Here is a 55,533-nt window from a genome sequence, read left to right as displayed (position 1 = left end):
AGATGTCAGGTAACTTCAGATCGAGGATAATGCAGTCGAAGGCATGTTGGCTCAACAGTTCCAAGGCCTCTTTACCGGTATAAGCCGGATAGACTTCAGCTTCACGTTGCTGAAGCTGTCGGGCAAGTATTTCGCTTTGCACTTCCTGATCTTCTATAAGAAGCACTTTGCGTGGCTGGTTGGTGGCAAATGTTGTTAGTTTGCTGAATATAACATCAAGCTCTTCTTTTTCCACAGGTTTTTTCAGAAAACCAACGGCACCTTTTTGTTGTGCCAGATTTTCTTTCTCGTCTCCGGCCGACATGATATGTACCGGGATGTGTTTCGTGGCTGGGTCGGACTTAAGCTTTTTAAGAACCGTCCAGCCATCCATTACGGGAAGCATAATATCAAGAATGATGGCATCAGGAAGAAGCTTTTGTGCGCGATTCAAGCCTTCATCGCCACTATGTGCAAGTATAGCTTCAAACCCCCTTTCTTCGGCGTAGCTTTTCAGGATGTCAGCAAAGACCTGATCGTCCTCAATAATCAGTATCCGCCGTACCTGCGGTGTCTGCTGTGTAGCATGCTCAAGATGGATTTTGGTATTTAGCAACATTTCACCGGCAGCCTGGTCAGAAGGGTCGTCTGACTGAACTTGATGCGGTGCAGTTTCAGGCAAATACAGTGTGAAAATGCTTCCTTTGCCCGGTTCACTCATGACCCGCAGCTCGCCTCCCAGCACGAATGCAAGCTCTTTGCTGATGGAAAGCCCCAGCCCCGTACCGCCATATTTGCGGCTCGTAGATCCGTCGGCCTGCTTAAAGGCCTCAAAGATAAGTTGCTGCTTGTCGTGAGATATGCCAATGCCAGTGTCTTTAACTGAAAATGCGATCACATTTTCTCCAGCATTGCTGAGGTTCGACGAGAAAAACTCTGTCTGTTCGGGCCGCCCGATGTTTAACGAGATTTCGCCTTCCTCCGGGGTAAACTTGAAGGCATTTGAGAGTAGGTTTTTGATGATTTGCTGCAGGCGGAGATCGTCGGTAAGTATAGTTGTGGGCAGGTCGGGTGATATACTTGTATTGAATTTGATCTTTTTGCTGTTGGCCACTTCTGTAAACAATGATTCAATATCGCTTTTGACATTTTGTAATGGAACTTGCTCTATGGAAAGCTCGATTTTACCTGATTCGATTTTTGACAGGTCGAGGATGTCGTTAATCAGTGTAAGAAGCTCACTGCCTGCGTTATGGATCACCCCGGCATATTTGATTTGTTCGTTGTTGAGATTTTCTGAGCGATTTTCTTTAAGGATTTTCGCTAGGATGAGAATGCTGTTCAGAGGCGTTCTGAGTTCATGGCTCATGTTGGCCAGAAATTCTGATTTATACTGGCTGGAAAGTTCGAGTTCCCGGGCCTTTAAACTCATTGCCTCTCTGGCCTGGTTTACGACCAGGTTCTGCTCTTCCAATTGACGAGCTTTTTCTTCGAGTTCAGCATTGGTTTGCCGCAGTTCTTCCTGTTGAACCCGCAGTTCTTCTTCTGATGCTTGAAGTTGCTCAGATTTGTGTGTAAGTTCTTCGTTGGCTGTTCTTAATTCCTCCTGCTGGCACTCGAGTTCCTCCGCCTGACTCTGGGTCTGGTCGAACAATGCCTTCATTCTGATTCGGGCCATGGCACTATTGAGGGCAATACCGATGTTCTCTGTGATATTATTCAGAAAGGCTAGTACGGCTTCATCGGGCGAAGCGATCATTCCAAGTTCGATAATGGCGATCGTTTTGTTCTGGAAAAGAACGGGCACTATGACAATATTTCTCGGATCGGTTTGACCTAGCCCGGAACTTATGTTCAGGTAACCCGAAGGCAGGTTGGATAGAATTTTTAGCTGCTGGTCACGTGCACATTGTCCGATATATCCTTCCCCCATGTGGTATACCTTTTCGGTGTCGGCGATGTTGCAGGCATAGCCACCTGAAAATGTAAAATCCTCACCTGATCCAGACGATACAAAGATACATCCTACCTGAGCTTCTATATGCTTGCACACGGCTGTGGTGATCCTGTCACCAAGCTCGTTTAACTCCTGTTCTCCGCGCATTGCTACGTTGACCGCGCCGGCACCCCGGAGCAGCCAGTTTTTCTGCTCATTGTCGGCCGAGATCTTCTCAAGTCTGAGGTTAGACTCACGGATATGTTCCTCCGTAAGTTTTTGCTGATCGAACGTGCGCTTGATATACGAGAAAAGGAAGAGGATGAGTCCGAAAATAATGAGAGCGCTTACGAGCACGATGAGCCCGCTTCTTTTACTGCTGCTTTCAGTTGCTGCCGTTCGCTTAGCCAATAACTTGTATTCCTCCGAGATCATTCTTTGGCTGATGTTGAATATCCGGTTTTTATAGAGCTGGCCTGTTCCCGACATCACGCGTGCCGAACTCGCCGCCGAGCCTTGCTCCTCATGAAGTTTCAGCACAAGTTTCATCTCATTGACCTTATCCAGTGCACGCATATAAAGGGAGTCGGCCAGACGGACCTGTTCTGGATTTTCCTGAATAAGCTGGCGCAACTTTTTAACCGTCGGCAGGATTTTGTCTGCGCTGTTATTATAGGGGATAAGGTATTTTTTTTCTTTGGCTATGACGTATCCTCTCATCCCCGTTTCGGCATTTAAGACTTGTGTCTCGACTTCCTTTACCAGATTGATCACATCGTACGTATGTGTTTGCCATTTTATATCCTTTTTCATCACATCAATACTGACATAGGACGTAATTGCCGAAAGCAGAACGAATAATAATGAGATAGCAAAACCTGTAAAGACCTGCTGCTTAAAGGATAAGTTTACCATATGCCCGACATTTATTATGATTCATAACCTTTGGCAATAATAATCAATATATCTGGTTCGGAAATACCTCAGGCTGTTTTACAGGATGAGTGTTTGTAGCGACTGGCTATATGTTTGTCCGACGGGAAGGGGCTGCGTTCCTAACCATACCTGGTATTTGTCAAATTTAGTGATTCGGTCTCTTGCTACGGCATAGGTTCTGTGAATGCGGACAAAACTCTTAAGGGGCATGGAATTGAGCATATCGTTAAAGGGTAGGCGGGTACTAAGGGTCAGGATTACGGCGTTTGATGGTTTTTGCTCTTCCTGTTCCATTTGCGGCTGGACATGCAGGCACAGCAAAAGGTAGCAAACGCTGGTCACCATATGGCTAAAGAAAAGCGTTAGCCAAAAGTTGTTAAAGTAAACGTGGTCTCTGATGGAGTAGTGGTCGCTTATGGCCTGGGCGCTCGAAAACAATAGTGCGAGCACAACGCATGCATTGAATGCGATTAATTCTATTTTGGTGATCTCTTTTAATCTGGTCATGATTACTCATAATGTATGGTGCAATACTACTAAGCTTTGCAACGTGAATGATAAAAATGTGACGAATGACCTTATAAATGTGACGAACATGGGCTATTTTTGCCCCATGATCATTTATGGAATACCAAATTGCAACTCGGTGAAGAAGGCGATCACGAGCCTTGATAAGCATGGGCTGGCATACACTTTTCATGACTTTAAAAAGAAAGGCGTGACTGCGGAAAAATTAAACCGGTGGTGCGATGTCTTTGGCTGGGAGAAGGTGCTCAACAAGAAGGGGACGACCTGGAGAAAACTGTCGGCCGAGGAACAAGCAGGGGTCGGCGACCAGGAGAGTGCTATTGCTTTGATGCTTGGGCATTCGAGTTTGATTAAGCGTCCGGTACTCGAGGTAGCGGGAGAACCCGCACTTATCGGCTTTGATGAGGGCGCGTACGTTGCACTTAAAAAAAACTAGAAAACCCGCGAAAAAGAATATCTTTATTTTTCGTTTAACCGACCATATGTTTATGTTGAATAAGACAACCTTCGTATTAGTTGCACTATGTGTAATGGGCCTGAATGCTGCTGCGCAATCCGGACTAAAAAGTAACTATGATCCTCATGCGGCATTTAGTCCGCTCTTTTATACGCAGAATGGGAACGAGTATCGTTCTGCGAGTGGGTATCCCGGTCCGAAGTACTGGCAGAACCGGGCCGACTATGCGATCTCTGCTGAGTTGGATGATGTGAAACATATGGTGACCGGATCGGTCACGATCACCTACCAGAATAATAGCCCTGATCCGTTGCCTTACCTATGGCTGCAACTGGATCAGAATTTGTTTTCCGAGGAGTCGAGAGGAAATGCCCTGATTCCTGCCGGAAGTCGTTACGGTGCGAGAGGAGAGAAACTGGATGGAGGATATACGATTAAGAGGTTGACGGTTTTACAGAAACAAAAGGCGGTTAAATTCACTTCTGTTATAGAAGACACCAGGATGCAGATCCGTTTGGATCAACCGCTTTCGGCATCCGGTGATGTGATTACCATTAAAATGGATTTTTCTTTTATTGTCCCGGTAAACGGATCGGACAGGATGGGGCATTTGTCGACAAAGAACGGGGAGATATATTCGATTGCCCAGTGGTTTCCAAGGATGAGTGTTTATGATGATGTACTGGGATGGAACACTTTGCCGTACTGGGGTGCAGGGGAGTTCTACTGTGAATACGGAGATGTGGACTTCAGTGTTACAGCGCCAGCCAGTCATATTGTGATGGGATCGGGGGAGTTGCTGAATCCTCAGGATGTATTTACCCCGGTTCAGCTGGAGCGATGGAATGCGGCAAAAGACAGTGATAAGAAAGTGACGGTGCGTACTGCAGGGGAGGTAAATGAGAAATCTTCGAGGCCGGCGAAGGAGAAGCTTACATGGAAGTTCCGCATGAAGAATACACGTGATGTGGCCTGGGGTTCTTCGAAGGCGTTTATTCTTGAGGCTGCAAGGATAAATCTTCCAAGTGGGAAGAAGTCGCTCGCCGTTGCAGCGCATCCGGTGGAAAGTAATGGTAATGATGGCTACGGACGCGCCGTGGAGTATGTGAAAGCTTCCGTGGAACATTACTCGCAAAAATGGTTCGAATATCCTTACCCGATGGCTATAAATGTGGCAAGTAACGTTGGTGGGATGGAATATCCGGGTATCGTTTTTTGTGGATGGCAGGCAAAAAATGAGGATGCCTGGGGTGTGATTGATCATGAATTTGGTCACACCTGGTTTCCCATGATTGTGGGGAGCAATGAGCGTAAATACGGCTGGATGGATGAGGGCTTTAATACCTTCATCAACGGCTTGTCTTCTGCGGCATTCAATAATGGAGAGTATAAACCTGAAAAACTTGATATGCATAAGGTTGCTGAATATCTCGCGCAGCCTGAGCTGGAATATATTATGCTTACGCCAGATGCGATGGTGGAACGCAATATTGGTAACAACCTGTACAGTAAACCAGGCTGGGGACTTGAAATACTTAGAAATGAGGTTTTGGGGGCAGACCGTTTTGACTACGCCTTCAGGAAATATATTGAGCAATGGGCATATAAGCATCCTACTCCGGTGGATTTCTTTCGCGCTATAGAAAACGGTGCAGGTGAGGATCTTTCCTGGTTTTGGAGAGGTTGGTTTATGTCGAACTGGAAAATGGATCAGGCTGTTGTAGATGTGAAGCCAGCCAAGGGCGGTGAGGCAGGTGGGTATGACATTATGGTCGCTAATCTTGAGCAGCTGCCGATGCCTGTCATATTGCAGGTAAAAATGAAAAGTGGGAAAACTGATATTGTCAGGTTGCCGGTTGATGTTTGGATGCGAAATAAAATATGGACGGTGAAATATCCTGCTGCTGAGGAAGTGGTGTCGGTGGTTCTGGACCCGGAAAAGGTTTTGCCTGATATGAATACTGCAAATAACAGCTGGAAGAAGAATTAATCTGATGACTTCGTCTGAACAAAAGAATAATCCGCTTCACGGAAAAACGCTTGAGTTTATTCTGAAGCAGCTGGTGTGGCATTATGGCTGGGCGGAGCTGGGTTCGATGGTCAGGATCGATTGTTTTTTAAATAATCCGACCATGAATTCCAGTCTGAAATTCCTTCGGAAAACCGACTGGGCCCGCAAGAAGGTGGAGAAGCTTTATGTGAACACTTTTCACTAATGTGGTATTTTATTTGGTTAACCTATTGATTTATAAAATGTATTGTCGTACTTTTGCAGTCCCTTATTGAGGGGTAAAGTTTTAAAAACATAAAAGAAAAAGCAAAAGGAAACAATGCCAACCATTCAACAATTAGTTAGAAAAGGTAGAGTAGCACTGGAGTTCAAGAGTAAGTCTCCGGCGTTGGACAGCTGTCCACAGCGAAGAGGTGTATGTACGCGTGTATATACCACTACCCCTAAAAAACCAAACTCAGCAATGCGTAAAGTAGCGCGTGTACGTTTAACCAATGGTAAAGAGGTTAACGCATACATCCCTGGAGAAGGTCACAACCTGCAGGAGCACTCTATCGTATTGATCCGTGGTGGTCGTGTTAAGGATTTACCAGGTGTACGTTATCACATCATCCGTGGCGCCCTTGATACTTCAGGCGTTGCAGGACGTAATCAGCGTCGTTCGAAATATGGTACTAAGCGTCCTAAACCAGGACAGGCAGCTGCAGCACCAGCAAAGGGTAAAAAGAAATAATCAGGAGGAATAAGAAATGAGAAAGTCAAAACCAAAAAAGAGAATCATCCTTCCTGATCCGAAATTTAATGATGTTCAGGTTACAAGGTTTGTAAATAACATGATGTACGATGGTAAAAAATCCATCGCTTATGATATTTTTTATGATGCAGTTGAACTTGCCGAGAAAAAAGCTGGTGAAAATGGCTTGGAGGTATGGAAGCGTGCATTGTCAAATGTAATGCCTTCAGTTGAAGTTAAATCCCGTCGTGTGGGTGGTGCTAACTTCCAGGTTCCAACAGAAGTAAGACCCGACCGTAAGGTGGCCTTAGGTATGAAATGGTTGATATCTTTTGCACGTAAGCGCGGAGAAAAGACCATGAAGGAAAAACTGGCAGCTGAAATCGTTTCGGCAGCTAAAGGTGAAGGTGCTGCAGTTAAGAAGAAAGAGGATACCCATAAGATGGCAGAGGCCAACAAGGCATTCTCGCATTTCCGTTTTTAATATATAGGATCCAGAGATAAAATGGCAAGAGATTTAAAATTTACAAGAAATATAGGGATCGCCGCTCACATTGATGCCGGTAAAACGACGACAACTGAGCGTATCCTTTATTATGCCGGTGTAAACCACAAGATTGGTGAGGTACACGAAGGTGCCTCTACAATGGACTGGATGGTGCAGGAAGCTGAACGCGGGATAACCATCACGTCAGCTGCAACGACTGTGTTCTGGCCTTACAGAGGAAATAAGTATCAGGTAAACGTAATTGATACCCCCGGGCACGTGGACTTTACCGTAGAGGTAAACCGTTCGCTGCGTGTACTGGACGGATTGGTGTTTTTGTTTTCAGCAGTGGATGGTGTTGAGCCTCAGTCTGAAACGAACTGGCGTTTGGCTAACAACTATGCGGTTCCTCGTATCGGTTTTGTGAATAAAATGGACCGTTCAGGTGCAGACTTCCTTAAAGTAGTTAAGCAGGTTAGAGAGATGCTGGGTAGCCATGCTGTTCCATTGCAATTGCCTATCGGTGCTGAAGATGCTTTTAAAGGAGTAGTTGATCTGATCAATAACCGCGGTATTGTTTGGAATGAGCATGATAAAGGTATGACCTTTACGGAAGTGCCTATTCCTGAAGATATGTTGGATGAGGTTTCGGAATGGCGCGAGAAGCTTCTTGAGGCTGTAGCTGAATATGATGAGTCGTTGATGGAGAAGTTCTTTGACGATCCAAATTCGATTACAGAGCGGGAGATTTTGGATGCTTTGAGACAAGCTACTTTGGACGCGAAGATCGTTCCGATGGTTTGCGGATCTTCGTTCAAAAACAAAGGCGTGCAGACTATGCTTGACCTGGTGATGGAATTATTGCCGTCGCCTCTGGATGTTGAGGGTATTACTGGTACTAACCCGAACACAGGCGAAGAAATTGTACGTCAGCCTAAGATTGAAGAACCATTTTCTGCGCTTGCGTTTAAGATCGCAACAGATCCGTTTGTTGGACGTTTGTGCTTTATCCGGGTTTATTCAGGTAATCTGGAAGCCGGCTCATATGTTTATAACGCTCGTTCTGAGAATAAGGAACGTATTTCGAGGATCTTCCAGATGCATGCCAACAAGCAGAATCCTATTCCGAACGTTGGTGCAGGTGATATCGCAGCGGTTGTTGGTTTCAAGGACATCAAAACCGGAGACACGCTTTGCGATGAGAAGAATCCAATCATTCTTGAGTCGATGGTATTCCCTGAGCCGGTAATTGGTTTAGCTATTGAGCCTAAAACACAGGCAGACGTAGATAAGTTGGGTATCGCTTTGGGTAAACTGGCTGAAGAGGATCCTACATTTAGGGTGGAAACAGATCAGGAAACCGGTCAAACGGTTATTTCCGGTATGGGTGAGCTTCACCTTGACATCCTGATCGACCGTTTAAAGCGTGAGTTTAAGGTAGAGGTAAATCAAGGTGCTCCTCAGGTAGCTTATAAAGAAGCTATTACTGGCTCAACTCAACATCGTGAGACCTATAAGAAGCAAACTGGTGGACGTGGTAAATTTGCGGATATCCAGGTTATTATTTCTCCGATTGATGAAGATTTTGAAAAAGGTGGACTGCAGTTTGTGAACGAAATTGTGGGTGGTGCGATCCCTCGCGAATTCATTCCTTCGGTAGAAAAGGGTTTTGCTGCAGCTATGGTAAATGGCGTTCTTGCAGGATATCCGCTTCCTGATATGAAAGTTCGATTGATCGATGGATCTTTCCACGCAGTCGATTCAGATGCGCTTTCTTTTGAGATTGCTGCTCGTTCAGCTTTCCGCGAGGCGTTACCGAAATGTAAGCCGGTATTGATGGAACCTATCATGAAAATTGAAGTATTGACGCCTGAAGAAAACATGGGTGACGTTATGGGAGACCTTAACCGTCGTCGTGGCCAGCTTCAAGGTATGGATACGCGTAACGGTTCTCAGGTAATTAAGGCATTGGTTCCACTTTCAGAAATGTTTGGTTACGTAACACAGTTGCGTACTATAACTTCAGGACGTGCAACTTCTACAATGGAGTTTGATCATTATGAGCCAGCACCGAAGAACGTACAGGATGAGGTTATTGCAAAGTCTAAAGGTAAGATCAAGTCAATCGATTAATAATACGCTGTCGGTTATTAATAGCTCTAACCGACAGCACAATTAAATAATAATAATGAGCCAAAGAATTAGAATTAAATTAAAATCTTACGATTACAATCTGGTAGATAAGTCTGCTGAGAAAATCGTGAAGACTGTGAAGCCTACAGGCGCAGTTGTAAGCGGACCGATTCCGTTGCCTACAGAGAAAAAAGTGTTTACTGTGCTGCGTTCACCACACGTGAATAAAAAAGCCCGTGAGCAGTTTCAACTTTGTGCCTATAAGCGTTTGCTGGATATCTACAGCTCTAACTCAAAAACCGTAGATGCGTTGATGAAACTAGAGTTGCCTAGCGGCGTTGAGGTTGAAATCAAGGTGTAACGCTAAGATTTTAGTTAAAAAAGAGCCTTGCTGAACATCAGCAAGGCTCTTTTTATTTTCGGTACTTCATCGTTGATTTTTGAACTCTTCCAGTTTGTTTCTTTCGTCCTGGAGTTCTCGTGCAAGCTTTTTCTCTTTCTCATTTGCTTTGGTTTTGTATCGTTGGTGTTCTTCGCTCAGCTCATTGTACAAACCGGCCCGGTACCTGGCTTCGCGAACGGCGGCCAATGATCTGACAACCGTTAGTGTAAGTGCTAGGGCTAGAATGAGGATGATGCTCCATACGATAGCATTATAGGTTCCTTTTTTAAAGGAAAGGCCGAGGATCTGCAGTTCATCCAGTTTGGCATTTGCATTGGCCAAAGCGTTCTCGTTGCCTCTAAGTTGTCTGTCCATGGTGTCGAGGCGCGCCTGCAGGCTGTTTACTTTCTTCTTCGTGGCGACAAGATCATTTTTGCCGAAGGATATGCTGTCTCTCACACTGGCCCAAAATGCTGCAAGCCTGTTGGGGTTAACTATTTTGTAGCCATCTAATGTTCTTGATCTGGATAGCATCAATTTATACTGATCCTGAAGTGATGTACCGGTCTTTAAGGAATCTTGAGGGAGTTGTGCCGTTGTTGTCAGGCTGATCGCCAGCATCATGATCATGGTTGTAATTTTTTTCATAAGACAATCTGGTTATTCATACAACATTCATTTTAATTTTTACTGTGTAAGCATTGGAGATAGTATATTTGCCACAATGTCGGTATTACTATTCACAATTATTGTGTTAACCGGAGCATTTTTGGCGGGTCTGGTTGGTTCTCTTACTGGTCTGGGCGGCGGTGTGGTTATAATTCCATTGCTGACTTTGGCGCTGAACGTAGATATTAAATATGCTATCGGTGCATCCATCATCTCTGTGATCGCAACCTCTTCGGGCTCGGCCGCAGCTTATGTAAAGGAAGGTATCACGAACATACGCATCGGGATGTTCCTGGAAGTGGCTACCACGGTCAGCGCCATTCTCGGGGCTGTAATAACAATATTTATTGATCCGGGCTATATTGCGATTGTATTTGGTTTAATTCTTTTATTTTCCTCTGTCATGATGGTTAAGAAAAAAATTGATCGTTCAGACAATGTAGCCTCTGGTAAGGCGGCGGCTTTCTTTAGGTTGAACGGTTCTTATCCGACAGAAAGTGGACAGAAGGCATATGCCGTTCATAACGTGGCGGGCGGTTTTGTAATGATGTTTTTGGCAGGCATTATTTCAGGTTTACTTGGCATAGGTTCTGGCGCGTTAAAAGTGATCGCTATGGATAACATCATGAGGATACCTTTCAAGGTATCAACTACTACAAGTAATTTTATGATGGGGGTTACTGCGGCGGCGAGCGCCATTGTCTATCTGCACAGGGGACAAATAGATCCAGGAATTGCGATGCCGGTTACAGTAGGTGTTCTTTTGGGCGCCACAGTGGGATCGAGGGTTTTAGTGCGCACAAAAACGGATAAGCTTAAGGTCGTGTTTGCTGTCGTAGTTACTGTCCTGGCACTGCAGATGATCTACAAGGGAATAACGGGATTGATATGATGAATAAAGATAAAGGAGACTTGAAGAGTGAGAAAGATATTCAGCTGATTCTGGGTACGCTGCTTCGGGTAGGAGTAATGTCGTCTATGATCATTGTACTTATTGGAGCGTGTATTTATCTGTTTGACCATTCAGCAGAACGAATAGATTACGGTAGCTTCAATCCCGACAAATCGGGCTTGTCTTCAGTGTCTGCTATATTGTATGGTTTGCTTCGACTGGACGGTAGTTCAGTCATCCAGTTTGGTGTTTTGCTGCTCATCTTTACCCCGGTTATGCGTGTGGTATTTTCTGTGTTCAGTTTTTTAATTGAGCGCGACTACCTGTATGTTGCTATCGGCTTTTTTGTGTTGTGTGTCATTTTGTTTAGTCTTAGCAATAACTTAGTGGGTTAGTGGGTTTTTGACAGCCTCTCCGGCTGTTATTTTTTTTCTGCGTTTATTTAAAAAATAAATGCGCTAACTATTTGAAAATTAAGATTTCTTTTCTATTTTTGCCGTCCCTTAACCGGGATGTATATCCACCTTGAACGAAGCCCTACTGCTTCGATGGGTGTTAAATTTAAAATAGAAAATGTCAGGTATTATTGGAAAAAAAGTAGGAATGACCAGCATTTTCGACGCCGACGGAAGAAATATTCCGTGTACGGTGATCGAGGCTGGACCTTGTGTAGTGACACAAGTAAAAACCGCAGAGAAAGACGGTTATGTTTCTGTTCAACTAGGCTTTGATGAAGCTAAAGAGAAGAACACCACGCAACCCTTAAAAGGGCACTTTGCAAAAGCAAATACTACACCAAAGCGCAAATTGGTGGAGTTTGCAGAGTTCGAAGAATCATTGAATTTGGGTGATACCGTAACGGTAAACATCTTTAATGAAGGTGATTTTGTAGATGTTGTGGGTACTTCTAAAGGTAAAGGTTTTCAGGGTGTTGTTAAGCGTCACGGCTTTGGCGGTGTAGGTGGACAAACTCATGGTCAGCACAACAGGATGCGTGCGCCAGGTTCACTGGGTGCGTCTTCATATCCGTCGCGTGTATTTAAAGGTATGCGTATGGCCGGAAGAACTGGTGGAGACAGAGTTAAAGTTCAGAACTTGCAGGTTCTGAAAGTGTATGCTGACCAGAATTTAGTTGTAGTAAGCGGGTCAGTACCTGGAGCGAAGGGTTCTTACGTAATCTTAGATAAGTAAGCAGATGGAAGTAAAAGTATTAAACATCTCAGGAAAAGAGACAGGTGCCAAGGTGCAACTTCCTGAGTCGGTCTTCGGAATTACGCCGGTAGATCATGCAATCTATTTGGATGTGAAACAATATCTGGCCAATCAGCGTCAGGGTACACACAAATCGAAGCAACGTAACGAAATAGCAGGTTCAACCCGTAAGTTATACAAGCAAAAAGGAACTGGTGGTGCTCGCGCCGGCAGTATTAAATCTCCATTGTTCAACGGAGGTGGTCGTGTATTCGGTCCTCAGCCGCGCGATTATAGTTTCAAACTGAATAAGAAGTTGAAAGCGCTTGCTCGTAAATCGGCTTTGTCATACAAGGCTCAGGATGCGAACATCGTTGTTTTGGAGTCATTTAATTTTGATTCAGTTAAAACGAAGAACTATGTAAATCTGGTAAGCGCTTTAAATTTAAGCACAGAAAAGACACTGCTTGTTTTGCCGTCCCAGAATAACAATATCTATTTATCAAGCAGAAACATACAGAAAGCTAAGGTAGTTACCGCTGATCAGTTGAATACTTATGATGTATTAAACTGTGGTAAACTTTTGCTTACTACTGACTCTCTTAAAACTTTGGAGGAAGCATTCGCTAAGTAATATGGAACTTTTAAGAAAACCGATATTAACAGAAAAGGCTTCCGCTTTAACAGAGAAGTCTAACCGCTTTACTTTTAAAGTGGATCACAAGGCAAATAAACTGCAGATCAAGCAGGTTATTGAAAAAATGTATGGCGTAAGCGTGCTTGCGGTAAATACAATGGTTGTAGATGGGAAAGTTAAATCCAGAAATACAAAAGCTGGTTTGGTGACAGGTCGCAGCCCGAAATATAAGAAGGCTATTGTAACGCTGAAAGATGGCGAGACAATAGATTATTACGCTAACGTTTAATAAGAATTGAATAAATATAAACTATGGGCTTAAGAAAATTTAAACCAGTTACTCCGGGTACCCGCTTTAGAGTTGGTGCCAGTTTTACGGAGATTACCGCAACCAAGCCCGAAAAATCATTGGTTGTATCTTCTAAGAAATCGGGAGGACGGAACAATACAGGTAAGATGACGATGCGCTATATGGGCGGTGGTCACAAGAGATCTTATCGTTTAATTGATTTTAAACGTGATAAGTTTGATATTCCTGCTACTGTTGCTACTATTGAATACGATCCTAACCGTACAGCACGTATCGCATTATTAAATTATGCTGATGGTGAGAAGCGTTATATTATTGCACCTGAAGGGCTTCAGGTTGGACAAAAGGTTGTTTCAGGCGATACTGCTGCGCCGGAACTAGGCAATACATTGAGACTTGCCAATATCCCTCTGGGTTCAATTATCCACAACGTGGAAATTCATCCGGGGCGTGGTGCGCAATTGGCACGGAGCGCCGGTGCTTATGCACAGCTGGCTGCACGTGATGGCAAATATGCTACTTTAAAAATGCCGTCTGGTGAAACAAGGTTGATATTGGTAACCTGCCTGGCAACAATTGGAACAGTATCCAATTCGGATCACGCTAATGAAGTATTGGGTAAAGCAGGTCGTAAGCGGTGGTTGGGTCGCAGACCTAGAACACGTCCGGTAGCGATGAACCCAGTGGATCACCCGATGGGTGGTGGTGAAGGACGCTCATCTGGAGGTCAGCCGCGGTCAAGAAATGGCATGTATGCTAAAGGGTTCAAAACCAGGACACTGAAAAAATATTCAAATCGTTTCATCATAGAGAAAAGGAAGAAATAATGGCTCGTTCAATTAAAAAAGGACCTTATATTGACCATAACGTAGAGAAAAAAGTTGTCTCTATGAATGATTCAGGAAAGAAGTCCGTCATTAAAACATGGTCACGCAGATCAATGATCTCTCCAGATTTTGTAGGTCATACATTTGCAGTACATAACGGTAATAAGTTTATACCGGTATACGTAACAGAAAACATGGTTGGTCACAAGCTGGGAGAGTTTGCTCCAACCAGAACATTTAGAGGTCACTCTGAAAAGAAAAAATAATTAAGAGATGGAAGCAGTAGCGAAATTAAACAATTGTCCAACCTCACCACGTAAAATGCGTTTGGTTGTAGATCTTATCAGAGGAGAGGGCGTTGAGAAAGCTTTACATATATTAAAGTTTACCAATAAGGAAGCAGCATTGAAGGTTGAAAAATTACTATTGTCTGCAATCAAGAACTGGGAATCCAAGAATGAAGGTTCTCGCCCTGAAGAAAGCCAATTATACGTGAAAACTATAATGGTTGGCGGCGGTCGTCAGTTGAAAAGGTTAAGGCCGGCCCCTCAAGGACGTGGTTATAGAATACGTAAGCGTTCTAATCACGTAACTTTGATCGTAGATAGTAAAAACGTTGAAACTCAAACTAATTAACAGAAATGGGACAAAAAGCACATCCAATAGGTAACAGGTTAGGAATCATCAAAGGTTGGGATTCTAACTGGTTCGGAGGCAACAACTATGCTGATAAATTAGTTGAGGACGAAAAAATAAGAAAATATCTTTCGGCGCGTATCGCAAAAGGCGGGGTAGCTAAAGTAGTTATCGAACGTACGCTTAAGCGCATCACTGTTACAATTCACACGGCGCGTCCAGGTATCGTTATCGGTAAAGCTGGTCAGGAAGTAGATAAAATCAAAGAAGAGTTGAAGAAGCTTACCAAGAAGGAAATTCAAATCAACATCTTTGAAATTAAGCGTCCGGAGCTGGATGCCCAATTGGTTGCAGAAGGCGTAGCAAAGCAGTTGGAGGCCAGGATTTCTTTCCGTAGAGCGATGAAGTCTACTATTGCTTCCACAATGCGTATGGGCGCCGAAGGCATCAAAATTATGACCTCTGGTCGTTTAGGTGGTGCGGAGATGGCGCGTAGCGAACAGTATAAAGAGGGAAGAATTCCTCTGCATACCTTCCGAGCGGATATTGACTATGCTTTGGCCGAGGCTTTAACTACCTACGGTAAGATCGGGGTTAAAGTTTGGATCTGCAAAGGCGAAGTCTATGGAAAACGCGATCTTTCTCCAAACATCGGTGCAGCAAATAATGCTCCTGGTAAGGGCAGACCTGAAGGTGGGTTCGCTGGTGGAAGAGACAGGGATCATCGTGGCGGAGACAGAAGAAACGACAAAGGTCGCGGTGGAAGAGGTCCTGGTCAGTCTGGCCCTGGCGCTGGAAGAGATAACAGAGGCGGAGGTCAAAACAGAGGTCCGCGCAAGTAGTAGTAAACAGATCGTTTAACGATAATATAAGATAAAATGTTACAGCCAAAGAGAACGAAGTTCAGAAAGATGCAAAAGGGCAGAATGAAAGGTTTAGCAACTCGTGGTGCTGAATTGTCATTCGGATCTTTCGGGATTAAATCTTTAGAAGCGACTTGGATAACAAGCCGTCAGATAGAAGCAGCCCGTATTGCGGTAACTCGTTTCATGAAACGTGAAGGCCAGGTTTGGATTAGGATTTTCCCGGATAAGCCGGTTACTAAGAAGCCAGCTGAAGTACGTATGGGTAAAGGTAAAGGTGCTCCTGAATATTGGGTAGCAGTTGTTAGGCCGGGACGCATCATTTTTGAAGCTGAGGGCGTGCCGTTGGAAGTTGCTAAAGAGGCAATGAGACTTGCGGCTCAAAAACTACCTATCCAAACAAAATTTGTAGTACGTAGAGATTACGTAGAAGCATAGAATGATTTTGAGTTGAATGTTGTAAGTAACTTGTTATTATAACCGCTAGGCTCAAACATAAAAACTAATAAGATGAAAAACTCAGAAATCACAGGGCTTTCAAAGGAAGAACTAGTAGCAAGGATTGCAGAAGAAAAGGAAAACTTGGTTAAGTTGAAATTTGCTCACACAATTTCGGCTATTGAGAATCCTTCCAGAATTAAGTTGGTAAGGAAAAACATAGCCCGATTAAACACTGAAGTGACCAGGCGGAAGGCCGAGTCTGCTACTGAAACTAAATAACTTTAGAGTCGAAATGGAAAGACAATTAAGAAAAACAAGAACCGGGTTGGTAGTGAGCAATAAGATGGATAAGTCTGTTGTTGTAGCTGTTGAACGTAAAGTTAAGCACCCGATCTATGGTAAGTTTGTTAAGAAAACTACCAAATTTATGGCTCATGACGAGAAGAATGATTGCGGAATCGGAGATACTGTATTGATCATGGAAACCCGTCCGCTGAGTAAAAACAAGAACTGGAGATTGGTACAAATTTTAGAGAGGGCTAAATAAGATGGTACAACAGGAATCAAGATTAAATGTAGCCGATAATAGCGGTGCAAAGGAAGTGTTGGTAATCCGTGTACTGGGTGGTACCGGAAAACGCTATGCTTCGATTGGTGATAAAATTGTTGTTACCGTAAAAAGCGCGTTGCCTTCAGGAAACATTAAGAAGGGGACAGTTTCTAAAGCAGTTGTTGTTAGAACAAAGAAAGAAATCAGACGTAAGGACGGTTCGTATATCCGCTTTGATGACAATGCCGCAGTATTGCTAAACGCACAGGACGAGCCGCGTGGAACACGTATTTTTGGTCCGGTTGCGAGAGAATTGCGTGAAAAGCAGTTTATGAAGATTGTATCATTAGCACCGGAGGTATTATAACATGAAAAATAAAGTAACTAAACCCAAAGTTAGGATCCGTAAGGGCGACTTAGTAAAGGTTATAGCAGGCGACTCTAAGGGTCAGCAAGGTAAAGTCCTTTCAGTAGATGCAATTAAGAGCAGAGTGCTTGTTGAAGGCGTGAACCTTGTGTCAAAACATACGAAACCTAATGCTGCTACACCTAACGGTGGCATAATTAAAAAGGAAGCTACTCTTCATATTTCCAATGTAGCGCTGATAGATCCTAAAACAGGTGATATTACCCGTGTAGGTAGAAAGCTTAATGCTGATGGAAAGTTAGTTAGGGTTAGTAAAAAATCAGGAGAGGAGATCAAATAATGGCTTACGTACCAAGATTAAAAAGTAAATATAAAGAGGAAATTGTTGTTGCACTGAAAGACAAGTTTAACTATAAAAGTGTAATGCAGGTTCCAAAGTTGGAGAAAATCTCGATCAACCAGGGGGTTGGCCGTTTTTCTGTAACAGACAAGAAGATTGTTGATAGCTCTATTTTGGAGATGACAACCATTTCTGGTCAGCAGGCCGTTGCTGCTAAGTCGAAAAAGGACGTTTCTAACTTCAAGCTTCGTAAAGGTATGCCTGTAGGTGTGCGTGTTACTTTGCGTGATAATAACATGTATGAGTTTTTAGATCGTTTAATTTCCGTAGCTTTGCCACGTATCCGTGATTTCAAAGGAATCAACGATAAAGGTTTCGATGGTAAGGGCAATTATACATTAGGTATTACTGAGCAGATCATTTTCCCTGAGATCAATATAGACAAGATTAATAAGATTCTAGGCATGGATATTACCTTTGTAACGACAGCAACTTCAGACGTTGAAGCACTTGAGTTATTAAAACAGTTTGGATTACCTTTTAAAAATCAAAATACAAATCAATAATGGCAAGAGAAGGAGTAAAAGCCCGCGAAATTAAGCGTCAGAGACTGGTAGCTAAATATGCGGAAAAACGTGCTGAACTTAAAGCTGCCGGCGATTATGAAGGCTTAGATAAGCTGCCGAAGAATTCTTCTCCGGTGCGTTTACATAATCGTTGTAAGTTGACAGGCCGTCCTCGCGGATATATGCGTACTTTCGGTATATCGAGGGTAACGTTTCGTGAGATGGCTCTGGCAGGAAAAATACCAGGGGTCAGAAAGGCTAGCTGGTAAGACCATAGCACAAAGCGTACAAAGTAATTAACAGATAGCAGGTCGTCCTGAATGGTCGGGAAGGAAACCACTATCACAATTTAATAAAACATGAATACAGATCCAATAGCGGATTATCTTACAAGAGTAAGAAATGCCATTAAGGCAAATCACAGAATCGTAGAGATTCCTGCATCGAACATCAAAAAGGAAATTACAAAAGTGCTTTTTGATAAGGGTTATATCGCTAACTATAAGTTCGAAGATACGACAGCTCAAGGAATTATTAAGATTGCGTTGAAGTATAATGCGATTACCAAAGTGTCTGCGATCCGTACCTTGGTACGTGTTAGTAAGCCGGGATTAAGGCAGTATGCTGGCGTTGAGAACATGCCTCGGGTATTGAACGGCCTGGGCATCGCTATCTTATCCACTTCAAAAGGGGTTATGACCGATAAAGAGGCAGCTAAATTAAATGTTGGTGGTGAGGTTTTGTGTCACGTTTACTAATTAGGAGGAATACGAAATGTCAAGAATAGGAAAAGCCCCAATAAATATCCCCGCAGGTGTCACCGTTACGGTAGCTAATGATAACGTAGTAACCGTAAAGGGACCTAAAGGAGAATTATCGCAAGCAGTAGATAGAGATATCACTGTAAAGCAAGAAGATGGTGTACTCACAGTACAGCGTCCTTCAGAGCAAAAAAGACACAAAGCTTTGCACGGGTTATATCGCTCCTTGTTGAATAACATGGTAGTTGGCGTTACAGACGGCTTCAAGTTAGAACAGGAATTGGTAGGCGTGGGTTATCGTGCAACAAATCAGGGAAATACTTTGGACCTTGTTTTAGGTTTCTCTCACCATTATGTGTTTCAGTTGCCGCAGGAAGTGAAGGTTACTACGACTTCTGAGAAAGGTCAGACACCTAAGATCATTCTGGAAAGTATAGATAAGCAACTTATCGGACAAGTAGCTGCAAAGATACGGTCATTGCGTGCGCCAGAGCCATATAAAGGTAAAGGTATCAAGTTCGTAGGTGAGGTGTTAAGAAGAAAAGCAGGTAAATCAGCTTCTAAAAAATAGTAATCATGGCAGGAAAGAAAATATCTCGTAGAGATCGTATAAAAAAAGGAATCAGGAAAAAATTAGTTGGTTCTGAAAGTCGTCCACGCTTATCAGTATATAGAAGCAATAAAGGTATCTATGCTCAGGTTATTAACGATGTAACTGGTAGCACAATCGTGTCAGCTTCGTCTTTATCTAAAGATTTTTCCGGATCTGGAAGTAAATCTGAACAGTCTGTGGCTGTAGGTAAGTTGGTTGCTGAGAAAGCTATCGCAGCTGGAGTTAAAGAGGTTGTTTTCGACAGAAATGGTTATCTATACCATGGTCGCGTAAAGTCCCTTGCTGAAGGTGCCCGAGAAGCTGGTTTAATATTTTAATTTTAAATAGTATAAGAATGTCAACTATTAATATAAAAAGAGTTAAGACTAGCGAAATCGAATTGAAAGATCGTTTGGTTAGCATACAGAGGGTAGCTAAGGTTACAAAAGGCGGACGTACATTCAGTTTTTCTGCGATTGTGGTTGTCGGTGACGAGAACGGCATTGTTGGCTATGGTCTAGGCAAGGCAAAGGAGGTAACTGAGGCGATTGCGAAGGGTGTAGACGACGCTAAAAAGAACTTGGTAAAAGTGCCCCTTTTAAATGGAACAGTTCCTCATGAGCAAATTGGTAAGTTCTCAGGTGGTTTTGTGCTGATTAAGCCTGCTGCTGTGGGTACCGGGGTTATTGCCGGTGGTGCGATGCGCGCAGTTTTGGAAAGTGCAGGCGTTCACAACGTATTAGCAAAGTCTAAGGGTTCATCAAATCCACACAACGTGGTTAAGGCTACCGTTGATGCGTTAACAAAGATGCGTGATGCATATACGGTTGCTCAGCACCGTGGTGTTGATTTAAATAAAGTTTTTAACGGATAATACTATGGCTAAGATAAAGATAACCCAGATAAAAAGCGTTATAGACAGAAGCGAAAGACAAAAGCGTACAATGCAAGCGCTTGGTTTAACTAAATTGAATCAAAGCGTAGAAGTTGAAGCCAATGCTGCTATCATTGGAATGGTAAAGAAGGTTAACCATTTGGTCGCTGTAGAAAGTATATAATTTTTATAATAGGGTTGCAAATATGAGTTATATAACTAGATTTGCAACCTTTATGTTTAACCGCTACCCTGATTAGTGAAAGCGAAGGGTAGCCTAATGAGTTTCAAAATGAACTTAAGTAATTTAAAACCTGCATCAGGATCTATTAAAAACAGTAAAAGGATTGGTCGCGGTACCGGTTCGGGTAGAGGTGGCACTTCTACTCGCGGACATAAGGGTGCGGGCTCCCGCTCCGGCCACTCAACCAAGATTGGTTTTGAAGGAGGACAAATGCCTTTACAGCGTCGCGTTCCTAAAGTTGGTTTCAAGCCAATAAATCGTGTTGAGTATGTGGGTGTCAATTTGGATGTTCTTCAGCAGCTTGCTGAAAAATTTAATTTGACGGTTCTTGATTTTAATACCTTACAACAGCATGGTTTGGCTTCCAAGAACGATCTAGTTAAGATCTTAGGTCGTGGTGAAGTTAAAGCTAAATTGGATGTGAAAGCACATGCTTTTTCAGCAAGTGCTCAGAAGGCAATTGAGGCTGCCGGAGGCTCAATCGAAAAATTGTAATTAATGAAAAAGCTGTTTACTACTTTAAGTAATATCTGGAAAATCGACGAATTGAGGGAACGTATTGTGTTTACGTTTATCATTTTGTTGATCTACAGATTCGTGTCGCATGTGGTTTTGCCGGGTGTCGATGCTAATTTATTAGGAGATAATCAAAAGTCCGGTCTTTTAGGGCTGTTAGATATGTTCGCCGGGGGATCTTTCTCGCGGGTATCTATTTTGGCATTAGGTGTTATGCCATATATTTCCGCTTCAATCGTAGTTCAGCTGTTAGGTATTGCTGTTCCTTCTTTTCAAAAGATGCAGAAAGAGGGAGAGAGTGGCCGGAAGAAGCTTAATCAGATTACACGCTATCTTACTGTTGCTATCACTGCTGTGCAGGCAGTAGGATATGTGAAGACCCAGGTGCCTCAGGAAGCCATTGTTATTGACCACACCTGGTTTTTAATACTGGCTACATTTGTGCTGGCTGCTGGAACATTGTTTGTCATGTGGCTTGGTGAGAAAATCACAGATAAAGGCATTGGTAATGGTATATCACTCATTATCATGGTAGGGATTATCGCGCGTTTGCCTGTTGCCTTAGTACAAGAAGTGAATTCCAGGTTTATTGGGGAGGGTGGTCCTATAGCATTGGTGATTGAGATTGTGGCCCTGTTCGCGGTTGTGATGTTTACAATAATGATCGTACAGGGTGTGAGAAAGGTTCCAGTTCAATATGCTAAAAGAATCGTTGGAAACAGGCAATTTGGTGGTATCCGTCAATATATCCCGCTGAAAGTTAATGCCGCGGGTGTAATGCCAATTATTTTTGCGCAGGCGTTGATGTTTATTCCCGCAACGCTAACCCAGTTTTTCCCATCATTACAGGAGACTTGGCTTATTCAATTTAGTGACTACACTTCTTTGGCCTACAGTCTTACTTTTGCGTTCTTGATTATTGCATTTACTTTCTTTTATACAGCCATCACAGTTAACCCTACGCAGATGTCTGATGACATGAAGAAGAATGGTGGCTTTATTCCAGGAATTAAACCTGGTGTCTCCACGTCTTCTTTCATTGATGATGTGATATCAAAAATTACTTTTCCAGGAGCTATATTTCTAGCGATTATTGCTATACTTCCTTCAATCGCAGTGAAGTTTGGTATAAAAGCGGAATTTGCTCAATTCTACGGCGGCACCTCGCTGCTCATTTTAGTAGGCGTTGTATTGGATACCTTACAACAGATTGAAAGTTACCTTTTGATGCGTCACTATGATGGGTTGATGAAGACGGGCCGTGTTACAGGCAGAACCGCCGCGCCAGTTGCAGGTGGTACCGGGGCCATTGTTTAAGATGGCTAGAGTATATTATAAAACTTCTGAGGAAATTGAACTGATCAGGGCTAGTTCCCTGTTAGTATCTAGGACCTTGGCGGAGGTAGCCAAGCTTATTTCACCAGGAGTTACTACGTTGGAATTGAATCGGATCGCTGAAGCATTTATAAGGGATCATGGCGCAATTCCAGCGTTTTTAAACTATAACGGCTTTCCTTACTCGTTGTGCATTTCCCCTAATGATCAGGTAGTTCATGGTTTTCCAAGTGATTATATCATCCAGGAGGGCGATATTATATCTGTAGATTGCGGGGTTGTAAAGGATGGATATTATGGTGATTCTGCTTACACCTTCTCTATAGGCGAGATCAGTGATGAAAAGCGAAAGCTTCTTGAGGTAACCAGACAGTGCCTTGATAACGGTATTCAAAAGGCAGTTGTTGGTTCGCGAGTTGGCGATATCGGTTTCGCGATCCAGGAACTGGCCGAAGCTAATGGCTATGGTGTAGTAAGAGAGCTGGTAGGCCACGGTGTAGGCATCAAGTTGCATGAGAAGCCGGAGGTTCCAAATTATGGCAAGAGAGGCTCTGGTATTAAGTTGGAAGAAGGGATGGTGATCGCAATAGAGCCTATGATAAATGCAGGTACCCCAGCTGTTAAGTTCTGGTCGGATGGTTGGACGGTAACGACTAAGGACAATAGGCCGTCGGCCCACTTTGAACATACCGTTGCTGTTAAGCGCGGTAGCGCGGACGTCTTATCGACGTTCAGTTTGATCGAGGAAGTTTTAAAAGAAAAAAAGTGATTATTTAAAAATTTTTATTAATTTTGCATCCCTATTTAACGGTAGCTAATTAAGTAAAAATCAATATTATATGGCTAAACAGGCCTCGATTGAACAAGACGGAGTAATAAAGGAAGCGTTATCGAATGCTATGTTCCGGGTAGAGCTGGAAAACGGGCATGAGATTATTGCACATATTTCGGGTAAGATGCGGATGCATTATATAAAAATTTTACCCGGGGATAAAGTTAAGTTGGAGATGTCGCCTTACGATTTATCAAAAGGCAGGATTACTTATAGATATAAATAAAAATGAAAGTTAGGTCATCAATTAAAAAGCGTAGCGCAGATTGTAAGGTTATTCGTCGTAAAGGTAAGCTTTACGTGATCAACAAGAAAAACCCTAAATACAAGCAGCGTCAGGGTTAAGAACTTATTTAAAGTATGATTGGGTTAAATGTACAGGTTACTCAATCTGTCGTTTAGTCAAATAATCAAACACTAGTATAAATATGGCAAGGATATCAGGTATTGATTTACCAAGAAACAAAAGAGGTGAAATTGGGTTAACTTATATTTTCGGTATAGGAAGATCAACTGCTCAGCGTATATTGTCTGAGGCAGGAATTGATTTCAATAAAAAGGTGCAGGATTGGTCAGATGATGAGCTTTCTGCTATTCGTACAATTATCAACGACGGCGTAAAAGTAGAGGGGGCTCTGCGTTCGGAAGTGCAGTTGAATATTAAGCGTCTGATGGATATAGGCTGTTACCGCGGTTTACGTCACAGAAAGGGCTTGCCTGTTCGGGGTCAGCGTACTAAAAATAATTCTCGTACCCGTAAAGGAAAGAGGAAAACAGTTGCAAACAAGAAAAAGGCTACTAAATAAGAGTAGTACCTAATAAGATTATGGCTAAAAGTAAAAAAGTTACCAAAAAGCGGATTGTTGTGATTGAGCCTGTAGGACAGGCGCATATCAATGCTACTTTTAACAACATCATCGTTACCTTAACCAACGTAAACGGTCAGACGATTTCGTGGTCATCTGCAGGTAAGATGGGATTCAAGGGTTCTAAGAAGAATACACCGTATGCAGCCGGTCAGGCCGCTTCAGATTGCGGTAAAGTAGCTTTTGATTTAGGACTTCGTAAAGTAGATGTTTTCGTAAAGGGTCCTGGTTCCGGACGCGAGTCTGCTATCAGAACATTGCAGGTTGCCGGTTTGGAAGTGACCTCAATTAAGGATATCACACCGCTTCCACATAATGGTTGCAGGCCTCCAAAAAAGAGAAGAGTTTAATTTATATTTTTTTAAAGCTAAGAGTCTGCGGTTATAGACTGCATGATACTTTAAAACAACAACTATGGCAAGATATACCGGACCTAAGTCCAAAATAGCCCGTAAGTTCAGAGAGCCGATTTTTGGCCCTGATAAAGTTCTGGATAGAAAGAATTATCCTCCAGGTCAGCATGGCGTCTCTAAGCGTAGAGGTAAGCAATCAGAATATGCTGTCCAGTTAATGGAGAAGCAAAAGGTTAAGTACACCTACGGAGTGTTAGAACGTCAATTCCGTAACCTATTTACTAAAGCTTCATCTAAGTCTGGTATCACAGGAGATAATTTATTACAGCTTCTTGAAGCGCGTTTAGATAATACTGTATACAGACTGGGAATTGCTCCAACTCGTGCCGGTGCACGTCAGCTGGTGAGTCACAAGCATATCACTGTCAACGGCGAAGTTGTGAACATCCCGTCTTATCAGTTGAGAGCAGGAGATGTCGTTGCAGTTCGCGAAAAATCTAAGAGCCTGGAGTCGATTACTAATTCAGTTGCAGGCCGGGTGATTAACAAGTTCAATTGGTTGGACTGGGATGCGGCTGATTTGTCAGGTAAATTTTTAGCATATCCAAATCGTGACGAGATTCCTGAAAATATTAAAGAAAACCTAATAGTAGAGTTATACTCTAAGTAATAAAGAATTGATTGCCTTAGGGCAATTAATTCTTGTTTGCACAAATTAATAACGATCTAAAAACATTATAAATGGCAATCTTAGCTTTTCAAAAACCCGATAAGGTGATCATGCAGAAATCGACTGATTTCGACGGTACATTTGAATTTCGTCCATTAGAACCTGGTTTCGGTGTAACAATTGGTAATGCCTTGAGGAGAATCTTACTTTCTTCTTTGGAGGGTTATGCCATTACGAGCATTCGTTTTTCTGGCGTTTCTCATGAGTTTTCTACTATCAAAGGTGTTGTTGAGGATCTTACTGAAATTATCCTGAACCTTAAGCAGGTTCGTTTTAAGAAGGTGGGTGATTCAGGTGATACAGAAAAGATATTTATTGTGATAAGCGCACAAGACCAGTTTCTTGCCGGCGATATCACGAGGTTCTCAAATAATTTCGAAGTGCTAAATCCTGATTTTGTAATATGCAATATGGAGAAGTCTGTCACTTTGGAAGTTGAGATGACGATTAACAAGGGCCGCGGTTATGTGCCGGCAGAAGAAAATAAGGTCAGTGATGCGGTTGTTGGGGTGATTGCTATTGATTCTATCTTCACACCGATGAAGAACGTGAAGTATACGATCGAGAATTATCGTGTAGAACAAAAAACGGATTACGAAAAGTTAGTTTTAGATATCTCCACCGATGGTTCTATCCATCCTGAAGAGGCACTCAAGGAGGCAGCTAAGATTTTAATTCAGCACTTTATGCTGTTCTCTGACGAGAATCTTGTTTTGGAGTCTCAGGCTAAGGAGGAAACCAAGGAAGTGGATGAAGAGATCCTACATATGCGTAAGATACTCAAGACTGAGCTGGTAGACTTAGATTTGTCTGTGAGAGCCCTTAACTGTTTGAAGGCCGCCGACATTAGAACTTTAGCGGATTTAGTCTCATATGATGTGGCTGACATGCTTAAGTTCAGGAACTTTGGCAAAAAATCTCTCACTGAAATTCAGGAACTCGTTAAGTCTAAGAGTTTGTCTTTCGGTATGAACCTGGCCAAATTCAAATTAGACGAGGAATAGGCTTTAAGTTAATTAACTATATTATAAATAGCGTATAATTCCCTCGTATTAGATTCAAAGAGACGGTATACGCTGAAACATTAAAAAATGAGACACGGTAAAAAAGTAAACCACTTAGGAAGAACAGATTCACATAGAAAGGCAATGTTGGCCAACATGGCTTCCTCGCTTATTAAACATAAAAGAATCACAACTACTTTGGCTAAAGCAAAGGCGTTGCGTACATATGTTGAACCTATTATTACAAAGTCTAAAAATGATACTACGCATTCTCGTCGTGTAGTTTTTGGATATTTGCAAGACAAGGAAACGGTGACTGAGTTATTCCGGGATGTTGCTGCTAAGGTTGCGAATCGCCCTGGGGGTTATACAAGGATCATTAAGCTAAATAATCGATTGGGTGACAATGCGGAAATGGCATTAATCGAACTTGTTGATTATAATGAAGTTTACGGTAAAGATACTGCGGTAGTTGAGAAGAAGACAACTAGACGTGGTAGAAGTAAAGCCAAGAAGTCTGAATCAGTTGCGAACGCCGTGGTTGCTGAAGCTTCGACAGAAGCTGCCGCAGCTGAAGCTGACGAGACTAAGGACTCTGAAAATACAAATGAGAACAAAGGAGAATAGGAGATAGATATTCTATTCTAAAAATGCCCCATTCTTTTGAGTGGGGCATTTTTTTTATGTTTAGTTTTGCAGGAAATGTGTTGCAGATGATTGATCCCGAAATATTTGAAGAGTTCCGTATAAGAATTCACCAGGTTGTTGCTAGTGAGGCCTTCGTGAAGGCTTCCTTGGGTAATTACCATGGGATAGAGCCTGAGTTAAAAAAAATTTATATCCGGCCAGTTTTAATTAAGGGTCATAAGATGTTGGCGTTTACATATCGCTATAAAACCAGGGATATATTCAAGAATTTTTTTGTTGACGAGGGCATAGCGCTGTTGGAGCAGTTTGTAGTTAGTGGATTTCGGATATGCACTGTTTTAAGCACTTCTGGCGAGTTTGTATTGGAGGTGAATAAGAAGGGAAAGGTTTCTTTGCGTGAGTCGCAGAGTGACCTCACCCGGGAGGTTAGTCTTAGCCATGACCGTTTTAAAAAACGGTTGATTGAATCTGGCCCGAATCAGCTATATCTAACACAGTTAGGGCTTACAGATAAGTCAGGCAAGGTTCTCAAATCAGGGCAGGATAAGTATAGGCAGATTAACAGATATATAGAGATACTTGATAGTTTGGTGTGTTCTGTGCCTTCTGGATCTATAAAGCATGTTTGTGACATGGGTTCGGGCAAGGGATATCTTACTTTTGCTTTATATGACTATCTTATTAATGTGCGCAAGCTGGATGTTAGTGTCACGGGAGTTGAATACAGAGCCGATCTTGTAGCCTTATGTAATAATATAGCTGAGAAGGCTTCCTTTGATAAATTGAGGTTTGTGGAGGGCACGATTGCTGAGTTCTCTTCTGACTCAGTTGACCTTTTAATAGCGTTGCATGCCTGCGACACGGCGACCGATGATGCGATAATAAAAGGTATAAGGTGTGGGGCTCAACTGGTTGTTGTAGCACCCTGTTGCCATAAGCAGGTCCGCAGACAGATGGAGAAGGTTAAGGTCCGAAATCATCTGTCACCCCTGACCAGGCATGGGGTCTTTATGGACCGGCAGTCAGAGATGTTAACAGATGCTATCCGGGTTCTTATTTTGGAATATTTTGGATATAGAGTTAAAGTTATAGAGTTTATCTCTGACGTTCATACACCTAAGAATGTGTTGATTGCAGGCGTGAAAGGGAATGTATCCGTAGCTCGTAAGGCTGCTATTTTAGAAGATTTGACAGCACTTAAGAGATACTTCGGCATTACTGAACACTATTTGGAAAGGGCATTTCTGCAGCAATAGCTGTCATCCTGTCATATATCAACGTGTTTGCAAATAGCTGCGCTAGGTTCATGCCGTTCCCGTGCCCTTTTTGTCTGACAAAAGTCTATTGGCACATTGCTTGTTATTATCTGGCAAACAAAGATTTCTAACATTAAAGATATAATTAGGATGTCAAAGATTATTGGTATAGACTTAGGAACAACAAATTCTTGTGTTTCTGTGATGGAGGGGAATGAACCTGTTGTGATCGCCAACAGTGAAGGTAAAAGAACTACGCCTTCAATTGTGGCTTTTGCAGAAAATGGCGAGCGTAAAGTAGGGGAGCCGGCAAAACGGCAGGCTATAACGAACCCAACTAAGACGATTTCCTCTATAAAGCGTTTTATGGGGAGCAGTTTTGCTGAGGTTACAAAGGAAGCTACACGAGTTCCTTATAAACTTGTTAAAGGAGATAACAATACTCCCAGAGTTGAGATTGACGACCGGAAATATACTCCTCAGGAGATATCCGCAATGATTCTGCAGAAGATGAAAAAAACGGCCGAGGATTTCCTAGGTCAGGAGGTCTCTGAAGCTGTAATCACTGTGCCAGCATATTTTAATGATGCCCAAAGGCAAGCCACTAAGGAAGCGGGAGAAATCGCTGGGTTGAATGTGAAGCGTATTATTAATGAACCAACTGCGGCTGCATTGGCTTATGGTCTTGATAAGGCGCATAAGGACATGAAGATTGTTGTGTTTGACTGTGGTGGTGGTACACATGATGTGTCAGTTTTGGAATTAGGCGATGGCGTTTTTGAAGTAAAATCTACCGACGGAGATACGCATTTGGGTGGAGACGACTTTGATCATGTGATCATTGAATGGCTGGCAGAAGAATTTAAGACTGAAAACGGAATGGATCTTCATCAGGACCCGATGGCGCTTCAGCGCTTGAAGGAAGCTGCTGAAAAGGCTAAAATTGAACTTTCCAGCACAACTACAACTGAGATCAACTTACCTTATATTACTGCCGATGCGACAGGGCCGAAACATTTGGTGCGGTCGTTAAGCCGCGCAAAATTTGAGCAATTGGCTTCAGATCTTGTAAATCGTACGATCGAACCATGTAAATCGGCTTTAAAAAATGCTGGCTTGAAAACCAGTGATATAGATGAGATTATATTAGTTGGTGGTTCGACACGTATTCCTGCTATTCAAGACGCTGTAAAGGCGTTCTTCGGGAAAGAGCCGTCTAAGGGTGTGAACCCTGATGAGGTTGTGGCAATCGGTGCAGCAATTCAGGGAGGGGTTCTTACGGGAGAAGTAAAAGACGTTTTGCTTCTTGATGTTACGCCGCTATCATTAGGTATCGAAACTATGGGTGGTGTGATGACTAAGCTCATTGAAGCCAACACTACTATTCCGTCTAAGAAAGCGGAAACGTTCTCAACAGCTGCAGATAATCAGCCATCGGTGGAAATACATATTCTCCAAGGCGAGCGTCCAATGGCAGCTCAAAACCGGACCATTGGTAGGTTTATCTTGGATGGTATTCCACCTGCGCCTAGGGGAGTTCCACAGATTGAGGTTGCTTTCGATATAGATGCAAACGGTATTTTACATGTTAGCGCAAAAGATAAGGCAACTGGAAAGGAACAAAAGATACGTATCGAGGCGTCCTCCGGATTGACTGATGAGGAAATCAAACGTATGAAGGAGGAGGCAGAAAGAAATGCAGAATCTGATAAAGCTGCCAAAGAAGAAGCAGAGAAAATTAACAGTGCGGATGCATTGATTTTCTCCACAGAGAAGCAGCTTAAAGAGTTCGGCGATAAACTGTCTGCGGATAAAAAGTCGACCATCGAAGCTGGTCTACAAAAGCTGAAGGATGCTCATGCTGCCAGAAACTTCGCAGATATCGATTCTGCCCAACAAGAACTTCAGGCAGCTTGGAATGCCGCTTCGGAAGAAATGTATAAGGCAGGTCAGGAACCTGGTGCTCCGGCCGGAGATTCGGCGTCTGGTCAGCCACAGGATGGCGCAGGCAACGGAGGTGATAATGTTACTGATGTTGATTTCGAAGAAGTTAAAGACGATAAAAAGTAATCAAAAAAAGCCCCAGGATATTCCCGGGGCTTTTTTTTTGTAAACGCTCTTTTTAGTTCCAGAGACTTTCCGGGTATGTGCCCTCGCTTATTAAAGCATTGATGCTGTCCTGCACAAATGGCTTATCTTCTTTATAAGTTACGCCAAACCACTGGCTGTCTGTGGGAATTACCTTAAAACTTGCCTGGCCTGACTTGACTAACGTTTCTCCAATCAATGGAATAAAAAATTCCGCTTTAGGTTTGTCCTTATTCTCAAGCGCAAAGGTTCTGAACATATTCTCCGTGTACGGGAAAACGGCGGGCGTAAATCCCCAGAAATTCATAGAGACAGGGGTTTCATAACTCAGAGGATGCTCTACCTCATTCTCCAGATAAACGATCGTGTTCTCTTTTTTATATACTTGGGTCCGTTCAGTAATATCTTCAAGGAACCCTGCTTCATTGGTTTTGCATACGCCGCGCGACACCGATCCGAATTCAGAAAGCGTTTTACCAATCTGATATCCGACAATGGCATACCTCTGATCATCCGTTTCAGCTGTAAGAAAATGGGCCATTTTTTCGAATGCGTCAAAGCCGTAGAAATCATCAGCATTGATAACGCAAAACGGTTCTTTTACAACCTTTCTTCCAGAAAGAATGGCATGAGCAGTTCCCCAGGGTTTCTCACGAGGTATTTCTTCTTCAATTCCGAATTGCTTCAAGTCGAAATTCTGGAACACATAGTCCACCTCTATCCTGTCCTTCAATTTGGGATCAAAGATTGATTTAAAGTTTTCGTGGAATTCCTCCTTTATAATAAAAACAACCTTACCAAAACCGGCTCTGATTGCGTCAAAAATTGAGTAGTCTATAATTGTTTCTCCATTGGGGCCGAAGCCATCTATCTGCTTCATGCTTCCGTACCGGCTTGCCATTCCGGCTGCCAGTATTAGTAAAGTTGGTTTCATTTGTTAAATTTATTTTAATGTGCTCAGGCTTGTACTATTTACCGTAGGTGAAGTCATGATTGTTCTGGATGTTTAATAGTGAATGATAAATCAAACTGATCACGTTATCTACGTCTTCTTTATGGATCATTTCTACCGTCGTGTGCATATATCTCAGCGGTAATGATATAAGTGCCGACGGAACACCTCCGTTAGAATACGCAAATGCGTCCGTATCGGTGCCTGTAGATCTTGACGAGGCCTGGCGTTGGAAAGGTATGCTGTTTTCCTGAGCTGTTTTGATCAGGAGCTTATTTAGATTCGTTTGTACAGCCGGTGCATATGAAACAACCGGACCTTTTCCGCAAGCTAAGTCGCCCTGGGTAATTTTATTAATCATAGGGGTAGAGGTGTCGTGCGTTACGTCTGTAACGATAGCGACATTAGGCTTGATACGTTGAGCAATCATTTCTGCGCCGCGCAAACCAATTTCTTCCTGTACCGAGTTGACGATATAAAGTCCGAAAGGCAATTCCTTTTTATTCTCCTTGAGCAAACGAGCTACCTCGGCGATCATAAAACCGCCCGCTCTGTTATCAAGAGCCCTTCCTACGTAATATCTGTCATTGAGCACCATAAACTCGTCCTCATAGGTTATCACACAGCCTACATGAATTCCTAATTGTTCGACTTCCTCTCTTGAGGTACATCCGCAATCGAGAAAAATGTTTTTTAATGCTGGAGCTTCCTCTTTTTCACCATTGCGGGTATGTATTGCAGGCCAACCGAATACGGCTTTTACCAATCCCTTTTCTGTATGGATGTTTACGCGCTTTGATGGCGCTATCTGATGATCAGAACCACCATTTCTTATTACATATATCAATCCTTCAGCGGTAATATAGTTCACAAACCATGATATCTCGTCTGCGTGGGCCTCAATTACAACCTTGAAGTCGGCTTTAGGGTTTATCACACCGACGGCAGTTCCGTAGCTGTCTATAAAACTTTCGTCGACGTATGGCGCGAGGTAATCTAACCATAGTTTCTGACCTGGGTATTCAAATCCGGTTGGAGATGGGTTATTGATATAATTTTCAAAAAATTTTAACGATTCATCAGTCACTACTGATAAGTGTTTCGGTTTTTCTTCATCTTTCATTTTGTTCATTTTATAGGTGTCTTCAAGAATGTAACTATAATGGAATATTTCCGTGTTTTTTTCGCGGAAGGTTTACTGTTTTGTTTTCAAGCATTTTAAAACCTTTGATCAGTTTCAAGCGGGTTTCAGAAGGTTCAATTACTTCGTCTACAAACCCACGTTCCGCGGCTCTGTAAGGGTTAGCAAAGATATCGGAATATAGCCGTTCTTTTTCTAACCATTTTTCCTCCGGAGATTCAGCTGTAGAAATTTCTCTCTTGAATATAATTTCGGCTGCGCCTTTTGCTCCCATCACAGCAATTTCGGCACTCGGCCAAGCATAATTCAGATCAGCACCAATATGCTTCGAGTTCATTACATCATAAGCACCACCGTAAGCCTTTCTGGTAATTACGGTTATTCTAGGAACAGTAGCTTCGCTAAAAGCGTAAAGCAGTTTAGCCCCGTTTGTGATGATACCGTTCCATTCCTGATCAGTCCCTGGCAGGAAGCCAGGAACATCTTCTAACACGAGAAGCGGAATGTTAAAACAGTCGCAGAACCTTACGAACCGCGCAGCTTTGACCGATGCACTATTGTCTAAAACCCCGGCTAAGTATGCGGGCTGGTTTGCCACGATGCCCATACTTCGTCCTGCGAGTCTGGCGAAACCCACGACGATATTCTCCGCATAGTTTTTGTGTACCTCCAAAAAGCTGTCAGGGTCAGCCAGCTCATCAATAATTTCCCTGACATCATACGGTTGGTTAACACTTTCAGGCATAAGACCATTAAGGGCCTCGCGGCGCTCGTCGTTCGCGATGTATTCTAAGACGGGGGGTAAATCTTCACAATTTTGAGGGATGTAACTTAAAACCCGCTTAAGATACCCTATAGCTTCCATTTCGTTGCCACAAGCGAAGTGGGTAACGCCGGATTTGGTAGCATGAGTAGAAGCTCCGCCCAGCTCTTCAGACGTCACTTCTTCGTGAGTAACGGTTTTCACTACATTTGGCCCAGTCACAAACATATAGGATGTCTGCTCAACCATAAATATGAAGTCCGTAATTGCAGGCGAATAGACTGCTCCTCCAGCGCAGGGCCCCATGATGGCCGATAACTGTGGCACGACCCCGGATGCCTGTACATTTCTGTAAAAGATGTCGGCATATCCGCCTAGGGAAACCACGCCCTCTTGAATCCGTGCGCCACCGCTGTCATTCAAGCCGATAAGAGGTGCACCATTCTTCATGGCCATGTCCATAAGTTTGCAGATCTTTTCTGCATGGGTTTCAGACAGCGACCCGCCAAATACCGTAAAATCCTGCGAAAACACATATACCAATCTTCCCGATATAGTTCCATATCCCGTAACTACACCATCGCCGAGATACTTTTCGCGGTCCATCCCAAAATCAGCGCTACGATGTGTCACGAACATACCGATCTCCTCGAAAGTATTTTCATCCAGCAAAAAATGAATGCGTTCACGTGCTGTCAGCTTGCCCTTTCGGTGTTGGTTCTCGATTCTTGCAGTGCCACCCCCCTGAAGCGCCAAAGCCCGTTTCTGCCCTAATTCCTCAATCTTATTTTGCATTTCAAATAATTCGTGGTTAGAAAATTTATGTTAAACCTTAAATGCATTACTTTTGCAGGCCAAGTTAACTTAATATCAAGAATTGATGAAATTTAGAGCGTTAGTATTATTATTTAGTTTATTATCCTTTGCAGGCCAGCTAAAAGCGCAAGGCGAAGGTGACGAAAAACCGATGAAGTTTAACGGCATGGAATTTAAATCCGCGGACTCGCTTTTCTACATCAATTTCAGGTTCCGTATGCAGAACAGGGTAGGCTACTATAGCAATGCCCCTAAAGAGTTGGGCGTTAGCGAGTGGGACGCCAGAGTGAGACGGCTGAGGCTAAGAGGCGATGGATATATTCTGGGAAAGCAACTTGGCTATAGCTTTCAGTTATCGTTCTCGCGGGGCGATCAGGATATCGACAACACCGGAATTTCAAATATTGTGAGAGACGCGGTGATATTCTACAACTTCAGCGACAGATTTTATATTGCTTTTGGTCAGAACAAGCTTCCCGGTAACAGGCAGCGTGTGAACTCTTCAGGGCAGCTACAGTTTGCAGAACGTTCAATTGTTAACTCCGCACTTACCATCGACCGCGACTTCGGAATTAAGGCCTATTACAATAATTTTATAGGCAACGCAGTATATCACATCAAAGGGGCAATAAGCACCGGCGAGGGAAGGTCCGTCAATACGACCGACAAGGGCTTAGCTTATACAGGCAGAGTCGAATTTTTACCCTTCGGCAATTTTAAAAACGGGGGAGATTATTCGGAGGGGGATTTAGAAAGAGAGGAAAAGCCAAAGCTGAGCATCGCGGGTGGTTATTCTTTTAATAAGGCGACAACGAATACTGGCGGACAACTTGGCGAAGACCTTTTCTCGCCGGTTGACATGGGAACTCTTATGCTCGATGCCATATTCAAATACCAGGGCTGGGCTTTCTCGGTTGAGCATATGAACCGTCAGGTTGATAACCCTTTAACGTTCAACGATGATGACGAACTAAGTTATGCATTCGAAGGAAGCGGTACGAACTATCAGGGCTCGTACGTTTTCAGAAACAATGTTGAGACTGCCTTCAGATATTCAAATCTAAAGCCTTCTCAGGATATCGCTATCTACAAAAATCGCCGCGAAGTTCTTGAACTTGGACTCAGCAAATATCTGAGAGGGCACAAAGTGAAAGCCCAGTTGAATATCAATTACAATGTTGATGATAACAACTTCAGTTTCTCAAATCAGGATAATAATTGGGGCGCAATATTTCAGATTGAACTGGGGATTTAACTAAAACCGGTCGCGCCGTTACAAATATTTTACAGCGAAATGTTGAATTAGTAATTTACAGAAACTATTTTTGGAAAATCGCAAGAAAAATATGATGTTCCTTAGAAAGTATTATTTTCTGATAGTTATATTATTTCTTTCTATCTTTTCAACCAAGATGGCTATCTCTGGTGCGCCCGTTTTCTTCACTCATATAGATAAAGATATCATGATCTCCGTGATCATGCAGATCGAACAGGAGCACAGCACAGACGGCGAAGGAAAAACTGGGTTGAAATTTATTGAATATAAGTTAATTGATTTTTATCATAGTCATGTATACACCTCACTGATCGGTGAGGTAAGTGCTTCAAAAAGCTTTATAGAACACTTCAAACGGTATGTAAGCCCGTACTACCCTTCGGTTCCTACGCCTCCTCCAAACCGGTGCTAACACCCGAGTCATCTCGTCGATCGACGAGAAGTGTACTCTTTTGTCAACCGTTAGAGGAAAAAATCCAGCAATTTTTCAATTGCAGTTAAAAGTAATTAGATACCGATGAAACAAGAAAATTCAATCTTTTCAAGATTTGAAGTGAAGAAATATATTTTAACAAAAAATTTAAAGAAGGACCTGCCCTCCAGTATCGTGGTATTCCTCGTAGCGCTGCCTTTGTGTCTGGGCATAGCCCTCGCATCAGGAGCGCCCCTGTTCGCCGGACTGTTAACCGGCGTAATTGGCGGAATTGTGGTAGCGAGCGTAAGCGGCTCCCAGCTAAGTGTGAGCGGGCCAGCGGCAGGGTTAACCGCAATCGTTCTTGGGGCTATTACTCAATTAGGCGCATACCAAACGTTTTTGCTTGCAGTTGTGCTTGCCGGGGGAATTCAGCTTATCCTTGGTTTTCTTAAAGGTGGAACGATAGGGAATTACTTTCCGTCGAGCGTTATTGAGGGCATGCTCGCCGCGATAGGTTTAACGTTAATCCTTAAACAATTACCCCACGCACTCGGGGTAGATTCCGATTTTTTTGGTGATGAGAGTTTTGTGCAGAGCGATAATGAAAATACGTTTTCAGCAATCACAAGTGCATTCAGTAATTTCGGATTGGCCGCCATTATAATCAGCAGTATTTCTATCGCCATATTACTTCTTTGGCCTAAGTTCAAGAAGCTGGCGCTTGTGCCTGCTCCCTTGGTTGTCGTTATTGTAGGTGTTTTGCTGGTTATAGCTTTTCGAGGAACACCCTATGCGCTTGATGCTAAACACATGGTTGAGATTCCGGTAGTAAACAGTTTCTCGGAATTTTTAGGCTTGTTCACCATGCCCGATTTCTCGCAGATAACCAACTCACAGGTTTGGGTGGTCGCATTTACTATAGCTATCGTAGCTAGTTTGGAAACCTTGCTTAGTATCGAAGCGATCGACAAGATCGACCCGATCAAACGCGTTTCACCTACTAATCGCGAATTGATGGCTCAGGGAACTGGTAACATCGTGAGTGGAATGTTAGGAGGTTTACCCATGACCTCAGTAATTGTGCGCAGTTCAGCCAATGTAAATTCGGGCGGGCGTACTAAAATGTCGGCCATTTTTCATGGTTGCTGGCTACTGTTATCGCTTCTCTTCATTCCAGGTATCATAAATATGATTCCGCTGGCGTGTTTGGCCGCTATATTATTGGTTACAGGTTATAAACTTGCACGCATTGAACTATTTAAGCATATGTATCACAAAGGTTGGGACCAGTTCGTTCCGTTTGTAGTTACCATTATTGCCGTTTTGCTCACCGACCTGCTCAAAGGAGTGGCCGTCGGAATGCTTTTCTCCGTGTTCTATTTGCTTCGGACCAATATGAGGAATCCGTATTTTTATAAAATACATGCAGAAGGCAATAAGAAAAATCTGCGCATAAAGTTAGCGGAAGAGGTTTCATTTTTAAATAAAGCCGCTATTCAGGTTGTGCTGAATAAAATACCAAAAGAGACCAATGTAGTTATAGATGGAACCAATTCGCGTTATATAGATCCTGATGTGCTGGAGACGATTTTCAATTTTAAGCATAATGCCTACACTAAAGGCATTATCGTAACTTTGGAGAACGTAAAAAAGCAATACATTGTGCCAAAACTAAATGATAAATTCATAGAAGAAATTAAAAATTAAGATATATTATGTGTGCTAAATTAGAGAAACAAGATACCAAAGCAATAACTTACGAAAGCCTTCTGGAAGGTAATAGAGAATGGGTTGCTGAAACCCTAAAGGAAGATCCGGAATTTTTTAACAGATTATCGGCAGGTCAGGCGCCGCCGGTACTTTGGATAGGGTGTTCAGACAGTCGGGTTCCGGCCAATCAGATCACGAATACAATGCCTGGCGATATTTTTGTTCACCGCAACATTGCAAACGTAGTTACACACACAGACATGAACTTGCTCAGTGTACTCGATTACTCTGTAAATGTTCTAAAGGTGAAGCACATCATTGTGTGTGGACATTATGGTTGTGGAGGCGTTAACGCGGCCCTCGGCGATAAGCAAGTTGGTCTCATTGATAACTGGCTACGCAATATCAAGGATGTTTATCGTATACACCAATCGGAGTTAGCCGGAATTGTGGATCCTGCAAAAAAGTCAGATCGTATGGTAGAGCTCAACGCTATAGAAAGTGCAGCAAATGTAATGAGCACTTCAATTGTGCAAAACGCCTGGGCATCCGGCCAGGAGTTATCTGTTCACGCTTGGGTTTACAGCTTGAGTACCGGGCTTATTACTGATTTGAAAGTTAGCACGTCGAGTGCTGAAGGGGTTTCTCCAGTATTTAAGATGCAGGCCGGCGCATAGCCTAAACTGGCCTAGTCAACCAATAAAAAAGCCTGATCATGTGATCAGGCTTTTTTATTTCATTCTGCCAGGAACGGATAGCGGTAATCCTTAGGCGGATCAAAGGTTTCCTTAATAGTCCTGGGTGATACCCAGCGCAACAAGTTGATCATTGAACCGGCTTTATCGTTAGTTCCCGAGCCTCTTGCTCCACCAAAAGGCTGCTGCCCTACCACTGCACCAGTGCATTTATCGTTAATGTAGAAGTTTCCTGCTGCATTTCTCAAGCGATGGGTAGCTTTTTCAATCGCATAGCGGTCCTGCGCCAACACCGCGCCGGTCAGTGCATATATGGAGGTGGTATCTATAATTTCTAGAACTTCCTCGAAAGCCCCATCTTCATACACGTATACCGTAAGCACCGGACCGAAAAGCTCTTCGCACATTGTCGTATATTTTGGATCCGATACTACCAGCACGGTAGGCTCAATGAAATACCCTTTTGATTTATCATAATTACCTCCTGCAATCATCTCGACCTGTGGATCATTCTTGGCCTCATCGATATATTTAGCCAGTTTATTAAATGAATTTTCGTCGATAACAGCATTGATGAAGTTACTGAAGTCCTCAGTTCCGCCCATTTTAAACGTCGAAAGGTCACGAAGCATGAGTTCTTTAACCTTAGGCCAGATGCTTTTCGCTACATAAACCCTTGACGCCGCTGAGCACTTTTGCCCCTGGTACTCAAATGCACCGCGGACTACTGCCGTAGCCGAAGCCTCCGCATCAGCAGAGCCATGAACCAGGATAAAATCTTTACCTCCTGTTTCGCCCACAATGCGCGGATAAGTCTTATACTTATGGATGTTTGTTCCGATTGTTTTCCAGATATCCTGAAAAACTCCTGTAGAACCGGTAAAGTGAATGCCAGCAAAATCAGGGTGATTAAATATCACTTCACCAGCGTCAGGTCCTGAAACGTATACCAGGTTGATAACCCCATCAGGCAGGCCTGCCTCTTTGAAAATCTGCATCAGCACGTTTGCCGCATAAATCTGCGTGTTTGCTGGTTTCCATACCACCACGTTGCCCATCATGGCAACCGATGTTGGTAAGTTACCGGCTATGGCCGTGAAGTTGAAGGGTGTCAACGCAAAAACAAAGCCCTCAAGAGGGCGCTGCTCAACGCGATTCCAAGAACCTTTAGGCGAGACGGGAGGTTGTTGCTTATATATTTCTGACATATAGCTCACATTGAAGCGCAAAAAGTCGATCAGTTCGCAAGCAGAGTCAATTTCTGCTTGGTAAGCATTTTTAGACTGACCCAGCATTGTGGCTGCGTTCAATTTATAACGATACGGACCAGCGATCAAATCCGCCGCTTTAAGGAAAATTGCAGCCCTGTGTTCCCATGCCAGGTTTTCCCAGTTTGCCTTTGCCGACAGCGCAGCATTTATTGCCTGATCCACATGGCTCTTGGTGCCCTTGCTATAATGGCCAAGCACATGCTGATGGTCGTGCGGAGCGGTAACTTTTCCTTTAGCATCAGTGCGAACTTCTTCGCCACCTATATACATGGGGATATCGATCTGGGTTGAACGGGCCTCGGCTAATGCGGCCTTTAGCAATTCACGTTCTTTACTTCCCGGAGCATAGCCTAAAATAGGCTCATTTACGGGAATTGGTACGTTGAAAAATCCTTTAAGCATCTTATGAATAATTATTTGTACAAAGATAAGTAATTATTTTATTGTTATTTTTGAAGCTGCACATGACGAACAGCTTAAGACTATTGCTACTGCCATTTTCGTTGATATACGGACTAGTGGTTATCGTCAGAAACTGGCTTTTCGATGTACAGTTATTCAAGTCAGCCCGTTTTCCAATTCCGGTAATTTGTGTGGGGAATCTTGTTGTTGGAGGTTCCGGAAAGACACCGGTCACGGAGTATCTGGTTCAACTGTTGTCATCCTATAGAATTGCGATATTAAGTCGCGGCTACGGCCGTGAAACTAAGGGCTTTTTAATCGCAGACGACAGTGCCAGTGCAAAAACCATAGGGGATGAGCCAATGCAATTTTATCAAAAATTTCCGCAGCTCACCGTTGCCGTTTGTGAAGACAGGGCAGAGGGCATAAAACGCCTGCAAAGAGAGCACGATTTAATCATTTTAGACGATGCATTTCAGCACAGGTGGGTAAAGGCAGGCCTAAACATTTTGCTTTTCGAATACCAAAAGCTGCTTCGCCAGCAATTTTTGCTACCCGCAGGAAATATGCGTGAACCTTTTAACGGTTACCAGAGGGCAGACATTATCCTCGTCACCAAAGCACCTGAGCAGTTAAATTCCCAATCGCTTATGCGCTGCAAACAAAAATTTAGACTGAAATCTAACCAACAACTTGCGTTTTCATATCTGACTTATGCCGATCTTGTGCATGTCTTTACAGGTCAATGCGTGGTGACAGGTCAGTTGCCAGAAAACACTCACGTCTTTTTGCTAACCGGCATTGCTAATCCTACACCGTTGATCAACCATTTGCAATCCTTCAACTTCAGGCTCAGCCATTACGACTATCCAGATCACTACGCCTTTAAGCACAAAGATATTGATGCCCTGCTCACCGATTACCGCTCCAGCGAGTCCGAGCATAAAATGATTATCACCACCGAGAAGGACGCGAAACGATTGATGGATCCGGAGCTGAAACCATTATTTTTACACGCAGCGATATTTTATTTACCCGTCGAAATAACCCTACAAGTGAAAGATAAACCTAACTTTGATCAAAAGATATTAGACTATGTTGCAGGCACTACACGAAACCGTAGCCTATATAAAGAAGAAAACAAGCAATTTTGAACCCCAGGTTGGTATAGTTCTAGGAACCGGCCTTGGTGCGCTTGTCACTGAAATAGAGGTTGAATACAGCCTCATGTACGCCAACATCCCAAACTTTCCCATATCCACATTGGAATTTCATTCCGGGAAGCTCATTTTTGGTACGCTCAGAGGAAAACGCGTAGTGGCTATGCAGGGCCGTCTGCATTACTATGAAGGTTACTCCATGCAACAAATTACTTTCCCTGTCCGGGTTATGAAAGCGTTGGGGGTTTCGCATCTTTTCGTCTCAAATGCTGCCGGTTCACTTAATCCCGAGTTCAAAAAAGGCGACCTTATGGTTATCACGGATCATATCAATTTGCAACCCGAGAGTCCGTTGCGGGGTCGTAACGACGCTGATATGGGTCCCCGGTTCCCAGATATGAGCCAGCCGTATAACAGAGGCCTGATTGCATCTGCGTTAAAGATTGCCGGTCAGCACAACATTGTGTGTCATAGCGGCGTTTACATAGCCGTAACCGGTCCCAATCTTGAAACGAAAGCAGAGTACAGATATCTCAGGATTATTGGAGGCGACGCTGTGGGAATGAGTACCGTACCTGAAGTGATCGTGGCTAATCACATGAGTTTGCCTGTTTTTGCCATTTCCGTGCTCACCGATGAAGGCTTCGGGGAAGAATTAATGCCAGTAAGCTTAAACGAGATAGTTGAAGCGGCAAATCAGGCGGAACCCAAGATGACAATGATATTAAGTGAGCTCATATTTAGTTTGTAATGCATAAAAAGATCATATTTCTTATTGCCGTCATCGTTATGACAGCCGCAGCTCATGTACATGCTCAAGACCTGAAAACCCGGGTCAACGACAATAAGACGCTGGACTCTTTAAGAAAGCTGGAGGAAGAAGGCAAAGATTCTGTTGTGTTTAATTCAAAATACATCCGGTACACCACGCTCGCACTTACCAAAGACAGCATTCAAACTGTACCCTTAGACACCACGTTGAACGGATTTCATAATTTCAATGTGCTCATTCAGCCTCGAAGGCCTACGGTTGGAACAGGGAATCTCGGTCTGCCAGCAATGCCGCTACTGTTTGAACCATTAAAAACCATCGGTTTTGATGCTGGATTCCATACGCTCGACTTTTACTCCTTAACACACGACGATATAAAATATTATCAGGCAAGAACACCCTTTACAAGTCTGTATTACGTCAGCGCCGGTGAAGTCGAACAGGTTTTTCGCATCATCCACTCACAGAACATAAAGCCCAACTGGAATATCGGCGCTAATTTTAATCGAATTGGTGCTAACGGATTCTATCGGCATCAGCGTGGAGACGATTTGAACGGCGCACTGTTTACCTGGTACCAGTCGCCCAGCAAGCGCTATAATCTTTGGAGCAGTGCCGTATTCAATACATTAAAGGTTCAGGAAAACGGTTCTACACCGAACGATTCCATCTTTACAGATGCCAGTTTTGCAGTCGACCGCCAGGCGGAAAGGATAAGGCTTTCCAGTGCGAGGCGCATTTGGAGACAAAGCTCGGTGATGCTGAAGCAAACATATTTTGTTGGCCGTATCGACAGTCTGCGCCAGGAGGTAAGTTCCAAAATCCTTCCCACCAATAGGATTGCATATACTTTTAAATACAATGCCAACTCCTATGCCTTTCAGAAGGATGAGGCCGATGACAGAACGGTTATCCCAGTAGGGCGGGTAGATTCGGTCTTTACCAATGACAGTACCCGCTACAGCAATGTTCAGAACGAGTTTATATACAGTTTCTTTTTACGCGCCAAATCAAGTTCGATCATTAAGAATGAATTGAAGGTTAATGCCGGTATCCGTCATGACTATTACAACTATAGCCAGGGAGCGTTCGACAAGGCTGCAACGAAATACTACAATTATGACGCTTCCTTCCAAAACACCACTTTGCTTGGCAGTGCCGGTTACCGATTTAGCAACCGGATCGACCTTAGCGTAGACCTGCAACAAATATTCCAGGGAAGAAATACAGGTGATTTTCTGTACGAAGCCAAAAGCAACGTGTTACTGAGCAAATCAGCCGGCCGCATTGTGCTGGGCGCATACTTTCAAAACAAATCCCCTGAGCAAAATTATATCAGATACTACAGCAACCACTATGAATGGGTCAAGAACTTCGACCGGACAAAAACGATCAACTTTTCGTTCCGCTATCTTAACGACAAGTTTGGTATCGAAACCTCGGGCGACTACTTCCTGATCACTAACTATTTGTATTTCATAGCCGATCCGGCGCGTGGGAGCACATACATTCTGCCGGAGCAACTTAACCAGAGCCTTAATCTGCTTAAAATAACTCTGGCCAAAAAGATATCTTTTGGTAAATTCAATCTCGACAGCTACGTTGTATACCAGAAAACAGATAACCCTGGTAAGCTGCGCACTCCCGAAATTTATACTTTTAACAGCCTGTATATCGACAACACCTTTTTTAAAGTCTTAAAGACCAATGTTGGCCTGGATGTACGTTATAACACCCCTTATCTTAATTATTCATATTCGCCGGCGGCGGGACAGTTTTATATCGGTGCCGTAGAGCGTAAATTTAATACAGAGCCTATCATAGATATATGGGTAAAAGCAAGCTTGAGAAGAGCTAACCTCTTCGTGAAATGTGATTATATCAATCAGGGACTGGGTATCTTTTCTAAAGGATATTATACGGTAGACCGCTACCCTATGCCCGACCGGCAGCTATTTAAGTTCGGCGTACAGTGGAATTTTTATGACTAGGTCTTTTGCGGCTTCTTCTTTGCAGCCGGGAACAGTACATTATTCAGTATAAGCCGGTACCCGGGCGAATTGGGGTGCAGGCTTAAATCAGTCGGCGGGTCGCCCACCGCATGCTGATAGTCTTCAGGGTCGTGGCCCCCATAAAAAGTAAACTGACCCTTGCCAATCTGGCCATTTAAATAGCGTACTTCCCCTTCCGCTTTATTTTCACCAAGTACGGTAATGCTCGGTTTAACCAAACTTTTGCGGAAAGCGGTTGTCTGCCCCATAAAACCTTTAATTACCCGGTCATGATTTTGCGTTAGCATAGCCGGAACCAGGTCCCACTTTGCAGAGAATTCAAATAGTGTAAAGTAATCATTATTCTGCGTCAATCCCCGGGTTTGGGTAACGTCAATATCAGAAAACTCGTAATTTCCCGGATTAACATCCAGGTGGAAGTCCTTAAAAGCAAGTGTTTTGCTGAAATCAATCTTCTCCTGCGCCCCTGGGTCTGACGCGTCTCCGTCAAACATGCTCTCACAAATGTCAACCCCCTCAGCGCTCAAAGCAATATCAAAAGTGTCCGTACCCGAGCACATGGCAAACAAGAACCCCCCGCCACCGCAGAATTGCTTTATTTGTTTGGCTACGGCAAGCTTCATCTCAGATACTTTGTTGAAGCCATTCCGTTTAGCCGCGGCCTCCTGGTTCTTCACATCCTCACGGTACCACACATCATTTCTGAAGGATGACCAGAAGCGGCCATATTGACCTGTAAAGTCCTCATGGTGGAGGTGGAGCCAATCGTAGCCCGCAAGATTGCCTTTAAGCACCTCATCATCATACACCACGTCGTAAGGTATTTCTGCATAAGTCAGTACCAGTGTCACAGCATCGTCCCATGGCAATTTACTTTTAGGCGAGTATACCGCAATCTTAGGAGCTTTCTCAAGTTTTACCATTTCCATATTGGCTTGTGTGTCGCTAACCTCCGTTAAAATTGTGTTAACCCGCGCATCGGCCAGCACTTCGTAAGAGACACCTCTGGCTTTACATTCATCTTCCACAGTTTTCGTATGTCCAAGCAGGAAGCTTCCGCCGCGGTAGTTCAACAGCCAGTTTACTTCGATACTGTGTTTAATTGCCCAGAAAGCAATCCCGTAACTTTTAAGATGATCCTTCTGATCCTCATCCATGTATACAAGTAAGGATGAGGCTCTTGCTGCAATACTAAACCACAGCATGAAAAACATAATTATCGATTTTTTAAACATCATGTCTGTTTATAGCGTATGTAAATGTATAAAGTTATACATTTAATTTTCAGCGTAGAACTATGAGCAAACTATTATCCCCTTTCAGCATCCGCAATACCACTTTCAGAAATCGCATCGTCGTCTCACCTATGTGCCAATATTCGGGTTCAGACGGGTTTGCCGGCGACTGGCACCTGGTGCATCTGGGAAGCCGCGCAGTTGGCGGCGCCGGTTTAATTATGCAGGAGGCCACAGCCGTGAGTCCCGAAGGTCGTATTACCGATGCCGATCTAGGTATATGGAAAGATGAACATATAGAAAAGCTCAGACAGATCGTCGACTTTGTGCATAGCCAGGGATCGAAAATCGGTGTCCAACTGGCTCATGCGGGGCGGAAAGCCAGCTGCGAAGTCCCCTGGAAAGGTGGTCAACAAATCGCCGCCCGAGAGCCGCGAGGCTGGACAACTTACGGGCCAAGTGCGCTGCCGTTTAAGGAGCCGGATGAAGCACCTGCAGAGCTTGATGAGGTAGGCATAGCCAAGGTGATCGGAGATTTCGTCGAGGCTACCAAAAGAGCAAAGCAGATAGGGTATGATGTGATTGAAATTCATGCCGCACATGGTTATCTGCTTCATCAGTTCTATTCGCCGCTCAGCAATCAGCGTAAAGACTCGTATGGCGGCTCGTTTGAAAATCGGGTTCGGCTGGTACTGGAGGTAACTGACGCTGTTAAACAAGCCTGGGGCAGCGACTGTCCGCTCTTCCTGCGTATATCGGCTACAGATTGGTCAGCCGGCGGCTGGACCATCGATGATTCTGTAAGCCTGTCTATGCTACTTAAAACCAGTGGAGTAGATCTCGTCGACACATCTTCAGGAGGGAATCTGCCCAAAGCAGATATACCCAATACGCCCGGTTATCAGGTCGACTTTGCCCGTCAGATCAGGCTGGAAGCGGGTATATGCACAGGCGCCGTAGGTTTGATTACCACACCTCAGCAAGCAGAAGAAATCCTTGATAACGAGTCGGCCGACCTGATCTTTATTGCCAGGGAAAGTCTTCGAGATCCCTATTTCCCATCAAGAGCTAACAGAGAATTAGGGGGAGACCTGGATTGGCCTGTACAGTACGGCCGGGCCCGCTAAGGGCCTTTCAAGGCTTTTGGATATACGTCCCAATTTTCATAAGTTTGCCATTTACAAAAGACACAACATGAGCAAAGCAATAATCAAAACAGAGAAAGGCGACATGACCGTTCAGTTTTATGATCAGGATGCGCCGAATACAGTAGCCAACTTTTTGAAACTAGCTAAAGAAGGATTTTACGACGGCGTAACTTTTCATCGTGTGATCCCTGACTTTGTAATTCAGGGCGGAGATCCTACAGGTACGGGTGCTGGTGGTTCGGGAACACGCATCAAGTGCGAGCTAACCGGTGATAACCAGTATCACGATCGCGGTGTTTTATCGATGGCCCATGCAGGCAGAGATACCGGAAGTTCTCAGTTTTTTATCTGTCATAGCCGCACCAATACCGCACACCTTGACAGACATCACACCTGCTTCGGTAAGGTAGTGGAAAATGTTGATGTGGTTGACGATATCAGACAAGGTGACAAGATTTTAGGCATAGATATAATCGAAGAATAATATGAATCTGAGAGGAATAGTAGCAGTGTCGGGTCGCCCGGGCTTATTTAAATTGGTTGGACAGAACAAGGGCGGATATATCCTTGAAAGTCTTGATGGGCAGAAAACCAAAATCGTGGCCAGTATGACCACCACCAAACTGGCTTCGCTTGAGGATATCACCATTTACGGCGAAGACGACGATTTGAAGTTGACAGATGTCCTTTCTAATATAGGTTCAGAAGGCGATTCTGTGCCTGATGTGAAGGCAGATACTCAAACGCTTCGCAGCTTTTTTGAAAAGGTAGCGCCTAATCATGATCAGGACAAAGTATACGCTTCAGATATGAAGAAGATCGTAACTTGGTACCAGATTCTTAAAGACCTGCCCTTATTCTCAGAGGAAGCTCCGGCAGGTACTGCAGGAGAGGAGAATATCAAAGTGGAAGAAAAGGCTGAAAAGCCGAAGGCGACACCGAAGCCCGCCAACGCAAAAGCTCCGTCAAGAGCTGCACAACCGGCGAAGAAAGCTAATATGATAAGCAAAAAGGGAGTTTAAAACTCCCTTTTTTTATAAAAAGTACCAGATAACCACAAAAGCGATCACGGAAATTATGATCGCGATAGTATAACTCCAGCGATCCCTCTTTGGATCACTTTTGAAGCGATAATCCCGCTTGTATTCCGATGGTAGTCTCATAATTCCTCCGTGTATTATTGATGGTGATATGGTTCGCCCTTCAGGATGGTAAAGGCCCGGTATAGCTGCTCTACAAAAAACAACCTGACCATCTGATGGGAAAACGTCATGTCTGACAGTGAAAGGCTGCTATTCGCCCGTCTGTACAATGCCTCATCAAACCCATACGGCCCGCCGATCACAAATATCAGATGTTGAACACTTCCGATAAGTTGTTTGTTCAAATAATTTGAAAATTGGACCGACGTATACTTTTTCCCACGCTCATCCAGAAGGACTACCGTATCGGAGGTGCCGATCTGTTTAAGCAGTAATTCAGCCTCCTTACTTTTTTGCTGTGATTCGTTCAGGCTCTTTGTATTTTTAATTTCCGGTATCATACGCACATTGAAGTTAACGTAATGCTTCAGCCGGTTCAGGTACTTTTCAATGCCCTCAATCAGATATTTTTCTTCCGTTTTTCCTATAATAAGCAGGGTAATCCTCATCTGATATCCTGGGTTCTATTCAAATTTCTATATTTATCAAACATAGAAAAATAAGCTAAAAATGCGTAGAACAAAAGCCGATATTTTGGCGTACTACAGGCAGCTGGCAGATCAGCAGCAATCCACGGCACAAAAGCTGCAAAGAAGTTTGAACAGGATTTCACTGGCCCGGCTGGGCAGTTTCATCGTCGAAATCATCATTGTTGCGACAATGATCAACCTGGGGTTTTCCTGGATTTTCGTCATTTTGCTCTTAGTGCCAGTTGTAGGGTTTCTGGTACTCGTTAAAATGCAGGGTCGAAAAACTGAAGCAAAAGTGTATGCCGACAAGTTGCTATGGGTATATCAAAATGAGATAAAAGCGCTGGAAACTCATGCAAACGGATACCCGGATGGAAGCGTGTTCGACGATGAATCTCATTCGTATGCGTCCGATCTAGACATCTATGGGCCCGGCTCGTTATACGCCATGGTCAACCGCTGCAACACAAGCCAAGGTCTTAGCCTGCTTGGTCAATCTCTTGGAGCTCCGGCACCTGCTGTGTACATTCTGCAACGTCAGGAAGCTATACGTGAACTTCGGGAACGGATCAACGAGACCTTCCAATTCCGGGCGCTACTGCACCAGCACGATGGCGTTAAAATGCAGCAGATTCAAGAAAAGCTTGGTCACCAGCTTGCCGGACAGCTGACGTTCACCAGGGCCGGGTGGATGCGCCCTTATGTTCTTTTAATGCCATATGTCATGTTTGCGCTCCTGATAGCCGCACTATGGCAAGGCGGTTTGTATTGGAATGTATTCGGATTGACAGCAGTTGTTAATGCGGTGGTAACCGTGTCTCAGATCGGCCGGGTCAACAGGCTTTACCTTGGGTTTGGTCAAAGTGCTGGTCTCCTCGAACACTTTGCGGATACCATCCGGTGGACTGAGAAGTTCCGTTGGCAAAGTGGCTATATCAGGAGCTTTTATAGTAAACAGCATAGCTCGGAGCTAAGTGCAGACATCAGACGTCTGGGCGCAATCATTCGCGATTTTGATGCAAGGCTGAACTTTCTACTTGCCCCGTTTTTAAGCCTTTTCCTTATATGGGACCTCCGGTGTTCGCTCCGTCTGGCCCGGTGGTATGAAAGTTCGGCCGACGATCTGTTGCGAGGCCTCGACCGGGTTGGGCAATTTGAAGAGCTGATCTCCTTTGCGACCTTGTCATTCAATCAACCCCACTGGAATTTTCCTGACATAAAACCATCTTTCACCCTTTCGGCAACACAACTGGGCCACCCGCTTATTCCCGAGACGCTGCGGGTAACCAATACTTATGCCTTTGCTCCGCTTCCAACTACCGACATCATTACCGGGTCAAATATGGCTGGCAAGAGTACTTTTTTGCGTACCATCGGGGTCAATCTTGTACTTGCTTACACTGGTGCGCCAGTATGTGCTGCAAATATGTCCTGTTCTATTTTTCAAATCCTGTCTTATATGCGGATCAAAGATTCCCTCAACGATCAGACCTCCACTTTTAAGGCCGAACTCAACCGGCTCAAGGCTATTCTGAAAGCGACCTCTGAATCCTCCGATTCGCTAGTGCTGGTCGACGAAATGCTGCGGGGAACAAATAGTCGTGATAAATACATGGGATCAAAGGTCTTTATAGAAAAGTTACTTAGTCAGCAAACACCAACACTTTTCGCTACCCACGATCTGCAATTGTCAGAGATGGAGGACAGCCATCCTGACAAGGTGCGAAACTACCACTTCGACATTCAGATCCATGACGGACAAATGCAATTTGACTACCTGTTAAAACAAGGTCCATGTACCACCTTCAACGCAGCTATCCTTCTTAAGGAAATCGGACTCAGTATAAAATAAAAAAGCTCCCCAACCGGGGAGCTTTCCTATATCGCTTTTACAGGCTAAGCATTTTTTGCAGCCGCCTCCCGGCGAATGATGTTTAGCGCTCCGCCAGCTTTAAACCATTCAATTTGCTGCGCATTGTAGCTATGATTCACTACAATCTCTTCCTTGCTTCCATCTGCATGGTTTAATACCAAAGTCAGCGGAGTATTAGGCGCAAACGAGGTCAGCCCCACGATGTCAACAACGTCATCTTCGAAAATTCTGTCATAATCATCCTTATCAGCGAAAGTCAGCGCAAGCATACCCTGCTTCTTAAGATTCGTTTCATGGATACGGGCAAATGACTTCACAAGCACAGCGCGAACACCAAGATGGCGCGGCTCCATAGCGGCATGTTCACGGCTAGAACCTTCACCATAGTTCTCGTCGCCAACTACAATAGATCCTATGCCGGCAGCCTTATAAGCACGTTGTGTTGCAGGTACCGGTCCGTATTCGCCTGTAAGCGCATTTTTAACGAAATCTGTCTTCTCGTTATAATAGTTTACCGCGCCAATCAGCATGTTGTTTGAAATATTGTCAAGGTGTCCGCGGAACTTCAACCAAGGTCCGGCCATTGAAATATGGTCGGTGGTACACTTGCCTTTCGCTTTAATAAGCAATCTAAGTCCCTTAAGGTCTGTACCCTCCCACGCAGCAAAAGGATCAAGCAGTTGCAAACGGTGCGAGGTAGGTGATACGATCACCTGAACATGACTTCCGTCTTCCGCCGGGGCCTGATAGCCCGCATCTTCCACAGCATAACCGTTTACCGGCAATTCATCACCCTTAGGCGGATCAAGTTTCACCTGCTCGCCGGCGCTGTTGGTCAGCGTATCTGTAAGCGGGTTAAAGCCAAGATCACCAGCTATGGCGATAGCGGCAACAATTTCCGGCGATGTGACAAAAGCAAATGTATTAGGGTTGCCATCGGCACGTTTTGCAAAGTTCCTGTTAAAGGAATGTACAATCGTATTCTTCTCCTGTTTTTCAGCGCCAACGCGATCCCACATGCCAATACAAGGGCCACAGGCATTTGTGAAGATCGTTGCGTTCAGGTCTTTAAAAGTACCAAGCAGACCGTCGCGATCTGCCGTATAACGAACTTGCTCGGAGCCTGGATTAATACCAAACTCCGCCTTGGTGGTCAAGCCCTTATCTATGGCTTGTTTGGCAATAGAAGCAGCTCTGGATAAGTCTTCATAAGATGAATTCGTACACGAACCGATCAGTCCCCATTCCACCTTAAGTGGCCAGTCGTTCGCTTGGGCAACTTCCTTCATTTTAGAAATAGGGGTGGCCAGATCAGGAGTAAACGGACCGTTAAGATAAGGTTCAAGCTCAGACAAATTGATTTCAATCAGTTGATCGAAATATTTTTCAGGATCAGCATAAACTTCAGGATCTCCGGTCAGGTACTCTTTGATCGCATTGGCTGCATCAGCAACGTCGGCCCTGTTGGTCGCCCGCAGATAACGCTCCATGCTCTCATCATAACCGAAAGTCGATGTAGTCGCACCAATCTCAGCACCCATATTGCAAATGGTACCTTTGCCCGTACAGCTCATATTTGTAGCACCTTCGCCAAAGTATTCAACGATTGCTCCGGTACCACCTTTAACAGTAAGAATACCTGCAACCTTCAGGATCACGTCTTTTGCAGAGGTCCATCCGTTTAATTTTCCGGTCAGCTTTACACCAATAAGTTTAGGGAATTTTAGCTCCCAGGGCAGGCCAGCCATCACATCACATGCATCAGCACCACCAACACCAATGGCAACCATACCCAATCCACCCGCGTTAACGGTATGGGAGTCAGTACCAATCATCATTCCGCCAGGGAAGGCATAATTCTCCAGAACAACCTGGTGTATGATACCTGCACCTGGTTTCCAGAAGCCAATGCCATATTTATTTGAAACCGAAGCAAGGAAATCGAATACTTCCCGGCTTTCTGTATTTGCGGCCGGAAGGTCAAATTCAGCACCATTCTTTGCCGTAATCAGGTGATCACAATGCACCGTAGAAGGAACTGCCACCTCTGGTCGGCCCGCCTGCATAAACTGCAGCAAAGCCATCTGGGCAGTCGCATCTTGCATGGCAACACGGTCAGGGGCAAAATCCACATAGTCGGCACCACGCTTATAAGGGGCGCCTGCATGTCCTTCCCAAAGATGGGCGTAAAGTATTTTTTCTGAAAGTGTTAAAGGTCTGCCTACTAACTTACGGGCTGCTTCCACACGGGGACCGAAGTTTGCATACACCTTCTTGATCATTTCTATATCAAAAGCCATTAAGAATATGTATTAAAGGTAAGTATATTATATATCGCGAATTTACAAAAAAAAACAGGCCGCCCTTATCATCCACACATCATAATATTATTTATACTTCTTCTAAATAGGCTGTTTTCCGTCGTTCCGTGCATCAAAGGGCCCGGAAGGTGTAACCTTGCGCAGCAAAATGTTCCAGCGTTTTAGGCAGCGCGTATTTTAGTCTGTCAAACGCTTTCTGGCTGTCGTGGAACACGACAATGGAACCGTTTTCAGTATGTGTTAAAACATTGTTGAGGCATTTCACCGGCGAAAGTTGCAAGTCAAAGTCGCCGCTAAGAACATCCCACATAACAACCTTCAAGTTAGGGTAGCGGCGCTTGATTTCCGCAATCTGAGACTTCCTGATGCGTCCGTACGGGGGTCTGAACAGCTCTGTGCCCGTGATTTCCTGGCATAACTCAAAATTCTCCAGATATATCTTGTCATGCGTCTTCCAGCCTTTCAAATGATTAAAGGTGTGATTGCCAATACTGTGCCCCTCATCTTTCAAGGCGCTGAATATTTCCGGATACTTCCGGACATTGTCGCCAATACAGAAAAAAGTCGCTTTGGCCTCAAACATCCGTAAGGTTTTTAGCACAAAGGGTGTAACATCCGGTATGGGTCCGTCGTCAAAGGTCAGATATATAACCTTATCAGTGCGCTCCATGTGCCAGGTCAACTCAGGGTAATACCACTTAAGCAGGCGGGGCGATTTAATCAGGTACATAGCCAAACTTAGATAAAATTCAAATGATTCGGTTGTTTATAATTAATATTGTGAAAAGTTAACTATGATGAAGTTCATCCCCATATGCCTGGCATTGGTAGCCACTATAACAACGGCGCGCGCTCAGGAGGTTATCACCATTCAGCAGGCCATCGAGAGGACGCTTAATAATAACCTGCAGATCAGGAAATCCAGGCTTAATGAAGACCTGGCCTTCGAAAACTTCCAGCAGTCAAGACTGGCGCTATACCCTTCCCTAAATGCATCATTAAGTCAGAATATGGGGTGGGGACGTAACAATTTCGGTAACACGGGTATCTACGAAAACACCCAAAATTACAGCTTCAGCCCCGGGTTGGGAGCAAGTGTGGATGTTTTTACCGGCTTTGCCAAGCTGAACCAGATCAGACAGAACAAAATCCTTCTCGAAGCGGGTAAGGCCAACACCGACAAGGTAAAAAATGATTTGCTTTTGCAGGTGGTAACGGCTTACATGGATATACTATTCAACAAAGACAGGCTTAGTGCCGCCTCCCAGCAGCTCGAAGTGTCCAGACAGCAACTCGCACAGCAGCAGGAGCTTTTTGATGTTGGAAATAAGACGCTGGCCGATATTGCAGAGTCAAAAGCGCTTGTGGCTACATCCGAACTCGATGTAACTACAGCTGAAAATGCACTGGCAATATCTTACCTGACTTTGGCTCAGTTAATGAACATGCCCTCGTCCGTTAAGTACAATGTTCAGGCACCTCCGTTGAGTGAGTTTTCAGCGCCCGGAATGACCTTCGATGCTGAGTCAATTTACAGCCAGTCACTCAAGTTTTTTCCGGATATCAGGCTAGCCGAACTTCAAACCCTCGCGGCAGAAAAAGGTATTGATATTGCCAAGGGTAGCTATTATCCGCGGATTTCTATGAACGGAAGTTATGGCTCTTACTACAATTACAACTACAATCTGCCTCCCGCAGTGCAAAACCAAAGTTTCCGGGACCAGTTGGAAAATAATATCTCTAAGGGCATCGGTATGAGCATATCCATTCCCATATTCAATGGGTTCCAGGTCAGGTCGAATGTTAAAAGAGCCCAGATCAACTACCTTCAGTCGCAGACTGATGAGGAGCTCACCAAAATAAATCTCAACCGGATAATCTACCAAGCCGTGGCCGATTTGAAAGGCGCCAGAAGCACCTATGAGTCAGCGACTAAAACATTTAATGCCCGAAGCGAGTCCTTTGCCGTCATTGAGCAGCGCTATAACGTCGGCCTGGTTAATTCTCTTGATTTTAGTACTGCGCAGACAAACCGTAACCGTGCGGAGATCGATATGATCCGGGCCAGGTATGATTTGCTGTTTAAGGCGAAGGTCATCGACTATTATCTTGGTAAGCAGATCACATTCTAAACATATATCAACCCTAACACACAATACAAATACTCAATAAAATGAAATTAAAGACCATATTGATCGTAGTAGGTGCAATTCTGGTACTGCTCGTAGCCGCTAAATTTGCCGGTCTCATCGGCGGAAAGAAGATCGAAAAGGTAACAGCAGAGCAAGCTGCTGTCAGAACCGTCATAGAAACCGTAACTGCGAGCGGTAAGATACAGCCGGAAACCGAGGTGAAGCTAAGTTCGGAAGTTTCCGGCGAGGTTACAGAACTCCTCGTGAAAGAGGGCGATGTGGTCAAGAAAGGCCAGTTGCTCATCAAAGTCAGGCCTGACGTCCTGCAATCTGGATACGACCGTGCAATAGCACTAAACAGTTCGCAACGGGCAAGCGTAGCTGCCGCACAGCAAACCTTACAGCAAAATCAGGCAAACTTCGCCAATGCAGAAGCTACGTATAAAAGAAACGTAGAACTGCACGGTAAGAAGGTGATCTCTGCGTCTGAGTTCGATGCGGCTAAAGCCGCCTATCTGAGTGCCAAGGCTACTCTGGAACGGTCCAAAGCGGAAGTAACCGCGGCCAGATTCCAGTTGGCCCAAACCAGTGCAAACGTTCAGGAAGCCAGTGCAAACCTTGCCAAGGCAACTATCTTTGCACCGGTCGATGGCGTCATATCCAAACTTTCCGTAGAACTGGGCGACCGTATCCTGGGTACTGCGCAAATGGCCGGAACGGAGATCATGCGCATATCTAACCTTTCTTCCATGGAAGTTAACGTAGATGTGAACGAGAACGATATCAACAGGGTTAACGTAGGCGATAATGCCCTCATTGAAGTTGATGCATTTGCCGATCAGAAGTTCAAGGGAGTGGTTACCGAAATCGCCAGCTCGTCTAAAGATGTGGGTACAGCTGCGTCGACCGACCAGGTTACCAATTTCATTGTGAAGGTCCGCATCCTGGCCGAGTCGTACAGCAATCTGAAACAGGGTGCCAAAGACCTGCCTTCACCTTTTCGCCCGGGTTTGTCGGCTACAGTCGATATCGAAAGCGAGTCTTTGAAAGGGCTGGCCATTCCCATACAAGCGGTATTTACAGATGATGGTAAAAAGAAGAATGAGCCAGGAAAAGAGGAAAATAACAACGATAGCGACCAGCAGAAAACACGGTTAACCGACAAGACGATCAAACAATTCGTGTACATTCTCAGCAATGGAACTATTAAGAAGACAGCGGTGACCACGGGCATACAAGACGATCAGTACATCATCGTCAAAACCGGACTTAAGGCGGGGCAAGAGGTCGTTACTGGTCCGTACTCGGCTATTCAAAACCGTTTAAAAGACGGAGACAAGGTCGAGAAAACTACTAAAGATCAGCTATTTGCCGAACCTAAGTAAAATCGGCTCCGCGTATCCGTTTTAAATAAGTAAATTGCCCCGGGTTAAAACAATGAACCGGGGTTTTTTATTTATATAATATGGTGCCTAAAGTTGCAATGGTAGGTGGCGGAAGCTGGGCTACGGCAATCGTTAAGATGCTGTCAGACAACTTCACAGAAAAGGAAATTTACTGGTGGATGCGCAATCCAGACGCCATTTGTCACCTGCAGAAGTACAAACACAATCCAAACTATCTAAGTTCCGTAGAGGTCAGGATCCCAGGGGAAAACATATCCCCCGATCTGAGCGATATCATCGGCAGTGCCGATTATGTGGTGCTCAATGTGCCTGCGGCCTTCCTAAAAGATACGCTTGCAGAAATCAAAGCGGAGCAGCTTCAGGGAAAGAAGATTGTGTCTGCTATCAAAGG

65 protein-coding genes (2 of these 65 cut by a window edge) are annotated in these 55,533 nt (G+C 44.1%); 54 read left to right on the top strand and 11 right to left on the bottom strand.

Annotated elements, in window-relative coordinates; translation table 11 throughout:
* A protein-coding gene (locus tag QEP07_RS08070; RefSeq protein WP_285009358.1) for a response regulator crosses the window boundary here: on the bottom strand, positions 1 to 2,830 show its 5' portion. It extends 626 nt beyond the left edge of the window; only the first 2,830 of its 3,456 coding nucleotides appear in the window; its start codon is at positions 2,828 to 2,830; its stop codon lies beyond the left edge, outside the window.
* A gap of 78 nt (positions 2,831 to 2,908) precedes the next feature.
* Positions 2,909 to 3,358, bottom strand: a complete 450-nt coding sequence (locus QEP07_RS08065; protein ID WP_285009357.1) for a LytTR family transcriptional regulator DNA-binding domain-containing protein — start codon at positions 3,356 to 3,358, stop codon at positions 2,909 to 2,911.
* A gap of 43 nt (positions 3,359 to 3,401) precedes the next feature.
* Here QEP07_RS08065 and QEP07_RS08060 point away from each other — a divergent pair, with 43 nt between their 5' ends.
* The 7 genes from QEP07_RS08060 (at position 3,402) to rpsJ (ending at position 9,561) form a co-directional block, all read left to right on the top strand.
* Positions 3,402 to 3,815, top strand: a complete 414-nt coding sequence (locus QEP07_RS08060) for an arsenate reductase (RefSeq protein ID WP_350223365.1) — start codon at positions 3,402 to 3,404, stop codon at positions 3,813 to 3,815.
* 52 nt (positions 3,816 to 3,867) lie between these two features.
* Positions 3,868 to 5,826, top strand: a complete 1,959-nt coding sequence (locus tag QEP07_RS08055; protein WP_285009356.1) for a M1 family metallopeptidase — start codon at positions 3,868 to 3,870, stop codon at positions 5,824 to 5,826.
* A gap of 4 nt (positions 5,827 to 5,830) precedes the next feature.
* Complete coding sequence (locus tag QEP07_RS08050; protein WP_256003817.1) at positions 5,831 to 6,052, top strand: VF530 family protein; 222 nt, start codon at positions 5,831 to 5,833, stop codon at positions 6,050 to 6,052.
* 114 nt (positions 6,053 to 6,166) lie between these two features.
* Positions 6,167 to 6,580: a 30S ribosomal protein S12 gene (gene rpsL / locus QEP07_RS08045; protein WP_010599925.1), complete on the top strand. Its 414-nt coding sequence runs from the start codon at positions 6,167 to 6,169 to the stop codon at positions 6,578 to 6,580.
* Between the two features lie 16 nt (positions 6,581 to 6,596).
* Positions 6,597 to 7,064, top strand: coding sequence for a 30S ribosomal protein S7 (rpsG, locus tag QEP07_RS08040; protein ID WP_256003821.1), 468 nt, complete (start codon positions 6,597 to 6,599; stop codon positions 7,062 to 7,064).
* 21 nt (positions 7,065 to 7,085) lie between these two features.
* Entirely contained in the window at positions 7,086 to 9,200 is a 2,115-nt protein-coding gene (gene fusA / locus QEP07_RS08035; RefSeq protein ID WP_285009355.1) for an elongation factor G, read from the top strand.
* Positions 9,201 to 9,255: 55 nt separating this feature from the next.
* Positions 9,256 to 9,561 (top strand): 30S ribosomal protein S10, encoded by a 306-nt coding sequence (gene rpsJ, locus QEP07_RS08030; protein ID WP_084237698.1) that lies wholly within the window; start codon positions 9,256 to 9,258, stop codon positions 9,559 to 9,561.
* 66 nt (positions 9,562 to 9,627) lie between these two features.
* On the opposite strand, the gene QEP07_RS08025 is transcribed toward rpsJ, so the two are convergent.
* Entirely contained in the window at positions 9,628 to 10,230 is a 603-nt protein-coding gene (locus QEP07_RS08025) for a hypothetical protein (protein ID WP_285009354.1), read from the bottom strand.
* 76 nt (positions 10,231 to 10,306) lie between these two features.
* Between QEP07_RS08025 and QEP07_RS08020 the strand changes: the two genes are divergently transcribed.
* From QEP07_RS08020 to dnaK, 33 genes are all read left to right on the top strand, one after another.
* Positions 10,307 to 11,143: a sulfite exporter TauE/SafE family protein gene (locus QEP07_RS08020; RefSeq protein WP_256003826.1), complete on the top strand. Its 837-nt coding sequence runs from the start codon at positions 10,307 to 10,309 to the stop codon at positions 11,141 to 11,143.
* Complete coding sequence (locus QEP07_RS08015) at positions 11,140 to 11,538, top strand: DUF1634 domain-containing protein (RefSeq protein ID WP_285009353.1); 399 nt, start codon at positions 11,140 to 11,142, stop codon at positions 11,536 to 11,538. Before QEP07_RS08020 ends, QEP07_RS08015 begins: the two co-directional genes overlap by 4 nt.
* A gap of 178 nt (positions 11,539 to 11,716) precedes the next feature.
* Entirely contained in the window at positions 11,717 to 12,334 is a 618-nt protein-coding gene (gene rplC / locus QEP07_RS08010) for a 50S ribosomal protein L3 (protein ID WP_256003828.1), read from the top strand.
* A 4-nt stretch (positions 12,335 to 12,338) separates the two neighbouring features.
* Positions 12,339 to 12,968: a 50S ribosomal protein L4 gene (gene rplD / locus QEP07_RS08005; protein ID WP_256003829.1), complete on the top strand. Its 630-nt coding sequence runs from the start codon at positions 12,339 to 12,341 to the stop codon at positions 12,966 to 12,968.
* A gap of 1 nt (position 12,969) precedes the next feature.
* The gene (gene rplW / locus QEP07_RS08000; protein WP_285009352.1) at positions 12,970 to 13,260 is read left to right on the top strand and encodes a 50S ribosomal protein L23; all 291 of its coding nucleotides are present in this window, start codon (positions 12,970 to 12,972) and stop codon (positions 13,258 to 13,260) included.
* Positions 13,261 to 13,283: 23 nt separating this feature from the next.
* Entirely contained in the window at positions 13,284 to 14,108 is an 825-nt protein-coding gene (rplB, locus tag QEP07_RS07995; RefSeq protein WP_256003833.1) for a 50S ribosomal protein L2, read from the top strand.
* Positions 14,108 to 14,374 (top strand): 30S ribosomal protein S19, encoded by a 267-nt coding sequence (rpsS, locus tag QEP07_RS07990; protein WP_008244581.1) that lies wholly within the window; start codon positions 14,108 to 14,110, stop codon positions 14,372 to 14,374. The genes rplB and rpsS overlap by 1 nt, the downstream gene beginning before the upstream one ends.
* Before the next feature lie 7 nt (positions 14,375 to 14,381).
* Entirely contained in the window at positions 14,382 to 14,744 is a 363-nt protein-coding gene (gene rplV, locus QEP07_RS07985) for a 50S ribosomal protein L22 (protein WP_256003836.1), read from the top strand.
* Between the two features lie 5 nt (positions 14,745 to 14,749).
* Positions 14,750 to 15,586 carry a 30S ribosomal protein S3 gene (gene rpsC / locus QEP07_RS07980; protein WP_256003839.1) on the top strand — a complete coding sequence of 279 codons (837 nt, stop codon included), beginning with the start codon at positions 14,750 to 14,752 and terminating at the stop codon, positions 15,584 to 15,586.
* Between the two features lie 36 nt (positions 15,587 to 15,622).
* Complete coding sequence (gene rplP, locus QEP07_RS07975; RefSeq protein ID WP_041878515.1) at positions 15,623 to 16,045, top strand: 50S ribosomal protein L16; 423 nt, start codon at positions 15,623 to 15,625, stop codon at positions 16,043 to 16,045.
* A 72-nt stretch (positions 16,046 to 16,117) separates the two neighbouring features.
* Positions 16,118 to 16,327 carry a 50S ribosomal protein L29 gene (gene rpmC / locus QEP07_RS07970; protein WP_256003840.1) on the top strand — a complete coding sequence of 70 codons (210 nt, stop codon included), beginning with the start codon at positions 16,118 to 16,120 and terminating at the stop codon, positions 16,325 to 16,327.
* Positions 16,328 to 16,340: 13 nt separating this feature from the next.
* A complete protein-coding gene (gene rpsQ / locus QEP07_RS07965; RefSeq protein WP_133556531.1) occupies positions 16,341 to 16,595 on the top strand; it encodes a 30S ribosomal protein S17 in 255 nt (84 codons plus the stop codon).
* A 1-nt stretch (position 16,596) separates the two neighbouring features.
* Positions 16,597 to 16,965, top strand: a complete 369-nt coding sequence (rplN, locus tag QEP07_RS07960) for a 50S ribosomal protein L14 (RefSeq protein WP_008244575.1) — start codon at positions 16,597 to 16,599, stop codon at positions 16,963 to 16,965.
* A 1-nt stretch (position 16,966) separates the two neighbouring features.
* Complete coding sequence (gene rplX / locus QEP07_RS07955; RefSeq protein ID WP_256003842.1) at positions 16,967 to 17,305, top strand: 50S ribosomal protein L24; 339 nt, start codon at positions 16,967 to 16,969, stop codon at positions 17,303 to 17,305.
* Positions 17,305 to 17,871 carry a 50S ribosomal protein L5 gene (gene rplE, locus QEP07_RS07950; protein WP_256003844.1) on the top strand — a complete coding sequence of 189 codons (567 nt, stop codon included), beginning with the start codon at positions 17,305 to 17,307 and terminating at the stop codon, positions 17,869 to 17,871. The genes rplX and rplE overlap by 1 nt, the downstream gene beginning before the upstream one ends.
* Entirely contained in the window at positions 17,871 to 18,140 is a 270-nt protein-coding gene (gene rpsN / locus QEP07_RS07945; protein WP_256003846.1) for a 30S ribosomal protein S14, read from the top strand. The genes rplE and rpsN overlap by 1 nt, the downstream gene beginning before the upstream one ends.
* 90 nt (positions 18,141 to 18,230) lie before the next feature.
* A complete protein-coding gene (rpsH, locus tag QEP07_RS07940; protein WP_256003849.1) occupies positions 18,231 to 18,629 on the top strand; it encodes a 30S ribosomal protein S8 in 399 nt (132 codons plus the stop codon).
* A 16-nt stretch (positions 18,630 to 18,645) separates the two neighbouring features.
* The gene (gene rplF, locus QEP07_RS07935) at positions 18,646 to 19,203 is read left to right on the top strand and encodes a 50S ribosomal protein L6 (RefSeq protein WP_256003852.1); all 558 of its coding nucleotides are present in this window, start codon (positions 18,646 to 18,648) and stop codon (positions 19,201 to 19,203) included.
* Between the two features lie 5 nt (positions 19,204 to 19,208).
* On the top strand, positions 19,209 to 19,562 hold the full coding sequence (gene rplR / locus QEP07_RS07930) for a 50S ribosomal protein L18 (protein WP_256003854.1): 354 nt from the start codon (positions 19,209 to 19,211) through the stop codon (positions 19,560 to 19,562).
* A 17-nt stretch (positions 19,563 to 19,579) separates the two neighbouring features.
* Positions 19,580 to 20,098 (top strand): 30S ribosomal protein S5, encoded by a 519-nt coding sequence (gene rpsE, locus QEP07_RS07925; protein ID WP_256003856.1) that lies wholly within the window; start codon positions 19,580 to 19,582, stop codon positions 20,096 to 20,098.
* Between the two features lie 4 nt (positions 20,099 to 20,102).
* Complete coding sequence (rpmD, locus tag QEP07_RS07920; protein ID WP_256003858.1) at positions 20,103 to 20,282, top strand: 50S ribosomal protein L30; 180 nt, start codon at positions 20,103 to 20,105, stop codon at positions 20,280 to 20,282.
* Positions 20,283 to 20,390: 108 nt separating this feature from the next.
* Positions 20,391 to 20,837: a 50S ribosomal protein L15 gene (gene rplO / locus QEP07_RS07915; RefSeq protein ID WP_256003860.1), complete on the top strand. Its 447-nt coding sequence runs from the start codon at positions 20,391 to 20,393 to the stop codon at positions 20,835 to 20,837.
* A gap of 3 nt (positions 20,838 to 20,840) precedes the next feature.
* Positions 20,841 to 22,175 carry a preprotein translocase subunit SecY gene (gene secY / locus QEP07_RS07910; protein ID WP_256003863.1) on the top strand — a complete coding sequence of 445 codons (1,335 nt, stop codon included), beginning with the start codon at positions 20,841 to 20,843 and terminating at the stop codon, positions 22,173 to 22,175.
* 1 nt (position 22,176) lies between these two features.
* Positions 22,177 to 22,962 carry a type I methionyl aminopeptidase gene (gene map / locus QEP07_RS07905; protein WP_285009351.1) on the top strand — a complete coding sequence of 262 codons (786 nt, stop codon included), beginning with the start codon at positions 22,177 to 22,179 and terminating at the stop codon, positions 22,960 to 22,962.
* Positions 22,963 to 23,032: 70 nt separating this feature from the next.
* A complete protein-coding gene (infA, locus tag QEP07_RS07900) occupies positions 23,033 to 23,251 on the top strand; it encodes a translation initiation factor IF-1 (RefSeq protein WP_048907428.1) in 219 nt (72 codons plus the stop codon).
* 2 nt (positions 23,252 to 23,253) lie between these two features.
* A complete protein-coding gene (rpmJ, locus tag QEP07_RS07895) occupies positions 23,254 to 23,370 on the top strand; it encodes a 50S ribosomal protein L36 (protein WP_107214554.1) in 117 nt (38 codons plus the stop codon).
* A gap of 83 nt (positions 23,371 to 23,453) precedes the next feature.
* The gene (gene rpsM / locus QEP07_RS07890; protein WP_256003868.1) at positions 23,454 to 23,831 is read left to right on the top strand and encodes a 30S ribosomal protein S13; all 378 of its coding nucleotides are present in this window, start codon (positions 23,454 to 23,456) and stop codon (positions 23,829 to 23,831) included.
* A 20-nt stretch (positions 23,832 to 23,851) separates the two neighbouring features.
* Positions 23,852 to 24,241: a 30S ribosomal protein S11 gene (gene rpsK / locus QEP07_RS07885; RefSeq protein ID WP_256003869.1), complete on the top strand. Its 390-nt coding sequence runs from the start codon at positions 23,852 to 23,854 to the stop codon at positions 24,239 to 24,241.
* A gap of 64 nt (positions 24,242 to 24,305) precedes the next feature.
* A complete protein-coding gene (rpsD, locus tag QEP07_RS07880) occupies positions 24,306 to 24,914 on the top strand; it encodes a 30S ribosomal protein S4 (protein ID WP_256003870.1) in 609 nt (202 codons plus the stop codon).
* 71 nt (positions 24,915 to 24,985) lie between these two features.
* Positions 24,986 to 25,978, top strand: coding sequence for a DNA-directed RNA polymerase subunit alpha (locus QEP07_RS07875; RefSeq protein WP_256003871.1), 993 nt, complete (start codon positions 24,986 to 24,988; stop codon positions 25,976 to 25,978).
* A gap of 87 nt (positions 25,979 to 26,065) precedes the next feature.
* On the top strand, positions 26,066 to 26,605 hold the full coding sequence (rplQ, locus tag QEP07_RS07870; RefSeq protein WP_256003872.1) for a 50S ribosomal protein L17: 540 nt from the start codon (positions 26,066 to 26,068) through the stop codon (positions 26,603 to 26,605).
* A gap of 86 nt (positions 26,606 to 26,691) precedes the next feature.
* Positions 26,692 to 27,882 (top strand): class I SAM-dependent methyltransferase, encoded by a 1,191-nt coding sequence (locus QEP07_RS07865; RefSeq protein ID WP_285009350.1) that lies wholly within the window; start codon positions 26,692 to 26,694, stop codon positions 27,880 to 27,882.
* Between the two features lie 150 nt (positions 27,883 to 28,032).
* Positions 28,033 to 29,952 carry a molecular chaperone DnaK gene (gene dnaK / locus QEP07_RS07860; protein WP_256003877.1) on the top strand — a complete coding sequence of 640 codons (1,920 nt, stop codon included), beginning with the start codon at positions 28,033 to 28,035 and terminating at the stop codon, positions 29,950 to 29,952.
* Between the two features lie 52 nt (positions 29,953 to 30,004).
* Here the strand turns inward: dnaK and QEP07_RS07855 are convergent, their stop codons facing one another.
* From QEP07_RS07855 to QEP07_RS07845, 3 genes are read right to left on the bottom strand one after another with little or no spacing between them, the layout of a single operon-like run.
* On the bottom strand, positions 30,005 to 30,904 hold the full coding sequence (locus tag QEP07_RS07855; RefSeq protein WP_256003879.1) for a nucleotidyltransferase family protein: 900 nt from the start codon (positions 30,902 to 30,904) through the stop codon (positions 30,005 to 30,007).
* Positions 30,905 to 30,938: 34 nt separating this feature from the next.
* Positions 30,939 to 32,054 carry a M42 family metallopeptidase gene (locus tag QEP07_RS07850; RefSeq protein ID WP_285009349.1) on the bottom strand — a complete coding sequence of 372 codons (1,116 nt, stop codon included), beginning with the start codon at positions 32,052 to 32,054 and terminating at the stop codon, positions 30,939 to 30,941.
* Between the two features lie 25 nt (positions 32,055 to 32,079).
* A complete protein-coding gene (locus QEP07_RS07845) occupies positions 32,080 to 33,621 on the bottom strand; it encodes an acyl-CoA carboxylase subunit beta (protein WP_285009348.1) in 1,542 nt (513 codons plus the stop codon).
* Between the two features lie 85 nt (positions 33,622 to 33,706).
* On the opposite strand from QEP07_RS07845, the gene QEP07_RS07840 reads away from it, so the two are divergent.
* The 4 genes from QEP07_RS07840 to QEP07_RS07825 all read left to right on the top strand — a co-directional run bounded on the left by QEP07_RS07840 (position 33,707) and on the right by QEP07_RS07825 (position 37,720).
* Complete coding sequence (locus QEP07_RS07840; RefSeq protein ID WP_285009347.1) at positions 33,707 to 34,897, top strand: porin; 1,191 nt, start codon at positions 33,707 to 33,709, stop codon at positions 34,895 to 34,897.
* Positions 34,898 to 34,988: 91 nt separating this feature from the next.
* Positions 34,989 to 35,330 (top strand): hypothetical protein, encoded by a 342-nt coding sequence (locus tag QEP07_RS07835; protein ID WP_285009346.1) that lies wholly within the window; start codon positions 34,989 to 34,991, stop codon positions 35,328 to 35,330.
* Positions 35,331 to 35,435: 105 nt separating this feature from the next.
* The gene (locus QEP07_RS07830) at positions 35,436 to 37,040 is read left to right on the top strand and encodes a SulP family inorganic anion transporter (RefSeq protein ID WP_285009345.1); all 1,605 of its coding nucleotides are present in this window, start codon (positions 35,436 to 35,438) and stop codon (positions 37,038 to 37,040) included.
* 8 nt (positions 37,041 to 37,048) lie between these two features.
* Positions 37,049 to 37,720, top strand: a complete 672-nt coding sequence (locus tag QEP07_RS07825; RefSeq protein ID WP_256003885.1) for a carbonic anhydrase — start codon at positions 37,049 to 37,051, stop codon at positions 37,718 to 37,720.
* Between the two features lie 59 nt (positions 37,721 to 37,779).
* Here QEP07_RS07825 and pruA read toward each other — a convergent pair whose 3' ends face one another.
* Positions 37,780 to 39,411: an L-glutamate gamma-semialdehyde dehydrogenase gene (gene pruA, locus QEP07_RS07820; protein ID WP_285009344.1), complete on the bottom strand. Its 1,632-nt coding sequence runs from the start codon at positions 39,409 to 39,411 to the stop codon at positions 37,780 to 37,782.
* 41 nt (positions 39,412 to 39,452) lie between these two features.
* Here pruA and lpxK point away from each other — a divergent pair, with 41 nt between their 5' ends.
* The 3 genes from lpxK to QEP07_RS07805 are packed head-to-tail and all read left to right on the top strand — an operon-like array spanning position 39,453 to position 43,334.
* Complete coding sequence (lpxK, locus tag QEP07_RS07815; RefSeq protein ID WP_285009343.1) at positions 39,453 to 40,565, top strand: tetraacyldisaccharide 4'-kinase; 1,113 nt, start codon at positions 39,453 to 39,455, stop codon at positions 40,563 to 40,565.
* On the top strand, positions 40,507 to 41,322 hold the full coding sequence (locus QEP07_RS07810; protein ID WP_285009342.1) for a purine-nucleoside phosphorylase: 816 nt from the start codon (positions 40,507 to 40,509) through the stop codon (positions 41,320 to 41,322). Before lpxK ends, QEP07_RS07810 begins: the two co-directional genes overlap by 59 nt.
* Entirely contained in the window at positions 41,322 to 43,334 is a 2,013-nt protein-coding gene (locus QEP07_RS07805; protein ID WP_285009341.1) for a putative porin, read from the top strand. The genes QEP07_RS07810 and QEP07_RS07805 overlap by 1 nt, the downstream gene beginning before the upstream one ends.
* Here QEP07_RS07805 and QEP07_RS07800 read toward each other — a convergent pair.
* A complete protein-coding gene (locus QEP07_RS07800) occupies positions 43,331 to 44,512 on the bottom strand; it encodes an asparagine synthetase B (RefSeq protein WP_437126692.1) in 1,182 nt (393 codons plus the stop codon). The two genes, QEP07_RS07805 and QEP07_RS07800, sit on opposite strands and share 4 nt — an antisense overlap.
* A gap of 140 nt (positions 44,513 to 44,652) precedes the next feature.
* Here QEP07_RS07800 and QEP07_RS07795 point away from each other — a divergent pair, with 140 nt between their 5' ends.
* The 3 genes from QEP07_RS07795 to QEP07_RS07785 all read left to right on the top strand — a co-directional run bounded on the left by QEP07_RS07795 (position 44,653) and on the right by QEP07_RS07785 (position 46,760).
* Positions 44,653 to 45,717, top strand: coding sequence for an NADH:flavin oxidoreductase/NADH oxidase (locus QEP07_RS07795; RefSeq protein ID WP_285009339.1), 1,065 nt, complete (start codon positions 44,653 to 44,655; stop codon positions 45,715 to 45,717).
* Positions 45,718 to 45,784: 67 nt separating this feature from the next.
* The gene (locus QEP07_RS07790; RefSeq protein ID WP_256003894.1) at positions 45,785 to 46,222 is read left to right on the top strand and encodes a peptidylprolyl isomerase; all 438 of its coding nucleotides are present in this window, start codon (positions 45,785 to 45,787) and stop codon (positions 46,220 to 46,222) included.
* 1 nt (position 46,223) lies between these two features.
* Positions 46,224 to 46,760 (top strand): DUF5606 family protein, encoded by a 537-nt coding sequence (locus tag QEP07_RS07785; RefSeq protein WP_285009338.1) that lies wholly within the window; start codon positions 46,224 to 46,226, stop codon positions 46,758 to 46,760.
* Between the two features lie 155 nt (positions 46,761 to 46,915).
* On the opposite strand, the gene rlmH is transcribed toward QEP07_RS07785, so the two are convergent.
* On the bottom strand, positions 46,916 to 47,389 hold the full coding sequence (rlmH, locus tag QEP07_RS07780) for a 23S rRNA (pseudouridine(1915)-N(3))-methyltransferase RlmH (protein ID WP_256003898.1): 474 nt from the start codon (positions 47,387 to 47,389) through the stop codon (positions 46,916 to 46,918).
* A gap of 61 nt (positions 47,390 to 47,450) precedes the next feature.
* Here rlmH and QEP07_RS07775 point away from each other — a divergent pair, with 61 nt between their 5' ends.
* On the top strand, positions 47,451 to 49,262 hold the full coding sequence (locus QEP07_RS07775) for a MutS-related protein (RefSeq protein WP_285009337.1): 1,812 nt from the start codon (positions 47,451 to 47,453) through the stop codon (positions 49,260 to 49,262).
* A gap of 44 nt (positions 49,263 to 49,306) precedes the next feature.
* On the opposite strand, the gene QEP07_RS07770 is transcribed toward QEP07_RS07775, so the two are convergent.
* A complete protein-coding gene (locus tag QEP07_RS07770) occupies positions 49,307 to 51,583 on the bottom strand; it encodes an aconitate hydratase (RefSeq protein ID WP_285009336.1) in 2,277 nt (758 codons plus the stop codon).
* A gap of 133 nt (positions 51,584 to 51,716) precedes the next feature.
* The gene (locus QEP07_RS07765; protein ID WP_285009335.1) at positions 51,717 to 52,334 is read right to left on the bottom strand and encodes a polysaccharide deacetylase family protein; all 618 of its coding nucleotides are present in this window, start codon (positions 52,332 to 52,334) and stop codon (positions 51,717 to 51,719) included.
* A 64-nt stretch (positions 52,335 to 52,398) separates the two neighbouring features.
* Here QEP07_RS07765 and QEP07_RS07760 point away from each other — a divergent pair, with 64 nt between their 5' ends.
* The 3 genes from QEP07_RS07760 to QEP07_RS07750 all read left to right on the top strand — a co-directional run.
* Entirely contained in the window at positions 52,399 to 53,736 is a 1,338-nt protein-coding gene (locus QEP07_RS07760; protein ID WP_285009334.1) for a TolC family protein, read from the top strand.
* 41 nt (positions 53,737 to 53,777) lie between these two features.
* Positions 53,778 to 55,121, top strand: a complete 1,344-nt coding sequence (locus QEP07_RS07755) for an efflux RND transporter periplasmic adaptor subunit (RefSeq protein WP_285009333.1) — start codon at positions 53,778 to 53,780, stop codon at positions 55,119 to 55,121.
* A gap of 80 nt (positions 55,122 to 55,201) precedes the next feature.
* Positions 55,202 to 55,533 carry the 5' portion of an NAD(P)H-dependent glycerol-3-phosphate dehydrogenase gene (locus QEP07_RS07750; RefSeq protein ID WP_285009332.1) on the top strand. It continues 667 nt past the right edge of the window, so 332 of the gene's 999 nt are visible here — the first part of the coding sequence; it begins with the start codon at positions 55,202 to 55,204; its stop codon lies beyond the right edge, outside the window.

Source organism: Pedobacter faecalis, from assembly GCF_030182585.1.
Classification (GTDB): domain Bacteria; phylum Bacteroidota; class Bacteroidia; order Sphingobacteriales; family Sphingobacteriaceae; genus Pedobacter; species Pedobacter faecalis.
The sequence above is the reverse complement of the archived record's forward strand: the minus strand, read 5'-3'. Positions and strand labels throughout refer to the sequence as shown.

Bases quoted from the DNA above. Each gene is read 5' to 3' on its own strand.
- QEP07_RS08065 (WP_285009357.1), bottom strand. From the start codon at position 3,358: ATGACCAGATTAAAAGAGATCACCAAAATAGAATTAATCGCATTCAAT.
- QEP07_RS08055 (WP_285009356.1), top strand. From the start codon at position 3,868: ATGTTGAATAAGACAACCTTCGTATTAGTTGCACTATGTGTAATGGGC.
- QEP07_RS08050 (WP_256003817.1), top strand. From the start codon at position 5,831: ATGACTTCGTCTGAACAAAAGAATAATCCGCTTCACGGAAAAACGCTT.
- rpsL (WP_010599925.1), top strand. From the start codon at position 6,167: ATGCCAACCATTCAACAATTAGTTAGAAAAGGTAGAGTAGCACTGGAG.
- rpsG (WP_256003821.1), top strand. From the start codon at position 6,597: ATGAGAAAGTCAAAACCAAAAAAGAGAATCATCCTTCCTGATCCGAAA.
- fusA (WP_285009355.1), top strand. From the start codon at position 7,086: ATGGCAAGAGATTTAAAATTTACAAGAAATATAGGGATCGCCGCTCAC.
- rpsJ (WP_084237698.1), top strand. From the start codon at position 9,256: ATGAGCCAAAGAATTAGAATTAAATTAAAATCTTACGATTACAATCTG.
- QEP07_RS08025 (WP_285009354.1), bottom strand. From the start codon at position 10,230: ATGAAAAAAATTACAACCATGATCATGATGCTGGCGATCAGCCTGACA.
- QEP07_RS08020 (WP_256003826.1), top strand. From the start codon at position 10,307: ATGTCGGTATTACTATTCACAATTATTGTGTTAACCGGAGCATTTTTG.
- QEP07_RS08015 (WP_285009353.1), top strand. From the start codon at position 11,140: ATGATGAATAAAGATAAAGGAGACTTGAAGAGTGAGAAAGATATTCAG.
- rplC (WP_256003828.1), top strand. From the start codon at position 11,717: ATGTCAGGTATTATTGGAAAAAAAGTAGGAATGACCAGCATTTTCGAC.
- rplD (WP_256003829.1), top strand. From the start codon at position 12,339: ATGGAAGTAAAAGTATTAAACATCTCAGGAAAAGAGACAGGTGCCAAG.
- rplW (WP_285009352.1), top strand. From the start codon at position 12,970: ATGGAACTTTTAAGAAAACCGATATTAACAGAAAAGGCTTCCGCTTTA.
- rplB (WP_256003833.1), top strand. From the start codon at position 13,284: ATGGGCTTAAGAAAATTTAAACCAGTTACTCCGGGTACCCGCTTTAGA.
- rpsS (WP_008244581.1), top strand. From the start codon at position 14,108: ATGGCTCGTTCAATTAAAAAAGGACCTTATATTGACCATAACGTAGAG.
- rplV (WP_256003836.1), top strand. From the start codon at position 14,382: ATGGAAGCAGTAGCGAAATTAAACAATTGTCCAACCTCACCACGTAAA.
- rpsC (WP_256003839.1), top strand. From the start codon at position 14,750: ATGGGACAAAAAGCACATCCAATAGGTAACAGGTTAGGAATCATCAAA.
- rplP (WP_041878515.1), top strand. From the start codon at position 15,623: ATGTTACAGCCAAAGAGAACGAAGTTCAGAAAGATGCAAAAGGGCAGA.
- rpmC (WP_256003840.1), top strand. From the start codon at position 16,118: ATGAAAAACTCAGAAATCACAGGGCTTTCAAAGGAAGAACTAGTAGCA.
- rpsQ (WP_133556531.1), top strand. From the start codon at position 16,341: ATGGAAAGACAATTAAGAAAAACAAGAACCGGGTTGGTAGTGAGCAAT.
- rplN (WP_008244575.1), top strand. From the start codon at position 16,597: ATGGTACAACAGGAATCAAGATTAAATGTAGCCGATAATAGCGGTGCA.
- rplX (WP_256003842.1), top strand. From the start codon at position 16,967: ATGAAAAATAAAGTAACTAAACCCAAAGTTAGGATCCGTAAGGGCGAC.
- rplE (WP_256003844.1), top strand. From the start codon at position 17,305: ATGGCTTACGTACCAAGATTAAAAAGTAAATATAAAGAGGAAATTGTT.
- rpsN (WP_256003846.1), top strand. From the start codon at position 17,871: ATGGCAAGAGAAGGAGTAAAAGCCCGCGAAATTAAGCGTCAGAGACTG.
- rpsH (WP_256003849.1), top strand. From the start codon at position 18,231: ATGAATACAGATCCAATAGCGGATTATCTTACAAGAGTAAGAAATGCC.
- rplF (WP_256003852.1), top strand. From the start codon at position 18,646: ATGTCAAGAATAGGAAAAGCCCCAATAAATATCCCCGCAGGTGTCACC.
- rplR (WP_256003854.1), top strand. From the start codon at position 19,209: ATGGCAGGAAAGAAAATATCTCGTAGAGATCGTATAAAAAAAGGAATC.
- rpsE (WP_256003856.1), top strand. From the start codon at position 19,580: ATGTCAACTATTAATATAAAAAGAGTTAAGACTAGCGAAATCGAATTG.
- rpmD (WP_256003858.1), top strand. From the start codon at position 20,103: ATGGCTAAGATAAAGATAACCCAGATAAAAAGCGTTATAGACAGAAGC.
- rplO (WP_256003860.1), top strand. From the start codon at position 20,391: ATGAACTTAAGTAATTTAAAACCTGCATCAGGATCTATTAAAAACAGT.
- secY (WP_256003863.1), top strand. From the start codon at position 20,841: ATGAAAAAGCTGTTTACTACTTTAAGTAATATCTGGAAAATCGACGAA.
- map (WP_285009351.1), top strand. From the start codon at position 22,177: ATGGCTAGAGTATATTATAAAACTTCTGAGGAAATTGAACTGATCAGG.
- infA (WP_048907428.1), top strand. From the start codon at position 23,033: ATGGCTAAACAGGCCTCGATTGAACAAGACGGAGTAATAAAGGAAGCG.
- rpmJ (WP_107214554.1), top strand. From the start codon at position 23,254: ATGAAAGTTAGGTCATCAATTAAAAAGCGTAGCGCAGATTGTAAGGTT.
- rpsM (WP_256003868.1), top strand. From the start codon at position 23,454: ATGGCAAGGATATCAGGTATTGATTTACCAAGAAACAAAAGAGGTGAA.
- rpsK (WP_256003869.1), top strand. From the start codon at position 23,852: ATGGCTAAAAGTAAAAAAGTTACCAAAAAGCGGATTGTTGTGATTGAG.
- rpsD (WP_256003870.1), top strand. From the start codon at position 24,306: ATGGCAAGATATACCGGACCTAAGTCCAAAATAGCCCGTAAGTTCAGA.
- QEP07_RS07875 (WP_256003871.1), top strand. From the start codon at position 24,986: ATGGCAATCTTAGCTTTTCAAAAACCCGATAAGGTGATCATGCAGAAA.
- rplQ (WP_256003872.1), top strand. From the start codon at position 26,066: ATGAGACACGGTAAAAAAGTAAACCACTTAGGAAGAACAGATTCACAT.
- QEP07_RS07865 (WP_285009350.1), top strand. From the start codon at position 26,692: ATGATTGATCCCGAAATATTTGAAGAGTTCCGTATAAGAATTCACCAG.
- dnaK (WP_256003877.1), top strand. From the start codon at position 28,033: ATGTCAAAGATTATTGGTATAGACTTAGGAACAACAAATTCTTGTGTT.
- QEP07_RS07855 (WP_256003879.1), bottom strand. From the start codon at position 30,904: ATGAAACCAACTTTACTAATACTGGCAGCCGGAATGGCAAGCCGGTAC.
- QEP07_RS07850 (WP_285009349.1), bottom strand. From the start codon at position 32,054: ATGAACAAAATGAAAGATGAAGAAAAACCGAAACACTTATCAGTAGTG.
- QEP07_RS07845 (WP_285009348.1), bottom strand. From the start codon at position 33,621: ATGCAAAATAAGATTGAGGAATTAGGGCAGAAACGGGCTTTGGCGCTT.
- QEP07_RS07840 (WP_285009347.1), top strand. From the start codon at position 33,707: ATGAAATTTAGAGCGTTAGTATTATTATTTAGTTTATTATCCTTTGCA.
- QEP07_RS07835 (WP_285009346.1), top strand. From the start codon at position 34,989: ATGATGTTCCTTAGAAAGTATTATTTTCTGATAGTTATATTATTTCTT.
- QEP07_RS07830 (WP_285009345.1), top strand. From the start codon at position 35,436: ATGAAACAAGAAAATTCAATCTTTTCAAGATTTGAAGTGAAGAAATAT.
- QEP07_RS07825 (WP_256003885.1), top strand. From the start codon at position 37,049: ATGTGTGCTAAATTAGAGAAACAAGATACCAAAGCAATAACTTACGAA.
- pruA (WP_285009344.1), bottom strand. From the start codon at position 39,411: ATGCTTAAAGGATTTTTCAACGTACCAATTCCCGTAAATGAGCCTATT.
- QEP07_RS07810 (WP_285009342.1), top strand. From the start codon at position 40,507: ATGTTGCAGGCACTACACGAAACCGTAGCCTATATAAAGAAGAAAACA.
- QEP07_RS07805 (WP_285009341.1), top strand. From the start codon at position 41,322: ATGCATAAAAAGATCATATTTCTTATTGCCGTCATCGTTATGACAGCC.
- QEP07_RS07800 (WP_437126692.1), bottom strand. From the start codon at position 44,512: ATGGATGAGGATCAGAAGGATCATCTTAAAAGTTACGGGATTGCTTTC.
- QEP07_RS07795 (WP_285009339.1), top strand. From the start codon at position 44,653: ATGAGCAAACTATTATCCCCTTTCAGCATCCGCAATACCACTTTCAGA.
- QEP07_RS07790 (WP_256003894.1), top strand. From the start codon at position 45,785: ATGAGCAAAGCAATAATCAAAACAGAGAAAGGCGACATGACCGTTCAG.
- QEP07_RS07785 (WP_285009338.1), top strand. From the start codon at position 46,224: ATGAATCTGAGAGGAATAGTAGCAGTGTCGGGTCGCCCGGGCTTATTT.
- rlmH (WP_256003898.1), bottom strand. From the start codon at position 47,389: ATGAGGATTACCCTGCTTATTATAGGAAAAACGGAAGAAAAATATCTG.
- QEP07_RS07775 (WP_285009337.1), top strand. From the start codon at position 47,451: ATGCGTAGAACAAAAGCCGATATTTTGGCGTACTACAGGCAGCTGGCA.
- QEP07_RS07770 (WP_285009336.1), bottom strand. From the start codon at position 51,583: ATGGCTTTTGATATAGAAATGATCAAGAAGGTGTATGCAAACTTCGGT.
- QEP07_RS07765 (WP_285009335.1), bottom strand. From the start codon at position 52,334: ATGTACCTGATTAAATCGCCCCGCCTGCTTAAGTGGTATTACCCTGAG.
- QEP07_RS07760 (WP_285009334.1), top strand. From the start codon at position 52,399: ATGATGAAGTTCATCCCCATATGCCTGGCATTGGTAGCCACTATAACA.
- QEP07_RS07755 (WP_285009333.1), top strand. From the start codon at position 53,778: ATGAAATTAAAGACCATATTGATCGTAGTAGGTGCAATTCTGGTACTG.